Source organism: Pseudoxanthomonas daejeonensis, assembly GCF_010093205.1.
In the GTDB taxonomy this organism is placed as follows: Bacteria; Pseudomonadota; Gammaproteobacteria; order Xanthomonadales; family Xanthomonadaceae; genus Pseudoxanthomonas; species Pseudoxanthomonas daejeonensis.
Window position 1 is genome coordinate 1 of the sequence record NZ_PDWN01000014.1, and the last position, 55,380, is coordinate 55,380.

Consider the following 55,380-nt stretch of genomic DNA (forward strand, 5'->3'; position numbering starts at 1 on the left):
GCTGAAGCGCGACACAGGTGCGGGCCGCCCCGGGGGCGACCCGCACCTGTGTCGCGCTTCAGCCTAGCGGCCGGTCTTCAGTTCGGTCCACAAGCGGGTGAACTGGCGGTCCACCTCGGGCGGCAGGATCGCCAGGGTGAACAACTTGGCGGCCGTCTCCGGCGGCGGATAGATGGTCGGATCGTTGCGGATCGCCTCGTCCACCATCGGCAACGACGCCGGCACCGGGTTGGGGTAGCTGACGTAGTTGCTGTTGGCCGCCGCGACTTCCGGACGCAGCAGGTAGTCGATGAAGGCGTAGGCGTTGTCCAGGTTCTTCGCGTCGCTGGGGATGGCGAGCATGTCGAAGAACAGCGCCGTGCCCTCCTTCGGGATCGAGTAGGCGACCTTTACACCATTGCCGGCCTCGTTGGCGCGGTCGCGCGCCTGCAGCACGTCGCCGGACCAGCCGATCACCAGGCAGGCGCTGCCGTTGGCCAGCGCATCGATGTACTGCGAGGAGTGGAAGGTCTGGATGTAGGGGCGCAGGGTCTTCAGCAGCGCTGCGGCCTTCTCGATCACCGCAGGATCGGTGCTGTTGGGGTCTTCGCCCAGGTAGTTGAGCACGACCGGAACCACCTCGGACGGCGCGTCCAGGAACATCACGCCGCAGTCCTTCATCTTGGCCAGGTTCTCCGGCTTGAACACCAGGTCCCAGCTGTTGGCGATATCGGTGCTGCCGAAGGCCTCGGTGAGCTTGTCGACGTTGTAGCCGATACCGGTGGTGCCCCACAGGTACGGGACCGCGTACTGGTTGCCGGGATCCTGCACGGCGATGCGCTTCATCAACTCGGGGTCGAGGCCGCCGTAGTTCTTCAGCCGCTCCTTCTGCAGCGGCTGGAACACCCCGGCCTGGACCTGGCGGCCGAGGAACTGCAACCCGGGCACGACCACGTCGAAGCCCGAACCGCCCGCCAGCAGCTTGGCTTCCAGCACCTCGTTGCTGTCGAACACGCCGTAGTTGACCTTGGTCCCGCGCTCGCGCTCGAACGCCGGCACGATGTCCTCGGCGATGTAGTCCGACCAGTTGTAGACGTTCAGCGTGCCCGCGTCGGCGGGGGCCGGCGCTCCGTCGGCGGTGGCCGCCGGCTCTTCCTTCTTGCCGCATCCGGCCAGTGCGACCGTCACCAGCGCAACGCACAGCAACTTCGGTGTCCACGTGCTCATCGCCGCTTCCCCTTGCCCCGCAGGGCCGTTAGGTTGTCCACGACGCCGCCGACGGGCAGGCGTCCCCGGGTTCCCCTCCCCCTCGACTCCCACACCTCTACCGCTTCGATTATTACCGTCCGCGGAAGCGTGCTTCCGCGGGTCCAGCCTGTGGCCAGCCGCGTCGACGGCCGGCACCCCGCATTCGACCGCGCTCAGCGGCCGGTCTTGATCTCCGTCCACAGCCGCGTGTACAGCTTGTCGGTCTCCGGCGAATTGATCGCGTAGGTGAACAGCTTGGCCTTGACCTCGTCCGGCGGGTAGATCGTGGGATCGGTGCGGATCGGCTCGTCGACCAGCGGCGTGGCCGTGGTCACCGGGTTGGCGTACTGGATGAAGTTGGTGTTGTTGGCGGCCACCTGCGGTTCGAGCAGGTAATTGATGAATGCATACGCATTCTCCGGATGCTTCGCGTCGGCCGGGATAGCCAGCATGTCGAACCACTGCGGCGCGCCTTCGACCGGGATCGAGAAGCCGACATTCACGCCGTTGCCCGCTTCTTCGGCGCGGTCGCGCGCCTGGATGATGTCGCCCGACCAGCCCACCACCAGGCAGGTGGTGCCATTGGCCAGCGAGCTGACGTACTGGCTGGAGTGGAAGTTCTGCACGTACGGGCGGATGCCCTTGATCAGGTCGGCCGCCTTCTGGATAACCGCCGGGTCGGCGCTGTGCGGATCCTCGCCCAGGTAATGCAGCGCGATCGGGATCATGTCCGAAGGCGTGTCGAGCAGCGTTACGCCGCAATCCTTGAGCTTGCTGATCTTGGCCGGGTCGAACACCAGGCTCCAGCTGTTGGCCACGTCGGTGCTGCCGAAGGCGGCGGTCACCTTGTCGACATTAAAGCCAATGCCGGTGGTGCCGGACATGTACGGCACGCCGTACTTGTTGCCGGGGTCCTGCGCGGCGATGAGTTCCATCACCCGCGGGTCCAGGTTGGCCAGGTTCGGGATCTTGGACTTGTCCAGCGGCTTGAACACGCCAGCCTGGATCTGGCGGCCGAAGAAATTGAGCGTCGGCACCACCACGTCGTAGCCGCTGGAACCGGCCAGCAGCTTGGTCTCCAGCACCTCGTCGCTGTCATAGACGTCGTAGGTGACGCGGACGCCGGACTGCTTCTCGTAATTGGGGATGGTGTCCTCGGCGATGTAGTCCGAGTAGTTGTAGACATTGAGCACCTTCTCCTCGCCGGCGGCGGCCGTGCCGCCGGTCGCGTCGCCCTCCTTGTTGCCGCAAGCGGCCAGCAGGGCGGCAGTGATGCCGGCAATGAGGAGGCGCGGGGCCGACAGGCGCAGGTTCATGGGGGTATTCCTCGTCACGTCGTGGTCGTGGGATCGGATCAGCGTACCGCCGTGCCGTTCATTTGCCCAGTTCGAGGGCGGTCTCGTCCAGCGCCTTCCAGGCCTTGTCGAACAGCTCGTCCACCTGCCCGCGGCTGATCACCAGCGGCGGCGACAGCAGCATCGAATCGTAGGTCGCGCGCAGGATCAGCCCGTTGCGCAGCGCGATGTCACGGCACAGCGCGCCCACCTTGCCGCGCTCCTGGAAAAAAGCGCGCCGGCCCTTGTCGGGCACCAGCTCCAGTGCCCCCATCAACCCGGCGATGCGCGCCTGCCCGACCAGGCGGTGCTCGCCCAGTTCGGCCCAGCGGCCGGCCAGGTACGGGGCGACGTCGTCGCGTACGTGCTCGACGATCCGCTCCTCCTGCAGGATGCGCAGGTTCTCCAGCGCCACCGCCGCGCACACCGGGTGCCCCGAATAGGTGGCACCGTGCGCCAGCTCGCCACCGGCGTCCTTCAGCACGCCGGCCACCCGGTCGTTGAACATCGCCGCACCGAGCGGGATGTACCCCGAGGTGATGCCCTTGGCCACCGGCATGATGTCCGGCTGGAAGCCGAAGTACTGCGAACCGAACCACTCGCCGGTGCGGCCGAACCCGCAGATCACCTCGTCGGCGACCAGCAGCACGTCGTACTTGCGGCAGATCCGCTCGATCTCCGGCCAGTACGTCATCGGCGGGATGTAGACGCCGATCGCGCCCATGATCGGCTCGCCGATGAACGCGGCGACCCGCTCCGGGCCCAGCTCCAGGATCTTCTCTTCCAGCCGGCGCGCGGCGACCAGGCCGTACTCGTCCTCCGGCAGGTCGCCGCCATCGGCGAACCAGAACGGCGGGTCGATGTGGTGGATGTCGGGGATCGGCAGGCCACCCTGCCCGTGCATGCCCTTCATGCCGCCCAGGCTGGCGCCGGCCATGGTGGTGCCGTGGTAGCCGTTGTGGCGGCCGATGAAAATGTTCTTGCGCGGCTGGTCCTGGACCGCCCAGAAGTGGCGGACCAGGCGCAGGATCGTGTCGTTGGCCTCCGAACCGGAGTTCATGAAGAACGCGTGGTTGATGTCGCCCGGCGCCAGCTCGGCGAGCTTGGCGGCCAGGCGGATCGTCGGCTCGGTCGTGCACTGGAAGAAGCTGTTGTAGTAGGCCAGCTGCGTCATCTGTCTCGACGCGGCCTCGCCCAGTTCGGGGCGGCCGTAACCGATGTTGACGCACCACAGTCCGGCGAAGGCATCGAGCAGCTTGTTGCCGTCGGCGTCCCACACGTAGCAGCCCTCGCCGCGGGTGAGCACGCGCGTGCCGCGCTGGGCCAGCGCCGCGTTGTCGTTGAACGGGTGCAGGTGGTGGGCGGCGTCCAGGCGCTGCAGTTCGCGCAGGTCGGCAGCTTCGATGGGGTGCGGGTCCATGCGGGGTCCGTGGTCCGGGGGCGTCATACGTTCAGCAGCAGGAACTCGCGTTCCCATGAGCTGATCACGCGGAAAAAGGTCTCGTACTCCTTGCGCTTCACCGAGACGTAGGCGCGGACGAAGCGCGGCCCGAGCATCTCATGCAGTGTCGGACAGCCTTCCAGCCCGTCCAGCGCCTCGCCCAGCGAACGCGGCAGGGCGAAGCCTGCGTCCTGTGCGCTCTGCGACATCGGCGGCATGGGCTGCAATTTCTCGCGGATGCCCAGCAGTCCGCAGGCCAGGGTCCCGGCCATGGCCAGGTAGGGATTGGCGTCGGAGCCGGCGAAGCGGCTTTCCACGCGGGTGTTCTCCGGCGTGTCCATCGGCACGCGCAGGCCGCAGGTGCGGTTGTCGTAGCCCCAGTGCACGTTGATCGGCGCGACCTGGCCCAGCGCCAGGCGCCGGTAGGAATTGACGTTGGGCGCGAAGAACGCCATCGCCATCGGCACGTACTTCTGCAGGCCGCCCAGGTAGTGCAGGAACGTCGCGCTCAATTCGCCGGCCTTCTTGCCGGCAAACACGTTCGCCCCGGTCTTCACGTTCACCAGGCTCTGGTGGATGTGCATGGCGCTGCCGGGCTCGTTCTCCATGGGCTTGGCCAGGAAGGTGGCGTACACGCCGTGGCGCAGCGCGGCCTCGCGCATCGTGCGCTTGAACAGGAACACCTGGTCGGCGCGCGAGAGCGCGTCGGCGTGGGTGAAGTTGACCTCGAGCTGGGCGGCACCGGATTCGTGGATCAGCGTATCCACGTCCAGCTCCATCGCCTCGCAGTAGTCGTACATCAGGTCCAGGATCGGATCGAACTCGTTGACCGCGTCGATCGAATACGACTGCCGCGCCGTCTCCGGGCGGCCGTTGCGGCCAGCCGGCGGCAGCAAGGGGAAGTCCGGGTCGGTGTTCTTCTGCACCAGGAAGAACTCCAGTTCGGGCGCGACCACCGGCTGCAGCCCCAGCGCCTCGTACTCGGCCAGGACCCGGCGCAGCACGTTGCGTGGCGCCAGCTCGTGCGGCTGCCCGTCCTTGGTCTGGCAGTCGTGGATGATCTGCGCGGTCGGGTCGGTCGCCCACGGCACCATCCGCACCGTGTCCGGATCGGGGCGCAGCAGCATGTCCGAATCCGACGGCGAGGTCAGGTCGTAGTAGTCGTCCGGGTAGTCGCCGGTGACGGTGGTCGCGAAGATGCCTTCGGGCAGGCGCGTACCGTAGTCGTGGCTGAACTTGGCGGCGGGGATGATCTTGCCGCGCGCATTGCCGGTGATGTCCGGCACCAGGCACTCGACCTCGGTGATGTGCCGCTCCTTGAGCCAGCGCCGCAACGAGCTTTCCTGCTGTGCACTGCTGGCGGGTTTGCGTCGGGTGGGACGGGTGCTCATGCGGATTCCGTGAGGTGCAGGCGGGCGGTGGATGCGCGCCGCGCGGCGTAGGCGCGGCAGGCATCGCCGAAGGCGCGGAAGATGCCGAGGTAGAAGGGGTCCTGCGTGACCTGCCATTCCGGGTGCCACTGCAGCCCGAGCAGGAAGCCGCCCCCGTCGCGGCGGAAGGCCTCGATCGCACCGTCCGGGGCGATCGCCTCCACCACCAGCCCGTCGCCGAGCCGGGCCACGCCTTGCCCGTGCAGAGAATTGACCCGTGCCTGCGTGCCGCCGGCGATCGCGGCCAGCAGGCCGTCTTCGGCCAGGCGGATGTCATGCGAGGGCGCGTACTGCACCTCGAGCGGATCGTCCGGGTTCTCGCGGTGGTCGTCGAAGCCGATGGCCTCGTGCAGCTTCTGGAACAGGCTGCCGCCGAAGGCGACGTTGACCTCCTGGAACCCTCGGCAGATCGCCAGCACCGGCAATCCCAACGCGACCGCGCGCGGGATCAGCCCCAGCGTGGTCGCGTCGCGGGCCGGGTCGTGCAGGTTGCCTTCGTAGCTGGGTTCGTTGCCGTAATGGTGCGGCTCGATGTTGCTGACCGCGCCGGTCAGCAGCAGGCCATCCAGCCGCGACAGCCATTCGTCCGCGGCGACCGGCGGCTGCAGGGCCGGCAGCAGGACCGGGGTCGCGCCGGCACCGTCGACCAGCGCGCGCACGTACTTCTCGCCAACCGCGAGGAACGGATGCAGGCCGATCTGTTTGCGGTCGGTGGGCAGGCCAACCAGGGGCGGCAGGGCCATGCGCGGAGGGTTCCGGTGGCGTTCTGGCAACTTACCGCGGCCGTTTTATTTTTACAACACGACACCCCCCGAACCGCCCCATGCCCTGCTTTGGTGCACAAATCCGCCCCTGCAGCCCGGCAGGCCGTTGAGTATTCTTGACGACGCACCCTCCTGTTACTCTCGTCCGGCACCTGCCGAGGTCTTCGATGAACCGCGAATCCGCCCTGTCCGCGCTGCCTCCCGGGGACCTGGACACCCTGCGCGCCCTGCCCGGCCACGAGGACGCGCACGTGGACCTGCTGTTGCCCGACTGCAACGGCGTGCTGCGCGGCAAGCGCGTCACCGCCGACACACTGAACAAGGTCTACAGCGGCGGCGTGTGCCTGCCGATGTCGCTGGTCGCCGCCGACATCACCGGCAATACCGTCGAGGAAACCGGGCTGGGTTACGACATCGGCGACGAGGACCGGATCTGCCGGCCGATCCCGGGCAGCCTGCGGCCGGTGCCGTGGTCGCCGCGGCCGGCGTTGCAGTTGCTGCTGGCGATGGAAGACGGCGCCGGCGGCTGGTTCCAGGCGCACCCGCGCCGCGTGCTGCAGCGGGTGCTCGACCGCTACCACGCCCTGGGCCTGACCCCGGTGGTTGCGGTGGAACTGGAGTTCTACCTGTTCGACCGCCTGGCCGACGCCGACGGCCGCCCGCAGCCCACCCTCAACGCAAGCGACGGCGCGCGCAACGCCAGCACCCAGGTCTATTCGATCGACGACCTGGACGAGAACGCCGGCTTCATCGACGCGGTCGCCCGTGCCTGCCGCGCCCAGCGCATCCCCGCCGACACCGCGGTGGCCGAGTACGCGCCGGGCCAGTTCGAGATCAACCTCAAGCATCGCGCCGACGCGCTCGCCGCCTGCGACGACGCCCTGCTGCTCAAGCGTGCGATCAAGGCGATCGCCCTGCAGCAGGGCACGATGGCCAGCTTCATGGCCAAGCCGCTGCATGGCCAGGCTGGCAGCGGCCTGCACCTGCACGTGAGCCTGCTCGATGCCGACGGCCGCAACCTGTTCGCTGGCACCGCGGATGCACCGGCCGATGCGTTGCGCCATGCGGTCGGCGGCCTGCAGGCCAGCGCGCGCGACAACCTCCTGCTGTTCGCACCGCACGCCAACAGCTACCGGCGCTTCGTGACCAATGCCTTCGTCCCGCTCAACGACAGCTGGGGCTTCAACAACCGCACCGTGGCCATGCGCATCCCGCACAGCGATGCGGCCAACACCCGCATCGAGCACCGCATCGCCGGCGCCGATGCCAATCCCTACCTCGTCGCCGCGGCGGTGCTGGCCGGCATGCTGCACGGCATCGGGCAGCGCCTGGACCCGGGGCCGCCGGTCACCGGCAATGCCTACGAGCAGTTCGAGGTGCGCACGCCGCACTGGCGCGATGCGATCGGCGACTTCCTCGACAGCGGTTTCGCCGCCGAGTGGTACGGCGAGGAGTTCCGCCACATCTACGGCCAGCAGAAGCTCAAGGAGATGCGCGACTTCCACGCCCTGGTCCCGGACCTGGACTATGCGTGGTATCTGCGCACGGTGTAGCGCTCCACGAAGCAGGAGCGGTGGGGTGACCGAAGAGGTTCGTTGCGACACCTCCCGACTCCATGTCCCCCGGCCACGACCTATGGCCGCGGCCTCCTCCTTTACTTCCGTCGGGAGGCATCGCAACGGGCCTTCCGGACGTGGCTTGGCGCCCTTCGTTGCGGAGCCGCTTCAGAAATTGCGAGGACTCCATGCCATCAAATGCGGTAGCTCGGCCTGGAAATTCCCTGGGACGTCCTTTTTTCGCGGGAGGGTGATGCCGTGACCAGTCCCTATCCACCCAGCTGGTACGCCGCCAGCGCCAAGCCACTGCCGCAACAGCCGGCGCTGCAGGGCGCGCTGTCCGACGCGGACGTGTGCATCCTCGGCGCCGGTTACACCGGCCTGTCGGCTGCGCTGGAACTGGCCGAAGCCGGATACCGCGTGGTCGTACTGGAGGCGCAAAGGATCGGATGGGGCGCTTCGGGCCGCAACGGCGGCCAGGCCATCGTCGGCTACGGCTGCGAGCAGTCGAAGCTGGAAGGCCTGCTCGGCCAGGACGCCGCGCGCGTGCTGTTCGATCTTTCGCGCGAAGGCATGGACCTGCTGCGCGCGCGCATCGCCCGCCATGGCATCGAATGCGACTGGCGTGAAGGCCACGCCCACGTGCCGATCAAGCCGCGACAGGAACGCGAGCTGCGCGCCGGCATCGTCGAGATGGCCGAGAAGTACGACTACCCGCTGCAATGGTGGGACCGGCGACGCCTGCGCGACGAACTCGAGAGCGACCGCTACCTCGGTGCGGTCTACGACGCGGCCAGCGGCCACTTGCATCCGCTCGAATACGCTTTCGGCCTGGCCCGCGCCGCGCTGGCGGCCGGGGTGCGGATCTTCGAGCACTCGCCGGTGGTCGAGCTGGTGCGCGGCAACCGGCCGCGGATGCGCACCGCGCACGGCGAAGTCATGGCCGATTTCGCGGTGATCGCAGGCAACGCCTGGCTGCGCGGGGTCGCGCCGGAACTGGAGTCGCGGGTGATGCCGGTGGGCACGTACATCGCCGCCACCGCGCCATTGGGACCGGAGGCGGCGCACGCGCTCATCCGCAACGACATGGCCGTGGCCGACGTGAACTGGGCGCTGGATTATTTCCGCCTCAGCCGCGACCACCGCCTGCTGTTCGGCGGCCGCGCCAGCTATTCCAGCTATCCGCCGCCGAACCTGCGCGGCGTGATGCGCAAGCGCATCCGTGCCGTATTCCCGCAGCTCGCCGCAGTTCCGGTCGAATACCTGTGGGGCGGTTATGTCGACATCTCGCTCAACCGCGCCCCGCACTGGGGCCGGCTGGCGCCGAACGTGTACTTCGCGCAGGGATTCTCCGGGCACGGCTTGGCCAGCACCGGCCTGGCCGGCACGCTCATCGCCGAGGCGATCCGCGGGCAGTCGCAGCGGCTGGACCTGTTCGCCCGGATCCCGCACCACCCGTTCCCCGGCGGACGCGCGCTGCGCACGCCGCTGCTGGTACTGGCGATGGCCTGGTACCGGATGCGCGATGTGTTGTGGTGATTGCCTGCGGTGCATCCGGCAATTGATCGCGATCAAGGCAACACGCGCCACTGCCCCCTAGCCTGCGCGCACCCCCTGCATTCCGGAACGCGCATGGCCCTGCTGCTCTGGCAAGACGACCTCAACACCGGGATCGAGGTGATCGACGACCAGCACCGTCGCATCGTCTCGATGATCAACCAGCTGCACCAGGCGCAGATCGGCGCCTCGGCGCTGGTGGTGGCCGACGTGATCGACGAACTGGTCGACTACACCCTCTCCCACTTCGCCTTCGAGGAAGAGCTGATGGAGGAGGCCGGCTACCCGTTCTGCTCCGCGCACAAGCGCGTGCACGAGGTGTTCACCAAACGGGTCACCGAGTACCGGATGCGCTTCCAGGCCGGCGAGGACGTGGTCGACGAACTGAAGAGCATGCTCTCGCGCTGGCTGTTCAACCACATCCGCAACGATGACCGCGCGTACTCGGAACAGGTGCGCCGACACCTGGACCGCTTCGCCCGCGAGCACGAGCAGGGCGGCTGGCTGACGCGCACGGTCAGGCGCCTGTTCCACTGAGTACCGGGAGGGACGGAGCCGGGCCAGCCCGGCTCTACAGCCAGGGCGCGGGACGGCTTCTCGTAGAGCCGGGCTTGCCCGGCTGCACCGCGCCGGAGCGCGCGATCAGTCCAGCGGCTCCTTCGGCACCCAGAACAGCGCCAGCAAGGTCAGCGCCGCCATCCCGCTCAGGTACCAGCCGACCGCGGCGATGCCATGGCTGCCGGCCAGGCGCGTGGCGATGTACGGCGCCGGCGAGGCACCGAGGATGCCGGCGAGGTTGAACGCCAGCGAGGCACCCGTATAACGCACGGGAGTGGGGAACATCTCGGCCAGGATCGTGCCGCACGGCCCGTAGGTCAGCCCCATCAGCCCCAGCCCCAGGCACAGGAACAGCAGCACCTGCACCGGGTGGCCGGCGGCGAACAGCGGCTCGAACAGCAGGCCGAAGGCGATGATTCCCAGCGTGGCCAGGATCATCGCCCGGCGCCGGCCGCTGCGGTCGGCATACATCGCCGACAGCGGGATGGTCGCGGCGAAGCACAGCACGCCCACCATCTGCAGCAGCAGGAACTCCTGGCGGCCGTAGCCCAGCTGCGAGGTGCCCCAGCTCAGCGCGAACACCGTCATCAGGTAGAACAGGACGAAGGTCGCCATCAGCGACAGCGTGCCGACCAGCAGCATGCGCGAATGCCGGCGCAGCACGGTGGCCATGGGCAGGCGCTCGCGCTCGTCGCGGTCCACGGTCTTCTGGAACGCCGGGGTCTCGGTGATGCGCAGGCGTACCCACAGCCCGACCAGCACCAGCGCGGCGCTGGCGATGAACGGGATGCGCCAGCCCCAGGCCATGAACTGCGCTTCATCGAGGAACGCGGCCAGCAGCAGGAACATGCCGGTCGAGCACAGGAACCCCAGTGGCGCGCCCAGCTGCGGGAACATGCCGTACCAGGCGCGCTTGCCCGGCGGCGCGTTCTCGGTCGCCAGCAGCACCGCACCGCCCCACTCCCCGCCCAGGCCCAGGCCCTGGCCGAACCGGCACAACGCCAGCAGCGCCGGTGCGGCCACGCCGATCTGCGCATAGGTGGGCAGCAGGCCGATCAGGACCGTGGAGATGCCCATGGTCAGCAGGGCCGCCACCAGGGTGGCCTTGCGCCCGATCCGGTCGCCGTAATGGCCGAACAGCGCCGATCCCAGCGGCCGGGCGAAGAAGGCCAGGGCGAACGTGGCCAGCGACTGCAGGGTCGCCGCCGCCGGCTCGGCGCTCGGGAAGAACAGGTGCGGGAACACCAGCACCGCCGCGGTGGCGTAGATGTAGAAATCGAAGAACTCGATCGTCGTACCGATGAGGCTGGCGAACAGGACGCGGCGTGGAGAAGCGGGTGCACTCATCGGTGGCAGGCGGCGGCGTGAAGTCGGACCGATTCTGGCAGATATGCGGCGGCCGCAAGGTCGGACCACCCGGTCCCGGGAGAGCCGCTCGCGCGGCCCCGTGCGACCGACCCGTCACCCACCGTCGGCTGCCCACGGAATCGGCCGTGGCGCAAGCGTTGCCCGGCTGACGCTGGCCCGTCAGAATCCGCATCGCCACGTCGCACCGCGGCCGCAGCCGGCCCCGTCCGCCTCCCGCCGCACGCAGAATCACTTGACGCAATGCCCTCCACGGGCCGATGACGCCGCGCGCGTCCGAACGCCCCGCCCCCCGCCTGAACGCAGAATGGAATCGCCATGGCCTCACGCAATCCGACCATCCAACCCGCTCGCGAGCCGTCGTTTGCGCGGCGCATGACCCTGATGCTGATCGGCGTCGCCGTGATCTTCGGTGGCGTATTCGCAATCAAGGCGTTCATGGGCAAGGCGACCAACGATTTCTTCGACAACATGCCGCAGCCGCCGGTCGAGGTCAGCACCTTCGACACGCGCGAAGAGCAGTGGAGCGGCAATGCCGAGGCGGTCGGCACGCTGGTGGCCGACAACGGCACCGACGTGACCACCGAGGCCGGCGGCGTGGTCCAGTCCATCGCCTTCGAGTCCGGGCAGGCCGTGCGCAAGGGCGACCTGCTCCTGCAGCTGAACACCGCCAACGAACAGGCCCAGCTCAAGGCACTTGATACGGCCGCCCGCCTGGCCATCACCCAGCGCGACCGCTGGCGCGAGCTGGGCGAGCAGAAGCTGGTCTCGCGTTCGGAAGTGGACGAGCGCATCGCCGATGCGGCCACCACCCAGGCGCAGGCCGAGGCGCAGCGCGCCCTGATCGCGCAGAAGACCATCCGCGCCCCGTTCGACGGCGTGCTGGGCATCCGCAAGGTCAACCTCGGCCAGTACCTCAATCCGGGCGACCCGATCGTCAGCCTGCAGGCCCTGGATCCGATCCACGTCGACTTCACCCTGCCCGAGCAGCGCATGAACCAGGTCGCGATCGGCACGCCGGTGCGGCTGGACGTCGATGCCCGGCCCGGCGAGCCGTTCGAAGCCAAGGTCAGCGCCATCGAGCCTTCGGTGGACGCCAGCACCCGCAACTTCAAGGTGCGCGCGTCCCTGGCCAACCCGGACGGCGAACTGCGTCCGGGCACCTTCGGCCGGGTCGGCTTCGACCTGGGCCAGGCCAGCAACGTGGTCGTCGTGCCGCAGACCGCGGTCAGCTTCAACCCGTACGGCAACTCCGTGTATGTGGTCGTCGATGCACCGAAGCCGGCCGCCGGTGCGGAGCCGGCCGAGGGCATGCCGCAGCCGACCCACGTGGTCAAGCAGCGCTTCGTCACCACCGGCCCGTCGCGTGGCGACCTGGTCGGCATCACCGACGGGCTCAAGCCCGGCGAGGTGGTGGTGACCAGTGGCCTGCTGCGCCTGCGAAATGATGCGGGCGTGACCATCAACAACAAGGTGCAGCCGGCGGCGCAGGACAAGCCCGAGCCCGAGAACCGCTGAGCCGTCGCGACGGCGCGCGCGCCTGGCGCCGCGCCGCCCTTACCTTCTTTCCGGCCGACTCCCCTCGGGAGCGGCGGAGGACCCGGATGAAATTCACCGATATCTTCATCAACAAGCCGGTGCTGGCGATGGTCGTCAGCCTGTTCATCCTGCTGCTGGGGCTGCGCTCGTTCAACGAACTGAACGTGCGCCAGTACCCCGAGCTGCAGAACGCCGTCGTCACGGTCAACACCGCCTATTACGGCGCCGACGCGGACCTGATGCAGGGCTTCGTCACCACGCCGCTCGAGCGCGAAGTGGCCAGCGCCGAGGGCATCGACTACCTGACCTCGACCAGCGCCGCGGGCATCAGCACGATCCAGGCCTACATCCGCCTGGACCATGACGCCAACGAGGCGCTCACCCAGATCGCGGCCAAGGTCAACAAGCTGCGCAGCCAGCTGCCGGCCGAATCCGAAGACCCGGTGATCGACCTGCAGCAGGGCCAGCAGATCGCGGCGATGTACGTGTCCTTCGCCAGCGACCAGCTCAACAACAACCAGATCACCGACTACCTGATGCGCGCGGTCGAACCACGCATCGCCACGATCCCGGGCGTGCAGCGCGCCGACATCCTGGGCGCCGGCACCTTCGCCATGCGCGTGTGGATGAAGCCCGACCGCATGGCCGCGCTGGGCGTGACCGCCAGCGACGTGCATGCCGCGCTGCAGGCCAACAACGTGCTGTCCGCGCTGGGCTCGACCAAGGGCCAGATGGTCTCGGTCGACCTGACCGCGCGCACCGACCTGCGCAGCGCGGAGGAATTCCGCCAGCTGATCGTGCGCGAGCAGGAAGGCGCGATCGTCCGCCTGGGCGAGATCGCCGACGTGGAGCTGGGCTCGGAGAACTACGGCACTTCGGTGCGGATCAACGGCGATGCCGCGACCTTCATGGGCATCTTCGTCTCGCCCGACGCCAATTCGCTGGAAGTGATCGAGGAGGTCCGCAAGGTCTGGGACAACGAAATCCTGCCGCAGCTGCCCGAAGGCATCGTCGCCAGCATCCCCTACGACAGCACCGAATCGATCCAGGACGCGATCAACGAGGTGGTCAAGACGATCATCGAGGCGGTGGTCATCGTGATCGTGGTGATCTTCCTGTTCCTGGGCTCGCTGCGCAGCGTGATCATCCCGGCGGTCACCGTGCCGCTGTCGCTGGTGGGCGCGCTGTTCCTGATGCTGCTGATGGGCTTCACCATCAACCTGCTGACCCTGCTGGCGATGGTGCTGGCGATCGGCATCGTCGTTGACGACGCGATCATCGTGCTGGAGAACATCCATCGCCACATCGAGGAGGGCATGAGCCCGCACGACGCCTCGATCAAGGGCGCGCGCGAGCTGGCCTGGCCGGTGGTGGCGATGACCACGACCCTGGTCGCGGTGTACCTGCCGATCGGCTTCCAGGGCGGCCTGACCGGCGTGCTGTTCACCGAGTTCGCCTTCACCCTGGCCGGCTCGGTGCTGCTGTCGGGCATCATCGCCCTGACCCTGTCGCCGATGATGTGCGCCAAGCTGCTCAAGCCGCACAGCGAGCACGGCAAGACCCGGCTCGAGAGCTGGCTGGATGCGCGCTTCGAATCGCTGCGCACCGGTTACGAGCGGCGCCTGCACAGCGCACTGGAGACCCGCGGCGTGATCGCGGTCTTCGGGGCACTGGTGCTGGTCTCGTGCGTGTTCCTGTACATGACCGCGCCGAAGGAGCCGGCCCCGCTGGAGGACGAAGGCTTCATCTTCGCGGTCGGCAGCGCCGACGCGTACACCACGCTGGACTACGTGGAGCGCTACACCGAAGAACTGGAAACCGCGGTCAAGGACATCCCCGAGATCAACGACTTCTTCCTGTTCAACGGCGGTTTCGGCGGCGGCGGCGGCGCCAGCAACAGTGCCATGGGCGGCTTCGTGCTCAAGCCCTGGAGCCAGCGCGACCGCTCGACCAACCAGATCCTGCAGCAGGAACTGCAACCCAAGCTGGCTTCGATCACCGGCCTGAACACCTTCGCCCTGGTGCCACCCTCCCTGCCTACCGCCGGCGGCGACGGTGGCGGCGGCGAGTTCCTGGTCCTGGGTATCGGCTCCCTGGCGCAGCTCAGCGAGCTGTCCGACGCGATCCTGCAGAAGGCGATGGAGAGCCGCCGCTTCATTTTCCTGGACAAGGACCTGAAGATCGACAAGCCGCGCATCGAGGTGCAGATCGACCGCGAGAAGGCGGCCCTGCTCGGCATCGACATGCGCACCCTGGCCGCGGACATGGCCGCGATGCTCTCGGGCGGCTACGTCAACCGCTTCGCGATGGAGAACCGCTCCTACCGGGTCATCCCGCAGGTGCAGCGCAGCGACCGGCTCAATGCCGCGCAGCTGGAGAACTACTACACCCGCACCCGCGACGGCGAGCTGGTACCGCTGTCGACCCTGGTAACGCTGAAGGAAACCGCGCAGCCGCAGACGCTCAAGCGCTTCCAGCAGCTCAACGCGGTCGGCATCACCTTCGCCCCGCGCCCAGGCGTGTCCAAGGGCGAGGCGCTGCGCGTGCTGGAGGCCGCCGCCGCCGAAGTGCTGCCGCAGGGCTACAGCGTCGACTACGCCGGCGAGTCGCGCCAGTTCAAGCAGGAGGGCGCGGCGATGCTGGTGACACTGGCCTTCGCCCTGATCGCGATCTTCCTGGTCCTGGCCGCGCAGTTCGAGAGCTTCCGCGACGCGCTGATCATGCTGATCACCGTGCCGATGGCGATCTCCGGCGCGCTGCTGGTGCTCAATGCGCTGGCTTTGCTGGCCGGCGTGCTGCAGTTCTCCGGGATCGAGGCGTTCCCGGGCATGAGCATCAACATCTACACCCAGGTCGGCCTGGTCACACTGATCGGCGTGATCGCCAAGCACGGCATCCTGATCGTGGAGTTCGCCAACAAGCTGCAGCAACAGGGCCTGTCCAAGCGCGAGGCGATCGAGCAGGCCACCGGCATCCGCCTGCGCCCGGTGCTGATGACCACCGCCGCGCTGGTGTTCGCCATGTTCCCGCTGCTGATCGCCAACGGCCCCGGTGCCGCGGCCCGCTTCTCGATGGGCATGGTGATCGCCGCCGGCATGACGATCGGCACCGCGTTCACCCTGTTCGTGCTGCCCGCGGTCTACCTGTACCTGGCCCGCGACCACAGCCACGACCGTGCGGCCATCGAAGCCGAACCCGGCGAGGCGCCGGAACCGCAGGTTTACTGAGGTCCATCGCCACGACGGCTCCCCCGGGAGTCCGTCGTGGCGCCCTTTGAACGACCACCTGACGGCCTAGTCGAAGATCCCCACCGCCAGCTCCGCCCAGACCAGCGCGAAGGCCAGGCCCACGGCCGCGATCGCAAGGAGCCGGCTTGGCCGGTTCTTGAACAGCCGCACCGCCACTTCGCACGCGCTGCACGCCGCCAGCAGCATCGCGCCGAAAACCAGGAAGTCCCCGGGACCCCAGGTGACCTCGCGGGTGAACTGCATCGCCAGCGCGGGCAATGCAAGCAGGATCGCGGCCCCGCCCCACATCAGCCGGCGCCAGCCGCGGCCGGACCGAGCCGGTATTTCGCTGTTGCCTTCCATCGTCGCCTCTCCCGTGTATCGGTGCGCAATCGGCCGGCCGCGGCGATGGCGCCCTCGGTCCGTCCGGGTCGGCAGCTTCGCCGATCGCGGCGAGTCCGGCGCGGTCCGAAGGTGAAGCGTGGGCGAAGTCGCCGGCCTGCGTTATCCTCGGCCGCGATGCCTTCCCCCGGACATGGGCACGCCAGATGGACGAAGCCGATCCCGAAGTGGTCGCGATGCTCGATGCGCTGGAGGCAGGCCTGCCGCGGCTGATCATGGACACCCCGCCGTACGAACTGATGGATGCCTTCGCCGACGCGGCCGAGGCGATCGCCGGCGTGGCCGGGCCCGAGCACGCGTCCTACGTGAGTGCACGCCTGCAGGCGATGGCGGCGACGCTGCCGCTGGGCTACTAGCGGGACGCAGTCCCGGGTTTCCGCGCAGGCGCCCGAACCGGCGCGTGCCCGCCGGCCCGACCGCCCGTGGCGCGCCGCGAACACGTGCGGGCGGCCACCGCCCTACCCTGCCGCTGGTCTCCCCACCTCCGGCACATGGCCCGGCGATGGCGGCGGTCTATCTTCGATCCAGCCTGGACCCGGGAATCCCTCGATGCCGCAGATTTCGACCTTGCGCCTGTGCCTGCTGCGCGGCATGTACCTGCTGATCGCCGTCGGGCTCGGACTGACGATCTGGCCTTCGATCATCGCGCCCTCCAGTCCGGCCGCCGATCCGCATTCGGTGATCCGCGCCCTGCTCGGCGGGCTTTCGCTGATGTGCCTGCTGGGCCTGCGCCATCCGCTGAAGATGCTGCCGCTGCTGCTGTTCGAACTGGCCTGGAAGGTCATCTGGGTGGTCGCCTCCGCGCTGCCGGCCTGGCGCGCCGGCACCCTGGATGCCTACGGCAGCGAAAGCCTGTTCGCCTGCCTGATGGGCGTGGTGCTGGTGCCGCTGGTGGTGCCATGGGGCCATGTCTGGCGCACCTATGTGCGGGGTCCGGGTGAACCGTGGCGCGTGCGCCGTGGGGCCGCCGCCCCACGCTGACAGCCACGCGGCGGGGCCGCGCCGGGACTGCGATTGGCCGCGGCGGACCGGAGATGCGAAAATCACGCATCCACGGCCGTGCCCGCCACGGCCCCCACCTTCCGGAATCCAGTGAGAACACCCCAAGGCCTGCAGGCGCTGATCGACGACGGCGTCATCGACGAGGTGCTTCGACCGCTCAAGAGCGGCAAGGAAGCGGCGGTCTACGTCGTCCGCAGCGGCGGCGAAGTGCGCTGCGCCAAGGTCTACAAGGACATGGCGCAACGCAGCTTCCAGCAGCGCGTGCAGTACCAGGAAGGCCGCAAGGTCCGCGGCAGCCGCGAGGCGCGCGCGATCGGCAAGGCGACCAAGTACGGGCGCAAGCAGCAGGAGACGGCCTGGAAGAACACCGAGGTCGACGCGCTGTACCAGCTGCGCGCCGCCGGGGTGCGCGTTCCCGAACCGTTCGGCTACTTCCACGGCGTGCTGGTGATGGAACTGGTCACCGATGACCAGGGCTTCAGCGCGCCGCGCCTGGGCGAGGTCGAACTCGAGGCCGACCAGGCCCGCGAGTACCACAAGGTGCTGGTCCGGCAGGTGCAGCTGATGCTGTGCTGCGGCCTGATCCATGGCGACCTGTCCGCCTACAACGTGCTGGTCGGGCCCGACGGCCCGGTGGTGATCGATTTCCCGCAGGTGGTCAGCGCCGGCGGCAACAACGCCGCCCGCACGATGCTGCTGCGCGACGTCAACAACCTCACCGCCAGCCTGGGCCGTTTCGCGCCGGAGCTGCTGGACACCTGGTTCGGCGAGGAGATGTGGGCCCTGTTCGAGGCCGGCGAGCTGCATCCGGATACCGTGCTGACCGGCGAATTCACCCCGGACGAAAGCAGCATCGACCTGGACAGCGTGCGCCACGCGATCAACGACGCCCGCGAGGAAGCGCTGATCCGGCAACAGGGGCGCGAAGCGGCGGCGGAAGACGACGCGTAGAAGGGTGTGATCGGCGGCGGAAGACGACGCGTGGCCACAAGACGCGACTGGTCGCGGAAGGCGACATTGGGGTGGACCGGCACGGCGGAAATACGGCGCTGCGTGGGCCACGGCCCCGGTGTCGCGGTCATGCCCGCTCCTACAAGGGGACAGCCGACGCTCTTGTAGCAGCGGACTTCAGGCCGCGAAGCCGACGCCCTCGGCAGAGCAGCACCCTCAAGTTGCCGACGCCCCCGCCTCCGCGCGCTTGGCACCATCGTGATTCAGTGGTCCCCGGTGTCGCGGTCATGCCCGCTCCTACACAGGCGACCGGCCCCTCGAGGGAGCGGACTCCCGGCCGCTTACGCTCAAAATCGCTCGCCGGCGGGCAGGTAGCGCCAGGCGCCGGGCGGCATCGCCCCGTCCGGGCCCTTGCCCAGCGAGATCTTGCCGATCCGCAGGCGCCGGATCGACACCACCCGCAGGCCGACCTGGCGACACATCTCGCGCAGCTGCCCGCCCTGCACGCCCTTGATCGCGAACCGCAGGCGGGTCTCGTTCTGCCAGCTGACCTTGCATGCCGGCAGCACGCGGCCGTTGTACGACAGCCCCTGGCCGAGCTTGTGCATGCCGTAGGGGGCCAGTTCGCCGTCGACCTCGACGATGTACTCGTGTTCGATCTCGTCGCCGTCCTCGGTGAGCCGGCGCCAGACCCGTCCATCCTGGGTCAGCACCATCAGTCCGCTGGCTTCGGCATCCATCGACACCAGTGGCGTCAGCCGGTGGAAGTGGCGCTGCAAAGGGCGGATGCCGGACGGATCATCGGCCCAGCGATTCTCCGGCGTCACCAACCCACTGGCCGGCTTGGCCCCGGAGATCGCATCCCAGCCCGAAGGCTTGTGCAGCAGGATCGTGGCCGGCTCCACCGCTTCCAGGGTGGCGTCCGGATCCAGCTCGACGCGCTCGTCCGTCACCCGGTGCTGCGGCGCCTCCACCACCTGGCCATCCACGGACACCCAGCCGTTGCGGATGTACTGCTCGGCATCGGCGCGCGAGCAACCGAGCAGCTCGGCAACGCGATGGGCAAGGCGGACCGGGTCGGACATGGCGGGCATCGCGGACAGGGGCACGCAGTTTAACCACCTGCGGCGATGGCGGCTCCGCGGCGCGGACGCCGACGGTCGCCTACACCCCGCCACCCCATCGATGTTGCCAGGTCACCGCCAGGGCATCGAACTCGTTGCCGGTGCGCGCGTATACGCCACTGCTGATCGCGAATTTCACCGAGTTCCTGCGATCCACGGGCAGCGACAGCGAGGCGCCGACGCGCCAGTTCTGCTGCAGGTCCCGATTGTGCAGGCCATCGACCTGCGAGCGCCCGCCGGCGAAGTAGGTGGCATCCAGCGACCACCACGCACCCGACGCCAGGCCGCGGATCAGGTTGCCCTGCAGCGCGTACAGCGGATCCTGGGAGCGGGTCGTGCCGCCGTAGAACTCGTCGTTGTCGGTGTAGAAGGTCGCCGCCAGCTTCAGTTCGGTGATCCACGGCCCGGAAGCCCTGGACAGGCCCAGCTCGGGCTTGAACGACCAGCGGTTGCTGGCGATGTTGACGATGCGGTCGGGGTCGTACTGGCCCAGCGGCGGCGCGACCTGCAGGCTCGCACCGACGATCAGGTCCTGCTTCCAGTCCTTGAACCCGGCCATGTCCATCGCCGGCGCGCCGAGGAAATTCACCGACAGGCGCATCGCTGGCCGGCCGAAGCCGCTGACCTTGCGCTCGATCGGCATGCCGCGATACTCGGCGCTGCCGCTCAGCCGCGTGTACGGCACGCCCACATCGAACTTGGCCGACTGGCCCCACAGCGCGAACGCGCGCGCATAGCCCGTCACCAGGCTGGTGGTTTTCAGGTCCTCGTTCGTGATCGGCACGGAGGCATCGAAACTCAGGCCGCCGCGCGTCTGCACCGCGCCGGCGACCAGGAAATTCACGCCGATCGGCACGTTGGAATAGGAGCGCGGCTCGATTTCCTGCGCGAAGGCACGCCCGGGCAACAGGGCGAACGCCAGTGCGGCGAGGGACCGCAAGGCGATCGAAACCCGTACCTCCACCCGTGGCGAATCCATGGTCACCCGCCCTCTCCCCGTCGCGCCGAGTCTATCCGTGCCGGCCATGCCGATGTTGCGGGCGGGCACGCCGTCCGTTGGCAAGGCAACGCGAGGTCAGCCTGCGTCGCCCCGCGCAGCGTCGGTGGCCGGCGGCTCCAGGCGCACCACCAGCCCGCGCAGGAACCACTGGGTCAGCGGGCCGACGCCGAACGCGAACACCACCGTGCCCACGCCCACCGTGCCGCCCAGCAGCACGCCGACCGCCAGCACGCCCAGTTCGATCAGCGTGCGCACGCGCCGCAGTGGCCAGCCGCTGCGGCGCGTCAGCCCGGTCATCAGTCCATCGCGTGGTCCCGGCCCCAGCTGCGCGCCGATGTACAGGGCGGTGGCGAAGGCGCAGGCGACCACGCCGGCGAGCATGAACAGCGTGCGCAGCCACAGGTCGCCAGGCGTCGGCAGCAGGGCCAGGTTGATGTCGGCGAACGGCCCCAGCAGGAGCGAGTTGGCCACCGTGCCCAGGCCGGGCATCTGCCGTAACGGGATCCAGGCCAGCAGCACGACCACCGAGGTGATCACCATGACCGTGCCGAACGACAGCGGCACCCGTCCGGACACGCCCAGGTGGAATACGTCCCACGGCGCCGCCCCCAGCCCGCCCTCGATCATCAGTGCCGCGGCCAGGCCATAACACCACAGGCCGGCCAGCAGGCGCAGCACGCGCTCGGGCAGGCGCCCGGCGCGCAGCTGTTCCATCGGCCCGAGGTTGAGCAGGCCTGCCGGCCGCGTCATGGACCGCACCTTCGAAGGCCGCTCACGAATCCAGTAGCCCCGCTTCGCGCAGTGCGGCCTCAACCGGCGCCTGGTTGCGCGGCTCCAGCTCGGTCATCGGCAGGCGCAGCGTGCCACCGCAGCGTCCCAGGCGGGCCATCGCCCACTTCACCGGGATCGGATTGGCCTCGACGAACAGCTGCCGGTGCACCGGCAGCAGGCGCCGCTGGATCGACATCGCGGTCGCCACGTCGCCGGCCAACGCAGCGGCGCACAGCTCGCGCATCAGGCGCGGCGCCACGTTGGCGGTGACGCTGACGTTGCCATGGCCGCCGCAGAGCATCAGTGCCACGGCGGTGGCATCGTCGCCGGAGTAGATCGCGAATCCTTCCGGCGCCTCGCGGACCAGCCACTGCGCACGTTCAAGGTTGCCGGTGGCTTCCTTGATGCCGACGATGCCCGGGACCTGCGCCAGCCGCAGCACCGTGTCGTGCTGCAGGTCGGCCACGGTCCGGCCCGGCACGTTGTAGAGCACGATCGGCAGGTCGCCCGTCGCCTCGGCGATCGCCTTGAAATGGCGGTACTGCCCTTCCTGCCCCGGCTTGTTGTAGTACGGCACCACCTGCAGCTGGCTGTCGGCACCGACCTCGCGCGCGAACCTCGCCAGCGCGATCGCTTCGGCGGTGGAATTGCCGCCGCAGCCGGCCATCACCGGCACGCGCCCGGCCGCCTGTTCGACGGCGACCTTGATGATCTCGCAGTGCTCGGCCACGTCCACCGTCGGCGATTCGCCGGTGGTGCCGACCACGCCGATGCAATCGGTGCCCTCGGCCACGTGCCAGTCGACCAGTTTCCGCAGCGCGGCGTAATCGACGCTGCCGTCCTCGAGCATGGGGGTGATGAGGGCGACGATGCTGCCGCGCAGGGGCGTGGACGATGCGGTCATGCGGAGAAGGGCCTGCCGTGTGGGAGCGTCGATTCTAATCGGGCGGACGATCGAGGAAGCAGCGGGAACGCAGGCGCGTGCGCAGCGCGGAGCGGTTGCCGCAGCAACCAACCGCGCGCGACGTCCGGCTGCGCCGGTCCCGGCCCGGTTGCAGCCGGCGGCGGGGGGAGTAGCATCGCCGGCCGGACCGTTCGCACGGGTCATGTATGCCTTCCGCCTCCCATGGAAGCAGGCTGGGCCGACTGCTGCAGCACGAATGCAAGGTGGCCGCCCAGACACTGGCGGAGACCGGCGACGTGCACGCACGCGTGCATGCGGCGCGCAAGGCGATCCGCCGCGCGCGCTCGCTGATCGCCCTGGTCGAAGCGGAGCTCGACGTCGAGGCGGCCGACCGGGCCCTGCGCCGCGTGTGCGAAAGCCTGGGGTCGCTGCGCGACGCGCGGGCGATCGCGCTTGCCGCGGGCACGCAGGGCCGCAAATCCCGGGACAACCGCTGGAAACAGGCCAGCGACGCCCTGGAACAGCGTGCCGACCGCCTGGCCCGACGCGAGCAGTCCGCCGATCCCGGCTTCGCGAAACGGCGGCGCGCGCTCGCGCGTGCGGCACGCCTGCTGCAGGCGTTGCCGTGGGACGCGCTGGCCAGGCCGGGTATCCGTGCCGGGCTGGTGCGCCAGACCCGGCGCGTGGAAAAGGCGGCACGCCGGGCAAAGGCCACCGCCACCCCGGAGGACCTGCATCGCTGGCGTCGCCGTACGCGCCGCCTGCGCATGCAGATCGATGCCCTCGCCGGACTCAGGCTCGACATCATCGGCCAGGACACGACCGCATCCACGCGCCTGCACAGGCTGAGCGATGCCCTGGGCGAACACCAGGACCGGACGCTGCTGGCGGCCACGTTGCGGCGGATGCGCGCGCTGGAGCACCGGCGGGCCCTGCTGGAGCAGCTGGAGCGCAGCTAGTGGTTGCGCTGTCCGGTGAAGCTGCCTGCGCGGGGCGCGCCCGCAGCGCGTGCGCGTGCCCAGCCTCGCGCCGCCAGCGCCAGCGCGACCGCATCCGCACCTGCGGCGGAATGCAGCGCAGCGGACACATCGCGTGCAGCACGCAGGATCGCTTCGGCCACGTCATCCGCATGGGGATTACCTACGGCTGGAATGCGCACGCCCGCCGGCGTTGGGCCAAGGACCCATTGAACCTCCCAGGCCGGCGCGCAACGCTAAGGTGGCAAGTGGCACGCCCGCGGCCCGCTGTGCCGTTCCACGTTCTGCAGCGCTCCGGCGCCGGTCGCATCCGTTCTTGACGCCTACGGGAAGGGAACCTCATGCGCGCCCTCGATCCAGGCACCGCGAATCCCGCCCGTGCGGACCCCGCCCTTTCGCCGCTGCTGGAATTCGACGCGCGGATCGCCAAGATCGGCAGCAGGATCCGCGTGCTGTCGGGGCTGGCGTGGCCGGTCGCGATGGAGGCGCGCTTCCTCGAACGCTGGCGCGCCGGCAGCCCGGAAATGCCCGCGCCCCCCACCCAGCCGGTCGACCATGCCGCGACCATCGAGGCGCTCGATGGCATCCTGCCCCGGCTCGACCGCGGCCATCCGATCGGCGACTGGCTGTACAAGACCGCGTGGAGCTACCGCGTCGCCGCGCTCATGCTTTCCAGCGTGGGCACGCCCCGGTTCACGGAGTGCTCGGCGCTGCTCTACGGGCATCCGGCCACGCACTACCGTTCACAGGACGCGACCACCACCCAGTCCGCCGCGAAGATGCTGGAGATAACCGACCAGCTGATCGATTCGCGCTTCGTTCCCGACGTGCCGTACGACATCCCCGCACCCGACTTCGCCGCGCGCCTGCGCGAGCGGATCGATCCGTTCTTCACCGACGATCCGGTGCAGGTCGTGCTCGACCCCGAGCTCGCTTCCAAGGCGGCGGCGGGCAGCAAGGTCATCCGCATCCGCGCCGATGCGATGTTCTCCGACCTGGACCTGGACCAGCTGGTCGAGCACGAGGCGTTCATCCACTCGGCGACGATGCTCAACGGCAAGCACCAGCCGTGGCTGCGCTGCCTGGGCACCGGCGCACCGCGCACCACGCGCACGCAGGAAGGCCTCGCCACGTTCTCCGAGATCATCACCGGCGCCATGGACATCAACCGCCTGCGGCGCCTGGCGCTGCGCGTCCTGCGCCTGCAGGAAGCGCTCGCCGGCGCCGACTTCATCGAAGTCTTCCGCGCGTTCCTCGCCGCCGGGCAATCGGAGGCGGACAGCTACCGCAGCGCTGCGCGCATCTTCCGCGGTGGCGATGTCCGCGGGCGCGTCTGCTTCACCAAGGATGGCGCCTACCTCGAAGGCCTGCTGCTGGTGACCGCCTTCGTCAAGCGCGCCCTGCACGAGAACCGCGGCGACACCCTGCGCCTGCTGTTCTGCGGACGCGTCACCCTGGGCGACCTGGTGACCCTGGCCACGTTCCGCGACAGCGGCCTGGTCGCCGCGCCGCGCTACGTGCCGCCGTGGGCGCGGCATCCCGAACGCGTGCTGGCCACGCTGGCGTTCTCCACCGCGGCGCAGTCGCTGCGCCTGGATTCCTTCTCGCTGCAGCGGTTCACCGAGTACGAGGACGAGATCATGGCCGAAGCGCCATGGAGCGGCCCGGAGTCGGCGTCGCCTTGATGATCGTCACGAAGCGACGGGCCTTGCAGGCAGCCTCCGTCAGCCGCCCAGGTTGATCCAGGTCGCCTTCATCTCGGTGTACTTGTCGAAGGCATGCAGCGACTTGTCGCGGCCGTTGCCTGACTGCTTGTAGCCACCGAAGGGCGCGGTCATGTCGCCGCCGTCCCAGTAGTTGACCCAGACGCTGCCGGCACGCAGGCCGCGGGCCATGCGATGGGCGCGCGACAGGTTCGCCGTCCACACGCCCGCGGCCAGGCCGTACTCGGTGTCGTTGGCGATGCGCAGGGCCTGGGCCTCGTCGTCGAACGGGATCACCGCCAGCACCGGGCCGAAGATCTCCTCGCGGGAGATCGCATGGTCCGGGCGCACGTCGTCGAACACGGTCGGCTCGACATAGCAGCCGCCTTCCACGGTCTGCAGGCGATTGCCGCCCAGCGCCAGGCGCGCACCCTCGGCCTGGCCCTTGGCGATGTAGTCGAGCACGCGCCGGGTCTGCCCTTCGTCGACCATCGCACCCATCGGCGCGCCGGGTTCCAGCGGGTGGCGCGGCTGCATCTTCCGGCCCGCCTCCACCACGCGGGCGACGAACTCTTCCTGGATGCTCCGCTCCACCAGCAGGCGCGAAGCGGCGGTGCAGACCTCGCCCTGGTTGTAGAAGATGCCCGACGCCGCGGCCTCGGCCGCCTTGCCCAGGTCCGGCGCATCGGCGAACACGACATTCGGGCTCTTGCCGCCGCATTCCATGTAGGCGCGCTTCATGTTGGACAGGCCGGCGCACTGCAGCAGCCGCTTGCCCACCGCGGTCGATCCGGTGAAGACCAGGCCGTCCACGTCCATGTGCAAGGCCAGCGGTTCGCCGGCCTCCTTGCCGAAGCCGGGCACCACGTTGAACACGCCATCGGGGATGCCGGCTTCTGCCACGAGTTCGGCCAGGCGCAGCACGCTCAGCGGCGACTTCTCCGAAGGCTTGATCACGACCGAATTGCCCATGGCAAGCGCCGGCGCCAGCTTCCACGCGGCCATCAGCAAAGGGAAATTCCAGGGAACAATCGCCCCGACCACGCCCAACGGCTCGCGGGTGATGAGGCCCAACTCGTCGTGACCGGTGGGCGCCACTTCGCCATACACCTTGTCCAGCGCCTCGGCGGTCCAGCCGAAGCAGCGGATCGTGGCGGCGATGTCCACGTTGCGCGCATCGTCGATGGGCTTGCCCATGTCCAGCGATTCCAGCAGCGCCAGCTCGTCGGCATGCCGCTCGATCAGCGCCACGAGTGCCTGCAGGGTCTTCTTGCGCTTCACCGGCCGGGCCTGCGACCAGCCACCGGCCTCGAAGCTGCGCCGCGCCGCGCGCACCGCGCGGTCGATGTCGGCTTCACTGCCCGACGCGATCTTGCCCAGCACCCGGCCATCGATGGGGCTGACGCAATCGAACGTCCTGCCGTCGGCGGCATCGACATACCTGCCGTCGATGAAAGCCTGCGTGCGCAGGACCAGGCCATCGGCCATGGCCTGCCAGTCGGCGCGGGTGCGGGGGTTGCTCATTGGAATCTCCAGATCGTCAGCGATCGTGTCCGCGCAAGCGGAAACCGTGTGCCTTATCCAGCGGCCTCGCCACGCACCCGCGATCCGGTGCGAGGCCTGCCGACGGCAAGTAAAGGAGGAGGCCGCGGCCGCAGGCCGGAGCCGGGGGACATGGACGTCGGCAGGCCTCGCGCCGGATCGCCGCCAGCCGCCCATCCCCGCGCTGGAAGCGCCCGAGGACCACAAAGGGCCGAACTGCAGTCCATCAGAACGTCGCCGGCGTATTCGCACTGACGATCACCGCCTCGGTGTCGCCCACGTTGCGGAAGCGGTGCGGGACCTTGCTCTCGAAGTAGTACGCCTCGCCCGGTCCGAGCACGCGCACCTGCGCGCCAACGGTGACTTCCACCTGGCCGGAAACGATCACCCCACCCTCCTCGCCTTCGTGCTCGATCATCGACTCGCCGGTGTCGGTGCCCGGCGGCATCACCTCGCGCAGGATGCACATCTGCCGCTGCGGGCGGTGCTGGCCGACCAGGTAATAGTGGATGTCGTTGTTGCCCACGTCCGGCAACTCGTCGGCGGCGTAGAACGGCTGCTCCGGCGGCCCCGGATCCAGGTCCAGGGTGAAGAAATCGGCCAGCGAGATCGGCAGCCCGTCGAGCACCTTCTTCAAAGAGCTGACCGACGGACTGACCTTGTTCTGCTCGATCAGCGAAATGGTGCTGTTGGTCACGCCCACCCGGCGGGCCAGCTCGCGCTGGCTCAGGCCGCGGGCCGTGCGTACCCGCTGCAGGCGTGCACCGATGTCCATGCGTCTGTCGCTCCCGCCGGCCACTGGCCGGACGTGTTGCGGATACTTTACATACCGCCCCGTGCAGGTCAATTTTTGGCGTAGACTCGGCCGCAGCGTTGAATTTATCGAACGGCGCCCGCGGCGCCCCGTCCCCCGATGGAGCCTGCCCCATGAGTCGCGACGACGACGCCATCCGCACCGCCCTGGCCGACCACTACGCCGCGCAGAACCAGGCCGCGCCGGCGGCCATGGATGCGTTCTGGATGCCGTTCACCGCCAACCGCCAGTTCCGCCAGACCCCGCGCCTGCTGGCCAGCGCCGAAGGCATGTACTACCGCGACGTGGAGGGCCGGCAGATCCTCGACGGCACCGCCGGCCTGTGGTGCTGCAACGCCGGCCATGCCCGGCCGCGGATCGTGGAAGCGGTGGCCCGCCAGGTCGCGACGCTCGACTTTGCGCCGAACTTCCAGATGGGCTCGCCTTTGCCGTTCGTACTCGCCGAGCGACTGAGGGCGATCGCGCCGCGACCGCTGGACCATGTGTTCTATACCAACTCCGGATCGGAGTCGGTCGACACCGCGCTGAAGATCGCCATCGCCTACCACCGCGCCCGCGGCGAAGGCCAGCGCATCCGCCTGATCGGCCGCGAGAAGGCCTACCACGGGGTCGGCTTCGGCGGTATTTCGGTGGGCGGCCTGCCCAACAACCGCAAGTGGTTCGGCCCCGGCCTGCCCGGCGTGGACCACCTGCGCCACACCCTGGACATCGAGCGCAACGCGTTCTCGCGCGGCCTGCCACAGCACGGCATCGAACTGGCCGAGGACCTCGAGCGGCTGGTGCAGCTGCACGATGCCAGCACCATTGCTGCGGTGATCATCGAGCCGATCTCCGGATCGGCCGGCGTGGTCCTGCCGCCACCGGGCTACCTGCAGCGCATCCGCGAGATCTGCACCAGGCACGGCATCCTGCTGATCTTCGACGAAGTCATCACCGGCTTCGGCCGCGTCGGCGAGGCCTTCGCCGCGCAGCGCTTCGGGGTGACGCCCGACATGATGACCGTCGCCAAGGGCCTGACCTCCGGCTGCGTGCCGATGGGCGCGGTGTTCGCGTCGACCGGGATCCACGATGCCTTCATGCAGGGGCCGGACAACGCGATCGACCTGTTCCACGGCTACACCTACACCGGCCATCCGCTGGCCTGCGCCGCGGCACTGGCCACGCTGGACACCTACGAGGAGGAAGGCCTGTTCCAGCGTGCCGTGGAGCTGGAGCAGTACTGGCAGGACGGCCTGCATGCCTTGCGCGGCCCGAACGTGGTCGACATCCGCAACTACGGCCTGATCGGCGCGGTCGAACTGGCGCCGCAGGGCGCACCGGGCACGCGCGGCTACCAGGTGCTGGAGCGCGCGTTCCGCAAGGGCCTGCTGGTGCGCGTGACCGGCGACACGGTCGCGCTGTCGCCGCCGCTGATCGTGGAACGACGCCACATCGACGACATGTTCTCCATGCTCGGCGAGGTCCTGTCGGAGGTATGAGGCGGTGCGCGGCCAGGCAAGCCTGGCCGGATCGCTGGAATCCAGCTGTTGTAGGAGCGGACTTCAGGCCGCGAAGCCTGCGCCCTCGGCCCAGGCGACGCCTTCGCTACTGCAGCGTCTTCGGCTTCGCGGCCTGAAGTCCGCTCCTACAGAAAAAACGCGGCACAGCCAGCAGCACACCAAACAACAGACGACAACGCCCCCGCGCCTCGCACTCCACGGAGATCCACCATGCTGATCGGCGTCCCGAAGGAAATCAAAAACCACGAGTACCGCGTCGGCCTTACCCCCAGTGGCGCACGCGAACTTTCTTCGCGCGGCCACCAGGTGCTGGTCGAGCGCGATGCCGGCGCCGGCATCGGCCTGGCCAACGAGGCCTACGAGGCCGCGGGCGCGCAGATCGTCGACAGCGCTGCCGAGGTCTATGGCCGCGCGGAGATGGTCATCAAGGTCAAGGAGCCGCAGCCGGCCGAGTGCGCAATGCTGCGGCCGGGCCAGGTGCTCTACACCTACCTGCACCTGGCCCCGGACCCGGAGCAGACCGCGGCGCTGCTCGCCTCCGGCTGCACGGCCATCGCCTACGAGACCGTCACCGACGATCGCGGCGGTCTGCCCCTGTTGGCGCCGATGAGCGAGGTCGCCGGGCGCATGTCGATCCAGGCCGGCGCGCACGCACTGGAGAAAGCGCAGGGCGGCTCCGGCATCCTGCTCGGCGGCGTGCCGGGGGTGAAGCCCGCCGAAGTGCTGGTGATCGGCGCCGGTACGGTCGGCATCAACGCGGCACGGATGGCGATGGGCCTGGGCGCGCACGTCACCGTCCTGGACCGCTCGCTGGACCGGTTGAAGTACATCGACGAACTCTATGGCGACCGGCTGACCACGATCTACTCGACCCGCGACGCGATCGAGGATCGCCTGCCCTACACCGACCTGGTGATCGGCGCGGTGCTGATCCCCGGCGCGGCCGCGCCCAAGCTGCTTTCGCGCAACCATCTCAAGCTGATGCGGCCCGGATCGGTGCTGGTGGACGTGGCGATCGACCAGGGCGGCTGCTTCGAGACCAGCCGCGCGACGACCCACCAGGAACCGACCTACGAGATCGACGGGATCATCCACTACTGCGTGGCCAACATGCCCGGCGGCGTGGCCCGCACGTCCACCTTCGCCCTGACCAACGCGACCCTGCCGCATGCGCTGGCACTGGCAGGCAAGGGCGTGGTGCAGGCCCTGCTGGACGACGTGAACCTGCGCAACGGATTGAACGTGCACGCGGGCAAGCTGACCTACCGCGCGGTGGCCGATGCGCTCAACCTGCCCTTCACTCCGGTCGCCGAGGCGCTGTCGCTGTAGGAGGGGGCTTCGGGCTGCGAAGCCCGTGCCGTCGGATGCACGGCGTCGTCGGTGTCGCGGTCATGCCCGCTCCTACAAGGGCGAAGCCTTCCACGGGCGTCGGTAGTTGGGCGGCAGTCGATCTCCTGTAGGAGCGGACTTCAGGCCGCGAAGCCGACGCCGTCCGGATCGCGATGACTTTGGAATCGCGACGCCCCCGGTTTCGCGGCCATGCACGCTCCTGAAAAGGCTGCCCTTCCGGGTTGGCACCCGCAGCGACGTTCGGCTTCTGTGTAGGAGCGGAGTTCAGGCCGCGAAGCCGACGCCGTCGGAATCGCGTCGATGGGGCGTGCACGCACGGGCCGCTACACTGCATCGCGTCTCCCTCCCTGACGTGCACGCATGATCGACGACCCGCGCCGCGCGCAGTTGCGCCGCATGAAAGCCATCGCCCTGGCGATGCTGCTGGCGATGCTGGCCGGCTTCGTGCTGAGCCATGTCATGGGTAACCAGGGCGTGTGGGCGTGGGTGTCGGCGTTCTGCGAAGCGGCCACGGTCGGCGCGCTGGCCGACTGGTTCGCGGTGGTGGCGCTGTTCCGCCATCCGCTGGGCCTGCCGATCCCGCACACGGCGATCATCCCGCGCAGCAAGGCACGCATCGCCGACAGCCTGGCCGCCTTCGTGCGCGACCATTTCCTCGAACCGAAGACGCTGCTGGCCAAGCTCGAAGTGTTCGATCCGGCGGCGAAACTCGGCGAATGGCTGGGGCGCCCGGAGCAGTCGCAACGCCTGGCCCAGCTGGCCCGCGGCTGGGCTTTGCAGGCGCTGGACCTGCTCGACGAGCGCGCGGTGCGCGAGGCGATCCAGGGCTTCGTCATCGCCCGCCTGCGCAACTGGAACGCGGCCGCCAGCGCCGGCGACGTGCTCGGCCTGCTGACCGCCGACGGCCGCCATCAGGTACTGCTCGACGAAGCGCTGCGCCGGCTCGGCACCTACCTCGACGACGAATCGGTGAAGCAGCGCGCTTCCGAACTGCTGGTCAAACATGCGCGCAAGGAATGGCCGCGACTGGTCGGCACGGTGGATTTCGTCAAACCGGTGGAAGGCATCGCCGACAACCTCGCCGACCGCATCGCCCGGGCCTTGCTCGACGAGCTCAACGAAATCCTGTCGCAGCCGCAGCACCCGCTGCGCCGTGACTACGAGCGCTGGCTGCAGGGCTACGTGCGCAGGCTGCGTCGCGATCCGGCACTCGCGGAGAAGGTCGAGGCGATCAAGCAGAAGCTGATCGAGCACGAGAGCGTGCAGGACTACGTGCGCGGCCTGTGGGACCAGATCCACGCCAGCCTGCGCACCGACCTGGAACGCGAGGACGGCGTCCTGGCGCGCCACCTGCAGCATTCCCTGGGCGGACTGGGCCAGGCGCTGGAACGCGACCCTGCATTGCGCGAGGCGATCAACCAGCACGTGATGGGCGGCGCGGAAAAACTCGCGCTGCGCCTGCGCGGCGGCGTCACCGACTACATCGCCCAGACGGTCAAGGCCTGGGACGAGCGCCACCTGGTCGAGCAGCTGGAACTGAGCGTGGGTCGCGACCTGCAGTACATCCGCTTCAACGGCACCCTGGTCGGCGGCCTGATCGGGCTGCTGCTGCATGCGGTGATCGTCTTCCTGGATCGCAGCCCGCCACTTTAGGCGCAGATGGCACGGGGCGTGCCTGTTGCAGGAGCGGGCACGACCGCGACACCGAAGGCGCCGCGATTCCGATGTCGATGGGATTGCGAGGACGCGAGTCTGGAAGGTGATACCACCCGGATCGAAGAGCCTGGCCAGAACCCGTCCGGCCCGGGCAACGCTCTCGCGATTCCACCGGCGTCGGTGTCGCGGTCATGCCCGCTCCTACGAAGTCCTGCGGCGCGTACGGTTGCGCCCCCTAAAGAACCTCACCCCCCGGCCGCTATCCCACAACGGGCCGCTCATGCGGTCGCCTTCCAACAGGGGAAACGACATGACCGCACGACCGACCGTGCTGCTTTGCGACGATTCGCGCGCCTTGCGCATGCTTGCGGCCGGCCAGCTGGAAGAAGCGGGTTTCCAGGTGGCGGGCGAAGCCGGGAACGGCCACGATGCGGTCAGCCAGTACCAGGCGCTGAAGCCGGACCTGGTGTTGCTGGACCTGGTCATGCCCGAATGCGACGGCCGCCAGGCGCTGGCGAAGATCCTCGAGCTGGATCCGCAGGCGAAGGTGGTGATCCTCAGTTCGCTGGGCGCGCAGAGCGACATCGAGGAGTGCCTGCGCCTGGGCGCACGCTCCTACCTGCAGAAGCCCATCGACCCCGATGCGATGGAGCGTGTCCTTCGCGACGCGCTCGCCTGACCAGCGGCTATCATCCGGACAATCGCAGAGGGGCATCGAATGGCTGTCAAATTCCTGGGCCAGTTCCTGATGGAGCGTGGCGTGATCACGCCCCAGCAGCTGCTGGCGGCAACCGAGGCGCAGCGCGCTTCCAACCCTTTGCTGGGCGAACTGGCCGTGCGCCAGGGCCTGCTCACCGAGGCACAGGCACGGCGCATCAACGATCGCCAGCGCGCGGATGATCGTCGCTTCGGCGACATCGCCCTGGAGCTGGGGCTGCTGGAACCGGCCCAGGTCGAAGTCCTGCTGGCCGCGCAGAAGGCCGGGCGCAAGCTGTTCGGCCAGGTGCTGGTGGAACAGGGCGTCGTCGATGCGGCAACCCTCGAGTCGGAACTGGCGGTGCACCGCGCCGACCAGGACGCCGCGAACCATGCCCTTGCCGTGGGCGTGGCCGACCACGCCCTGGCCGACTTCGCCAATGGCGCCATCGCCCTGTGCGGACGCCTGTTCCCGCGCATGCTCGACAGCCAGTGCCAGCCCGCCGGCCTGCTCGATCCCGGGCAGCTGGCTGCCTATCCACACGTGGCGCATGTGCGCATCGACGGCGAGCAGCCGCTGTTCATCGGCATGGCCTGCGACCTGTCCACGATGCGCGCGATGGTCTGCGCATTCCTGAAGATCGGACCCGAGCGTTGCGATGACGCGCTCGCGCTGGACGGGCTGGGCGAAGTGGTCAACGTGCTGATGGGCTACGTGGTTCGCAACGTGCTGCCCGACGACGTGCAGTACCGCGCGTTCCCACCCGACCTGGCCACGCCGGCCGCGCAGCTCGTCGCAGACCGCGATCGCAGCCTGGCCCTGCAGATGAACTCCCAGATCGGGCCGTTCGTGCTGCTGATCGGCGACTGAGGCCCCCTGCCCGCAGCCCCGGACGGGGCGCCGCGCCACCGCCGGACCCCTGCTATTCTGGGTCCGGCAGCAGGAGGCGCCATGATCACTCCGGAAGACATCCAGGCAGGCCTGGAACGCGGGGAGTTCTTCCTCCAGTACCAGCCGATCGTCTCGCTGGCCGATGGACGATGCGTCGGCTGCGAGGCGCTGCTTCGCTGGAAGCGGCTGGGTCGGATGGTCGGCCCGCGCGACTTCATTCCGCTGGCCGAGGAAAGCGCGCTGGGCGGCCTGCTGACTTACCACGCGATCGAGACGGCCGCCCGCGAACTGGGGCCGTGGCTGCTGGAACGCCCGCATGTGTTCATCGGCATCAACGTGCCACCGGCGCTGCTGGGCCGGGGCGGCATCGAGTACGCAGCGATGAAGACCGGCTACCAACAGACCCTGCGCGAGCAGCTGGTGCTGGAAGTCACCGAGCGCGGCATTCCCGATGGCATGGGCATGGCCGAGATGGAGGAAGCCGCGCGCAGCGGCGTGCGCTTCGCCCTGGACGACGTGATGCTGGACAGCGCCAACCTGGCGATCCTGGCGCGCTGCAAGTTCCACATCATCAAGATCGATCGCACGCGGGTCGCCGGCATCGCGCCCGGGCAGCCTCGGCCGGAATGGCTCGAAGGCCTCGCCGCCCTGCTGGCGACCACCAACCTGCAGGTGATCGCCGAGGGCGTTGAAACGCCGGAGCAGGCCCAGGTCCTGCGCGACGCCGGCATCCCGATGGCGCAGGGATTCCTGTACGGGCAGCCGCTGGCCGCGCGCGCGCTGCAGGCCTTCCATGCCTGGCACGAGCCCGGCGGCCACGGCGTGGAGCGCGCGACCGGGCCCTGATCTTTCGCGCCCCGTCCCCGGGCCGCCGTGGATCGATCAGGTCGCCGGGTGCTGCAGGCGCCAGGCACGATGGATGCGCGCGTTGCGCTCGAAGTCCGGCGGAATGGTCCGCGCGCTGATCTCCTCGCATTGCGCGAACTGCGCCACGGCCGCTTCGTCCAGGCGGAAGCGGCGGAAGTTGTTGGAGAAATACAGCACGCCATCGGGAACCAGCCGTGCCATCGCCGCCTGCAGCAGGCGCACGTGCTCGCGCTGGATGTCGAAGTCGTCGGCGCGCGCGGAGTTGGAGAACGTCGGCGGATCGCAGAAGATCACGTCGTAGCGGTGCCGCTCCGCGTCCAGCCAGGCAAGCACGTCGGCCTGGACCAGCCGGTGCTTCTCGCCGCCGATCCCATTCAACGCCAGGTTGTCGGCGCACCACTGCAGGTAGGTTGCCGACAGGTCGACGCTGGTGGTCGACGCGGCGCCGGCCACCGCGGCCTGCACGCTGGCCACGCCGGTGTAGCAGAACAGGTTGAGGAAGCGCTTGCCGCGCGCCTCGACGGCCATCTGCCGGCGCAAGGGGCGATGGTCCAGGAACAGGCCGCTGTCCAGGTAATCGAACAGGTTCACCCACAAGCGCGCGCCGTTCTCGCGAACGACCATGCGCTCACCCTGCTGCTGGTACTTCCCGTACTTGGAGCCACCCTTGCCGCGCTCGCGCGTCTTCAGTGCGACCCGCTCGGCGGGTACGGCGAAAAACTCGCGTGCGGCGGCGACCAGTTCGCCTCGGCGCCGGCGCACGTCGGCCTCGGGAATTTCGGCCGGCGGCGCGTATTCCTGCACGTGCAGGAACGTGCGCTGCTCGCCCCCGTCCTCGGCATAGACGTCGATCGCCGACGCGTACTCGGGGATGTCGGCGTCGTAGGCACGGAAGCAGGTCACGCCCTCGCCGCTGCGCCAGTTCTTCAGCTTGCGCAGGTTGCGCTGCAGCCGGTTGGCGACCATGCGCGCGCCTTCTGACAGTTCGCGCGGCACGACCTCGCGCTGCGGCGGGCGTACCGGGTCGCAGATGATCAGCGCGCACTCCAGCGCACCGTTGAACAGCTGGTATTTCTTCGCCGCACGCAGGCCCGTGGCGTGGGCAAGTTCGGCGTCGCCGCAGAGCAGGCTGGCGCGCCAGTCAGGCACTGCGCGCTGCAGGGCCTGGCCCAGGCGCCGGTACAGCGCGCCATCGGCCGCCAGGCGGCGGTCGTAGGGCGGATTGCACACGGCCAGGCCGCGCGCCGTTTCCAGGACAGGAAGCGCGTCGATGTCGCGCACCTGGAAATCGATCGCCACGGCCACGCCCGCCGCCTGTGCATTGGCACGCGCCGCGGCGATGGCCTGGGCGTCGATGTCGTTGCCATGGAACGCCGGGCGCAATGCGGCCAGGCCGGCCTGCGCACGCGTGCGCGCCTCGGCCACCAGGGCCGACCACGTGACGGTGTCGAAACCGGTCCAGCGCGTGGGCACGGGCGCATCTATCGCCGGGTCCGGGACCTGCGCCTCCGAGGAGGGAGCCACGTGCTCCATCGCCGCCTGCCACGGGCCGGCTGCGGTCCCGCTCGCCGCACCAGGCGCGGCTTCCTGCACCTTCGACATCCGCCCCAGGCCGGGCGCCATGTCGGCAGCGATCAGCGCGCCTTCGATCAGCAAAGTGCCGCTGCCGCACATCGGATCCAGCAGAGCGCCGCCTTCGGCGTAGATCGCCGGCCAGCCGCCACGCAGCAGCACGGCCGCGGCCAGGTTCTCCTTCAACGGCGCCTCGTGCTGCGACGCGCGCCAGCCGCGGCGATGCAGCGGACCGCCGCCCAGGTCCACCGACAGCGTCGCCCGGCCCTTGCGCAGCGACAGGTTCAGGCGCAGCCCGGGGGCGTCCACGTCCACCGACGGCCGCTCCAGGCCCTGCGCACGGAACACGTCGACCACCGCATCCTTGACCCGCTGCGCGGCGAAGCGCGCATGGGTGATCGCCTCGCCGGACACGTGCGCATCGACCGCGAGGGTGTCGCCCTCGCGCAGGTGCTCGTGCCAGGGCAGCCTGGAGGCGCCGTCGTACAGCGCCTGCTCGTCCGGGCAATCGAACTCGGCCAGCGGCCAGAGCACGCGGCTGGCCAGTCGCGACCACAGCACCGCGCGCTGCGCATCGGCCAGCGTGCCCTCGGGGTTGGCGCCGGCAATGGTGGCGGTGGCTTTTTCCGCACCCAGCGCGACCAGCTCGTCGGCCAGCAGGTATTCCAGGCCCTTGGCACAGGAGACGAAGAACTTCACGGCAGACCTCGAATGAAAACAGGGAACGCCGCGCGGGCCGGGCCCGGCGGCGGGAAAGCGGCGGCAGTGGCCGCCGCCATGTCGCAGCGGTTACAGGTCGCGCAGCAGTTCGGCGAATGCGCGTGCGGTCGCGTCGACATGCCCGGCCAGGCGGTGGCCGTCGTCGAGCAGCAGCAAACGCGCCGAACGCGCGCGCGCCCAGTCGATCACCTCGTTCGCCGGGATCAGCTCGTCGTGCCAGGCATGCACCACCGAGGTCGGCACGGGCGCGGCATCGAGCGCCGGCATCGGGCCCATCCGCAAGGGCGGCACCATCAGGAACAGCGCGCGGGTCGGCACCTGCAACGAAGCGATCGCCGAAACATAGGCGCCCAGGCTGGAGCCGCCCAGGACGACCGGACCTCCGCGCGCAACGGCTGCGCCGGCGATGTCGAGCAGGCGCTGCAGTCGGGCCGGGACGTCGCCTACGCGGCTGATGTCCTGGCGCGCATCCAGGTCGGTGAAATCCGGGCGCTCGGTGGTCCAGCCCAACTGTTCGGCGGCTTCGGCCAGCGCGGTCACCTTGGTCGCGTCCGGGCCGCTTTCGAAGCCATGCGACAGGATGCAGTGGCCGCGACTCACAGCGCCTGCACCGTGTCGCCCAGGCGCAGGGTGCCGCCCTCGACGATGCGTGCGCACAGGCCGCCGTGTCCGCGCATGGCGTTGAAGCCGCCCGCGCCCAGCGCCTCTTCCATGCGCGAGCACGGATCGCAGGATTCGGTGCCCTCGAGCACCAGCTCGCCGATGCGGAAGCGGCGCCCCTTCAGCGCTACCAGCGGGATGCCGGAAACGACCAGGTTGCGGCGCAGCGTGGCCGGGGCGACCTGCGCATGCCCGGACAGGGCCGCGATCACCGGCAGGTGCTCGGCCTGGATCAGGGTGATCCCGCGCTTGCCGCTGCCGCTCTTGTAGCGGTCGCCCGCCAACCCGGCGCCAGCCGTGGCCTCGACCGCGTCGACCTCGATCATCGCGGTTTCGCGGGCCGGCCGCAGGCCGATCCATTCCACGCGACCGCCTTGCGGCAGGGTCGCCATCAGTTTGCCGAGCGGGCTGTCCGGATCGGGGCGCGAAGAGAGTGCAGGCATGCGTGAATGCTAGCATCCCGGCCCATGTCGACCCTGCACGCACTGACTGTCATCGACGCCCCGCTGCCGTACGTGGAACGCCTGGAAACGCGCCCGCTGGCGCAGGTGGACCTGGTCGTCATCCACTGCACGGAGTTGCCCGACCTGGCCACCGCTCGCGAGTACGGCGAGCGCGTGCTCTACGACAGCGGCACCGGCAACAGCGGCCACTACTACATCGACCGCGACGGCACGGTGCTGCGCTACGTGCCCGAGGACCGCAGCGCACACCACGTGCGGGGCTGGAACCCGCGCGCGATCGGCATCGAGCTGGTCAACACCGGGCGCTATCCGCATTGGCTGGACTCGCGCCACCAGGCGATGGCCGAACCCTATCCGGACGCCCAGGTCGACGCTTTGGTCGCGCTGCTGAACCGTCTGGCCGGCGACCTGCCCGGGCTGCGCCACGTCGCCGGCCACGAGGACCTGGACCGCGACCGGGTGCCGGCCAGCGACGATCCGGCCGTGCTCGTGCAGCGCAAGCTCGATCCGGGCCCGCAGTTTCCGTGGGATCGCGTGCTGGCGGCGGTGCCGCTGCCGCGCCTGCCCCTGTAGGAGCAGCGTTCAGTCCGGCCGGGGCACGCGTTCCCATGACTCGGGTGGCGGCCTCGCGACCCAGCGGCCCTCGGTGTCGCGGTCATGCCCGCTCCTACGGGAGCCACGCAGCCTTGTAGGAGCGGGGTTTAGCCCGCGACACCGACGCTGCCCGCACGGCGACAGCAGGGCGGTTTCGAGTCCGGCGAGGTCGGCACGGGCCCGGCCATCATGGCCCTGGGGCCCGCGTCTACGTCCGTCGGGACACGGTCACCGCGCCGGTATAATTGCCCCCCTCACTCCCGTGCATGGCTCCGCCCTTGTCTTCCGCCCTTGGCCCCGTGGTTTCCGAACTGATCGACCTGCTCGCCCTGGAACGGCTCGAAGACAACCTGTTCCGTGGCCAGAGCCGCGACATCGGCACCAAGTACGTGTTCGGCGGGCAGGTGCTGGGCCAGGCGCTGGCGGCCGCACAGGCCACCATCGACAACGGCCGCCGGGCGCATTCGCTGCATGCCTATTTCCTGCGCGCCGGTGACATCGAGCATCCCATCGTCTACGACGTGGACCGCACCCGCGATGGCGGAAGTTTTTCGGTGCGCCGGATCACCGCGATCCAGCACGGCAAGGTGATCTTCTTCTGCGCCGCTTCGTTCCAGGACGACGAGCCCGGCGCCGAGCACCAGCTGAAGATGCCCGAGGTTCCGCAGCCGGAGGACATCATCCCCGCGCCGCCGGTGCCGCCGGAGGTGATGGCCACGTTGCCGACCAAGGTCCAGCGCTGGCTGTCGCGCGGCGGCCCGTTCGAGTTCCGCCACGTCTATCCGCGCGACGAACTCAATCCGCCCAAGCGTCCGCCCTACCAGCAGGTCTGGTTCCGCCTGCGCGAGAACGCCGGCGAGATCCCGGTCCAGCTGCACCAGGCCCTCCTGGCGTACGCCTCGGACTTCCACCTGCTCGGCACGGCGACGTTCCCGCACGGGATCAGCTACTACACGCCCAACGTGCAGATGGCCTCGCTCGACCACGCGCTGTGGTTCCACCGTCCGTTCCGCGCCGACGAGTGGCTGCTGTATTCGCTCGACAGCCCGAGCACCGAGGGCTCGCGCGGCCTCGCCCGTGGCCAGGTGTTCGATCGCCAGGGCCGGCTCGTGGCCAGCACCGCCCAGGAGGGCCTGATCCGCGTGGTGCCCGATCCGGACAGCGCGCGCCTGGTCCCGGCGAAGGACTGACGATGCGCCAGGTCTTCACCAGCCAGCGCCTGGAAACCGTGGAAGGCGTCGCCCGCCTGCTGCAGGACGCGGGCATCGACATCTACATCAGCCAGCCGCGCTCCTATCGCGGCCGGCGCCGCGGCCAGTTCAGCTACTCCGAACCGGTCCCCGCCAACCAGCAGCCGGCAGTGTGGGTGCGCAAGGCCGAAGACCAGCCGCGCGCGCGCGAACTGCTGCGCGAGGCCGGCCTGCTGGCGACCACGCGCACGTCGTATTCGGGCCTGCCGACACCGGCGACCGAAGCACTGCCCTCGCGCTTCGACGCCACCGAAGGCGGCGACAAGCGCTGGGCCTGGCGCGTGCGCATCGGCCTGCTGCTGGGGATCGCAGCGGTCGCGATGTTCATCTGGATCGGACGCAAGCCGCATCCGCCGGTCGCGCCCGCCACGCCGGAAGCGTCCACCGCGCAGCCGGCCCCGGGAACGGAAGAAGCCGGCGACGACGAGGAAGTGCGCGTACGCATCACCCCGCCGCCCGCCGGCTGACGGGCCCGCCTGCGCGGGCCCGGACCACCGTCCGATGCGCTTACTTCGCGCTGGCTTGCTTGGCCGGGCTGCCGGCGGCGCCGTGACCGCGCCCGCCCCGCTCACCGCCACGCTTGGCATGCGCGGCGTCGTACTCGGCGCGGCTGAGGCTGCCGTCCTTGTTGCTGTCGGCCGCAACGAACCATTCGTCACGGCGCTGCTTCCTCGCCACCTCGCGATCGGCGCGGTCGACGAAACCGTCCTTGTTGGCATCCATGCGCTCGAAGCGTTCGGCGAACTTCGGTTCCGCCGCGGCTTCGGCCTTGCTGATGCGGCCGTCCTTGTCCTTGTCCAGCTCGGCGAACGGGTGGCCGTGCCGCTTTCCGTCGTGCGAGCGGCGCGGCATCTCGCCACGATCGAGCTTGCCGTCCTTGTTCTTGTCGAGCGTGTCGAACTGCGCGGCCAGGCGCGGATGCGCGGCGGCTTCGGCGCGATCGACCAGGCCGTCCTGGTTGGTATCCAGCGGCTTGTGCGCCTTCACCGGATGCGGCGTGCCGGCAGCCGCAGGCTGGGTTTGCGCCAGGGCAGTGCCGGCGGTGATGGCCAACAGCGCCGCGGCGATCAGGGAAGGGGTCTTGTTCACGGGGTTCTCCAGAAGTCGTGGACTCGATGGCCACACCGGGGAAAACGTCGGCGGCTCCCCGCCGTTGACCGCCCGCCGGTTCCGTTCAGCCAGCAGCCGGCCAGCGCCGCACGGCGCCCACCCTGGCCGACGGCGCTATGCTGCGGCCATCCGTCGACCGCACTGCCATGGGCAACGACTCCTCCCCGACCGACGACCTGCGCCTGTTCCAGACCGGAGGCCATCCCTGCGGCTACTGGCCCGAGCGCAGCGCGCGCGACCTGGTGCTCGATCCGCGCGACCCGCGCCTGCCCGACATCTATCCGCAGGCGCTGGACTGGGGTTTCCGCCGCTCCGGCGACCTGGTCTACCGGCCGCACTGCGCGCAATGCCGGGCCTGCGTGGCCGTGCGCATCCCCGTAGCCGCGTTCGAGCCCGACCGCAGCCAGCGCCGCTGCCTGGCGCGCAACGCCACGGTCCAGACGCGGATCGCAACTGCGCGGCGCACGAGCGAACACTTCGCGCTGTACCAGCGCTACCTGGGCGCACGCCACCGCGACGGTGGCATGGACGGCCATGGCACCGCCGAGTTCGACCAGTTCCTGGTCGGCAGCTGGTCGGACACGCGCTTCATCGAAATGCGCGAGGCCGGCGAAGATGGCCCCGGCAGGCTGCTTGCGGTGGCGGTCACCGACCGGGTCGGCAGCGGGCTGTCTGCGGTCTACACCTTCTACGATCCGGAACTGCCGGAGCGCGGCCTCGGCACGCTGGCGATCCTGCACCAGATCCAATGGGCACAACGCGAGGGCCTGGAGCATCTCTACCTGGGCTACTGGATCCAGGACCACGCCAAGATGGACTACAAGCGACGCTTCCAGCCGCTGGAGGCGTTCGACGGGCGGCGTTGGCGCCGGTTCACCGGCTGAGGCGCGTGGAGGCACCTCGACTGCCTGTCGCATCCGCGCCACCCCGGCGTGCCAGAATCCGCGCATGCCGACCTCCGCCCGCCTCCTGCTTGCCACCCTCGCCTTGATCCTGTCCGCCTGCGCCGGCAACGGCACCGTCCCCGAAACGACCGCCGCCCCCACGACGCTGCGCGTGGCCACCTACAACACGTCGTTGTACGACGACGCCGATGGCGGCCTGGTGCGGCGCCTGCAGGCCGGCGACGCCGGCGCCCGCAAGATCGCAGCGGTGCTGCAGCAGGTGCGCCCGGACCTGGTCCTGCTCAACGAGTTCGATTACGACGCCGGCGGCATGGCCGCCGACCTGTTCCAGCGCGACTACCTGGAACGCCCGCAGGCGAGCGGCGGCGAGGCACTGCACTATCCGTACCGCTACTTCGCCGAAGTGAACACCGGCGTGCCCAGCGGCCTGGACCTGGACCGCAACGGCACGATCGGAGGCGAAGGCCGCGACCGTGGCAACGATGCCTGGGGCTACGGCCTGCACCCGGGGCAGTACGGGATGCTGGTGCTGTCCAAGCATCCGATCGACGCTGCGCAGGCGCGCAGTTTCCGCCTGCTGCGCTGGGCGGCGATGCCCGGCGCGCAGCGGCCGGTCGATCCGAAGACCGGCAGGTACTGGCACGACGATGCGGTCTGGGCGCAGCTGCGCCTGTCGTCGAAGTCGCACTGGGACGTGCCGGTGCGCACGCCGTCGGGCACCGTGCATTTCCTGGTCTCGCACCCGACCCCACCTGTCTTCGATGGCCCGGAAGACCGCAATGGCTTGCGCAACGCCGACGAGATCCGCCTGTGGCGCGAGTACCTTTTGCCGGGGACGCAGGCCTGGCTGTGCGACGACGCGGGCCGCTGCGGCGGCCTGGCCGGCGATGCGCGCTTCGTGATCGCCGGCGACCTCAACAACGATCCGGCCGATGGCGACGGCCACCACGAAGCGATCGTGGAACTGCTCGAGCATCCGCGCGTGCTGCGCATGGCCACGCCGCGTTCGGAGGGCGGTGCGGAAACCGCGCGCGCATACGCGGCCAAGGGCCTGCAGCGGCGCGGCGCGCCCGAGCACGTGACCGGCGACTTCGGACCGAAGGCCGGCGCGATGCGGCTGGACTACGTGCTGCCGTCGACCGGCTTCGAACTTCGCGGAAGCGGCGTGTTCTGGCCCGCGTCGACCGACCCGGCCGCCGCCATCGCCGACGGCAGCGACCACCACCTGGTGTGGGTCGACCTGGCGTTGTGAGGGCAACGGCGGCGCAGCGAGCGCCCCCGATTATTCCGGCAGGACTTCGATCCCGATCGCGGCTGCCGCATCACGGGCCACCGCGCGCGCGGCGTCGATGCCGTCGGCGCGCGCCAGGGTCACGCCCACGCGGCGATGGCCTTCCACGCGCGGCTTGCCGAACAGGCGCAATGCGGTGTCGGGCGCCTGCAGCGTGGCCTCCACGTTGGAGAACACCGGCACGCCATGGCCCTGCGCCAGCAGTGCGCATGAAGCCGAAGGCCCGTTCTGCCGGATGACCGGAATGGGGAGGCCCAGGATCGCGCGCGCATGCAGCGCGAACTCGCTCAGTTCCTGCGAAACCAGCGTCACCAGCCCGGTGTCGTGCGGTCGCGGCGATACCTCCGAGAACCACACCTCGTCGCCCTTCACGAACAGCTCCACGCCGAACACGCCCCAGCCGCCCAGGTCGTCGGTGACCGCGCGGGAGATCGCCTGCGCGCGTTCCAGCGCCAGCGGCGACATCGGCTGCGGCTGCCAGCTCTCGCGATAGTCGCCGTCACGTTGCAGGTGCCCGATCGGCTCGCAGAACGAGGTGCCGCCGGCATGGCGCACGGTCAGCAGGGTGATCTCGTAGTCGAAGTCGACGAAACCCTCGACGATGCAGCGCCCGGCGCCGGCGCGGCCGCCGGTCTGCGCGTACTCCCAGGCCGCCTCGACCTCGTGCTCGGTGCGCACCGTGCTCTGGCCCTTGCCCGAGGACGACATGACCGGCTTGACCACGCACGGCAGGCCGACCAGGGCGATCGCGGCGCGGTACTCGTCGAGGGTGTCGACGAAGCGATAGGGCGAGGTCGGCAGGCCCAGGGTTTCGGCGGCCAACCGGCGGATGCCCTCGCGGTCCATGGTCAGTCGCGCCGCGCGCGCGGTCGGGATCACCTTCTGCCCGTGCTCCTTCTCCAGCTGGATCAGGGTCTCGGTATGGATCGCCTCGATCTCCGGGACGATCAGGTCCGGCTGTTCCCGTGCGATGAGTTCGCGCAGGGCGAAGGTGTCGAGCATGTCCAGCACGTGGCTGCGGTGGGCGACCTGCATCGCCGGCGCATCGGCATAGCGGTCGGCGGCGATCACTTCCGCGCCCAGCCGCTGCAGCTCGAGGGCGACTTCCTTGCCCAGTTCGCCCGACCCCAGCAGCAGGACACGGGTGGCGTGGGGGGATAGCGGGGTTCCGATGCGGACCATGGCGGCAGGACGGGAGTGAGGGCCGGACAGTTTAGCCGGGGGAGTCCCTGCGCCCGGTCAGGCACGCTCCGCGGGCTGGCAGGCCCCGGATCAGCTCCAAGGCCCTGTACCCGCGGCCGTTGACAACTGATATCACAATGATATCTTTTGTCGGCGACCCAGGAGATCCGCCATGAAAGAGCTTCCGATCCGTTCCCTGCCCGGCATTCCCGTCCTCATCGTGGCCCTGCTCGCCAGTCTGGCGGCGGCCTGGCTGTTCGCCCGTGGCGTCGGCGTGGCCGGCATGGAGGGCGGCGGCATGTCCGTCATCGCCTCGGCCGTGCTGGCCCTGGCCATCATCCTGGCCATCACCGGCCTGTACTCGATCCAGCCCAACCAGGCCGCGGTGCTGAGCCTGTTCGGCAAGTACGTGGGCACGGTCAAGGAAGCCGGCCTGCGCTGGAACAACCCCTTCTACTCCAAGCGCAAGATCAGCCAGCGCGTGCGCAACTTCGAGAGCGGCAAGCTCAAGGTCAACGACCTGGACGGCAGCCCGATCGAGATCGCCGCGGTGATCGTGTGGCAGGTGGTGGATGCCTCCGAGGCGGTGTTCAACGTCGACGACTACGAAAACTTCGTCCACATCCAGTCCGAATCGGCGCTGCGGGCGATGGCGGCCAGCTATCCCTACGACCAGCACGACGAGGGCCAGACCGCGCTGCGCAGCCATCCGCAGGAAATCTCCGACCACCTGCAGGCGCAGATCGCCGAACGCCTGGGCACCGCCGGCGTCGAGGTGATCGAAGCGCGGATCAGCCATCTGGCGTACGCGCCGGAAATCGCCCAGGTGATGCTGCAGCGGCAGCAGGCCAACGCGGTGATCGCCGCACGCACGCGGATCGTGGCCGGCGCGGTGGGCATGGTCGAGATGGCCCTGGCCGAGCTGCAGAAGAACGGCGTGGTGCAGCTGGACGAGGAGCGCAAGGCGCAGATGGTCAGCAACCTGCTCGTCGTGCTGTGCGGCGAACGCGGCATGCAGCCGGTACTCAACGCCGGCTCGTTGTACTGAGGCGCCGCCGGTGGAAGCACTCGTGCCACTGGTCATCGCCATGAGCGGAATGCCCGCACTGGGTATCGCCGCCTGGTACGCGCGCGCCGACGATGCGCACAGCCGCGGCGCTGCGCTGCGCTGGGCCCTGGTCGCCCTGGCGATGCTGGGCGGCGCGATCGGCCTCTACTTCGCCGGCGGCAGCACCACCGCCGTGACCACGGTGGTGGTGGCGATGGTGGTGGCGGTCAACGCGCTTCTGGTGTCGGTGGTCCTGCACCTGCGGCGTAGCGGCGGGAAGCGCTGACGATGGCGGAGAAGAAGGCCTATCCCCTGCGGGTCAACGCCGACGTGCTGGCGGCGGCGCAGCGGTGGGCCGACGACGAGCTGCGCAGCCTCAACGCACAGATCGAGTACGTGTTGCGCGACGCACTGCGCAAGGCAGGCCGGCTGCCCAGGCCGGCCGATGACCAGGAGGACGAAGGATGAGCACGCGCTGGCAGTACCAGGTGGTCGAATTCAAGCCGAGCCTGATGGGTTCGTTCAAGCAGGACGCATTGCAGGAAGCCCTGGCGCGCCAGGGACAGCTGGGCTGGGAGCTGGTCCAGATCGTATCGCCCGGCCCGATGATGGCGCTGCTGGCGGTGTTCAAACGCGAAGCCTGACGGAGTACGCCCATGCTGCATATCGTCCACCTGATCGAACGCCGCCATGGGTCCCGCGCGAGGCCGCTCATCATCGCGCTCGTGGTCGCTTCGGGCAGCGCGCTGCTTGCCGGCGTGGCGCTGGCGCTGCGCTGACCCGCGCAGTATTCGAGGCCGCCCGTGCCGCACGCGCACCCGAGCTCCATCGCTCCCGCCTCGGCGATCGAGGACCTGAAGATCGCCGCGGCCTGGGGCGTGCTCGCCGGCCTGTCTGCCGCCGCGCTGATGCCCTACCTCGCCCAGACCATGCCGGACGCCTTCACCCGGGTCCGCTTGCCGCTCGGCGTAATTGCCGCCGCACAGGGCGCCCAGGCGCTGGTACTGGTCGGCCTGCTGGCGTGGGCCGGGCTGCGCATGGGCCACCGCGTGGGACTGGGCAGCCCGGTGCTGCACGCCTGGCTGGTGGCGCGGCGGCGCCCGGACTGGGCGCGCCTGAAACCGCTGCACGCCGTGCTCCTGGGCATCGCGGCCGCACTGGCGATCCTGGCGGTGGCACCGCTGCTCGACCGGGCGATGCCGCCGATGCTGCATCCGCCCGCGTCGGCGACCGCGGGCCTGTCAGCGTTCAACGGCTTCCTTGCGTCCTTCTACGGCGGCATCGTCGAGGAATTGCTGCTGCGGCTGTTCCTGATGACCCTGCTGCTCTGGATTGTGGCGCGGCGGCGGCGGACAGCGCTGCCGGATTGGGCCTACTGGCTGGCCATCGTGATCGCCGCGTTGCTGTTCGGCGCCGGACACCTGCCCGCAGCGGCGAACATCTGGGGCCTGGAGCCGGTGGTGGTGCTGCGCACGCTGCTGCTCAACGGCATCGCCGGGCTCGCCTTCGGCTGGCTGTACTGGAAGCGCGGCCTGGAGATGGCGATGCTCGCGCACTTCAGCGCCGACATCGTGTTGCACGTCGCCGTTCCCCTGCTTTGGCCCGGAGCCCTGCCATGACCGATCGCCGCGAGGACGCATCCTTGACCTTGGCCGCGCCCGGCAGCCGCGCCGGCTTCTGGCTGTTCGCGCTGACCTTCGTCCTGCCGGTGCTGGTCACTACCCTGGCAGTGGCTGTACCGGTGCTCGCCGGCGGGCCGCTGAAACTGATCGCGGGCAGCCTGCCACTGACCCTGATTGCCACCCTCGGCGGCATCGCCCTGCTATGCGGCGTCCTCTGGTGGGTACTGGCGAGGCTCATGCGCCGGCAGGCCCTGGTCCTGTCGCCGGAACTGCTGGAAGTACGCTCCAGCTTCTACCGCTGCCGCATCCCGCTGCGCGAGCTGAAGCTGGACCAGGCCCGCATCGTCGACCTGGACGAGCACACCGAACTGCGCACGATGCTCAAGACCAACGGCTTCGGCCTGCCCGGCTTCCACAGCGGCTGGTTCCTGCTGCGCAACCGGCGGCGCAGCTTCGTCGCCATCGCCGACGGCCGCCGCAAGCTGTGGCTGCCCGGCAGCGGCAAGCACGACCTGCTCCTCGAAGCGACCGATCCGGCCGCACTGCTCGCGCGCCTGCGCGCGCTGGCGATGTCGGGCGGGCGTGGCTAACCTGCGTCGATGCGAACGTACCCCGCCCCGCTCCACGCCCGCCTGCTGAACACCGCCGACATCGAACTGTGGCCGGCGGCGCTGCTCCGGGCCCGCGGCAATGCCGACGCGCGCGCACTGTCGCGCGCCCATGCCGTCCTGCGGCGCAAGCGCGATGGCCGCTACCTGGCCGCGGCGCTGCCTGAAGGCCTGCTGCCGCTGGTGCCGCGGCTGGCAAACGAAGCCGGCATCGACGAGGCGCTGGACCTGCTTGAAGCCGATGGCAGGCGCGGTCCGGCGCGTGCGCCGCGGACGCTGCCGCTGCACCGCCTGCAGGAACGGCTGGAGGCGCTGGGTATCGACGACGGTTATGCGCGTCGTACCGGACTGTCGCTGGTCGCCGAGCCGGAGTGGCTGCTGCTGGCCGACTTCGATCGCTATCGCCGCCCCCTGTGGCTGCAACCGGTCGCAGCGCGATCCTGGCAGGCGATGCGTCGCGCCGCCGCGACGGACGGCATCGGGCTCGAATCCATTTCCGGTTATCGCAGCCACGACTACCAGCTGGGCATCTTCGAGCGGAAATTCGCACGCGGCCAGTCGCTCGCGCAGATCCTCGCGGTGAATGCCGCTCCGGGCTACAGCGAACACCACGGTGGTCGCGCACTGGACATCGGCACCCCGGGCGAGCCGGCGGCGGAGGAATCGTTCGAGGCCACGCCGGCGTTCGCCTGGCTGTCGAGCCATGCCGCCGCGCACGGGTTCACGATGAGCTACCCGCGCGCAAACCCGCACGGCATCGTGTACGAGCCGTGGCACTGGAGTTTCGCCGGTTGAACCAGCGCCGGCGCTGGTCGGCTTGACCTGGATCAAGAGGCCGGGCCTGGATGGGCAGATACTCCAGCCCATCCCCATCGCCATGCCGCCATCGTGCCCCAGCAGCCACCTGCCCGTTACCCGCGTGGAATCATCGCGCTGCACTGGATCACCCTGCTCCTGCTGATCGCGGTCTACGCGACGATGGAACTGCGCGGCGTGTTCCCGCGCGGCAGCGCACCCCGCGACGCGATGAAAACGGCGCACTACTTCCTGGGCATTACGGTCTTTGCCCTGACCTGGCTGCGCCTCGGCCTGCGCCTGTCCGGCCGCATTCCGCCGATCACGCCGCAGCCGCCTAAGTGGCAGTCGATGATGGCCGCGCTCGTCGCACTCGTGCTGTATGGCCTGCTGCTGGCGATGCCCGTCATCGGCTATCTGATCCTGAATGCCGAAGGTCACGCCCCGGCCATCGCCGGGATGCAGCTGCCGCTCCTGATTCCCGCGCAGCCAGGCCTGGCCGAAAGCCTTGAGGGCTGGCACGAACGCATCGCCGTGGCGGGCTACTGGCTGGTCGGATTGCATGCGCTGGCGGCCATCTACCACCACCACGTACGCCGCGACGATGCGCTGTTGCGGATGTCGTTGCGCCGCCGGGCTCCGGTCAATCCTGGGAACGGTTGACGGGCTTCTTCGTTTCGGTGGTGAAGTCGGCGATGCGCCACAGGTACAGGCTGGCGTAGCTGCGGTAAGGCCCCCACTTCTCGCCGCGCGCGAGCAGCTCCTTCGGCGTCGGCATCGCTTCCTGCCTGTCCACCTTCTGCGCACCCTTGCGGATGCCCAAGTCGTCGATGGGCAGGACGTCGGGCCGCCCGAGGCGGAACATCAGCATCATCTCGACCGTCCACCTGCCGATGCCGCGTACCGGCACCAGCGCGGCGACGATCTCGTCCTGGTGCATGGTCGACATGCGACGCAGGTCCGGGATCTCGCCCTGCGCCTCACGCGCGGCGAGGTCGCGCAGCGCAAGGGCCTTGTTCCCGGAAACGCCGCAGGCACGCAACGCGGTGTCGTCGATCCGGCCCAGGGTGTCGTGGTGCAGGCGGGTACTGCCGATCGCAGTCTCCACGCGACCGACAATGGTTGAAGCGGCCTTGCCCGACAGCTGCTGGAACAGGATTGCGCGGGCCAGCGCATCGACAGGATCGAATGGTTTGCGCCAGCGCGGTTCGGCCGGCAGCGGCCCCAGCCGCTTCATCCACGCGCCGAGCTTGCGGTCGCGCCGCGACAGGTGCTCGTAGGCGGCGTCCACGTCGAACCCGCGCGCATGGCGGGGCATGGTCAGCGCCTCACCGAATCGACGGCCAGCAGGATCCAGCTGGCCATCAGCAGCGTGCCGCCGAACGGTGCCAGCCGCGTGGGCCAGCCCAGCAGCGCGCCCCCGGCCAGACTGCCGGCGAACAGGAGCGTGCCCAGCAACAGGCCCGCCAGCGCCAGCCAGCGCAACCGGCGCGCCGGCGCCTGGGCCAAGGCCACCAGCACCGCGCCGTGGGCGAACGCGTAAAGGCTCGCGGTCTGCAGGTTGCCGCGCGCGTGCGCATCGGCGATGCCATGGGCCGCGTATGCCGAGGCTCCGATCGCCAGCGCGGCCAGTACCGCACCGCTCGCCGCAAGCCAGGCTCCCGCCGGTCCGTTCCGCTGCATCACCCTGCCCCGTCGTCATCGCGCTGGCCGCGAGCCTAAACGAAAAAGCGCCGCTTGCGCGGCGCTTTTCGTGGATCCGTATCCCGGCCGGCGATGCCGGCCCCGGGTTACTTGATTGCCCAGTAGATGTCGTAGGTGCCTTCGGCGGTGAAGGACTTGTCGATGCCACCCTTCCAGATCTCGTACGGACGATCGGTCACTTCGTAGCCGTGGGTCAGCGACCAGGCACGCAGCGCGTTGCGGGCGGCATCCAGCTCGGCCATGTAGCCGGTGTAGGACGCGAACGCGGCGCGGCGCGGCTCGGTGCGGATGTACTCGACCGGAGCGCCTGCCGGCACCGTCACCTTCAGCGGCTCGCCTTCGGCGGCCAGCTGCTCGGCGACGTTTTCGGCCGGGGTATCGGTCTCCGGCTCCGGCGTTTCGCCGGCCAGCGGGGCCTGCACGGCCTGCGCGACCTTGCGGCGGACCGGCACGGCCACGTCGAACGCGTACTTCTCGGCGCCGAAATCGGTGGTGATGATGCGCACCGGACCAGCAGCTTCAAGACCCGGGTTGGCTTCAAGCGTGCGCTTGATCCATTCCTGGTTGTTCTTGATGGACTGCTTGATCGCCTCGTTGTTGCGCTCGATGTTGCCGGCGTTGACCACCAGCAGGTCCAGCGCGGGCACGTCGACGATCTTCAGGCCGGTGAGCGGAACGCCTTCGGCGCGATAGTCGAAGTTCGGCACCGTCGCCAGCATGTTGGCCATGCGGCTCAGGCCCAGCTTGACGTCGTCGCCGACGTGGCGGCTGACGTACAGGCCCGCGTAGCGACCCAGCAGGTTCCAGCCGTAGTCGACGTCGTAGGTCTGGGTGATCTTGACGTTGCGGTTGTTCTTGCCGGTCGGCTCGAGCAGGAACTGCACGGTCTTGTCGCTGCCGCGGCGTTCGTCCTCGACCTTGATCACGACCTTCTCGTTGGGGACGCTTTCGACGATCTCCCAGCTGCCCTGGCCGACGTGCGCTTCGGTGGAAGCGTAGTCGAGGCGGGAGCCGACGCCGGACTCGGCACCGGTGACGTTCAGCTGCATCTTCGGATCGCGCAGGACCAGCGGGTTCCAGTCCTTGAAGCGGCGAAGGTTGTTCACCGTGTCATAGGCGATGGTCATCTTGCGGTTGGTCTCGACGCTCTCCGAAATGTGCCGGTGCGAAGGCAGAACCAGACCGACCGCCAGGGCCAGAACAGCAACGATGCCCAAGGCGATCAGGAACTCGATAATGCGGGTCATTCAGCAGTCTCCGGCGCCGATCCACGGCAAGTTGGCAATGCGAGCCGCGAATCGTAGCAGGCTTCGCCGTCCGCGCGCAGCCAGCAGCGAGGACGGAGCCACGATAAACGGAATTCTTACACCCGGCTCGCCGGATGTCCCCCATGGACAGGGCGGGCGCGCCCAAGTTCCTGCCCGGGCCGGACGCCCGCTGAACGGACCTGTGTCCGCGCAATCGCAGGCTGCCCGGCCGCCCTGGCCCCGAGGCCCGTCGCGCTGCGGCGGGCCGGACATCCTGACCCTCAGACCCGTTGGAGCTCGAACGCCTTGAGGACCGCGCGGGTGCGGTCGCGCACGCCGAGCTTGCTCAGGGTGAGCGGGCGCGGCTTGCGAGCCCCCGGCTCGCGCGCCTGCGAACGCCCGCCGCGCTGCGGCGGGCCGGACATCCTGACCCTCAGACCAGTTGGAGCTCGAACGCCTTGAGGACCGCGCGGGTGCGGTCGCGCACGCCGAGCTTGCTCAGGATGTTGGACACGTGGTTCTTGATCGTGCCCTCGGCCACGCCCAGCGAATTGGCGATCTCCTTGTTGGAGAAGCCCGACGCCATCAGCCGCAGGATCTCGGTCTCGCGGTCCGTCAGCGGGTCCGGCCGGTCCAGGCTGACGAAATCGTTGCGCATGTGCTCCAGGCCCGAGAGCAGGCGCTGGGTGACCGCCGGCTGCACCAGCGAACCGCCGTCGGCCACCGTCCGGATCGCGCCCACCAGCTGCTCCAGCGAGACGTCCTTGAGCAGGTAGCCCTTGGCCCCGGCCTTGAGCCCGGCCAGCACGAGCTGGTCGTCATCGAAGGTGGTCAGGATGATGGTCGGCGGCAGCTGCTCCAGGCGCGAAAGCACCTGCAGGGCTTCCAGCCCGGACATCGCCGGCATGCGCATGTCCATGAGGACCACGTCCGGCTTGACCTGCGGGATCAGCTCGACCGCCTGGCGGCCGTCGCCGGCCTCGGCAATCACTTCGATACCGCCATCGAGCGCCAGCAGGGAACGGATGCCCTGGCGGACCAGGGTCTGGTCGTCGACCAGGCAGACTCGGATCATGGAAGCGCTCCTTCGATGGCCGGGTGGGCCGGGGTGGAGACGGGAATGGACAGGCGCAGCCGGAAGCCGGCGCCCCTGCGGGTCTGGATTTCGAGGGTACCGCCACACTGCTGGAGCCGTTCGCGCATGCCGCGCAGGCCATTGCCGGGCACCAGGCCATCCGCCCCCTGGCCATCGTCGACGGCCTCCAGCAGGATCGCCCCGGCCTCGCGCCAGACCCGGATCGACAGGTGGCGGGCGCTGGCGTGGCGCACGGCATTGGTGATGATTTCCTGGGTGCAGCGCAACATCACGTGGGCGCGTTCGGGATCATCGATGGCCAGCGGCGACTCGATGTCCAGGGAGATGTCCAGCGCGGGCACGTGGTCGGCCAGCGGCCGCAGCGCTGCCGACAGGTCGATGCCACCGCTGGCGTCGCGCAGCTGGCTGACCGCCTCGCGCACGTCGGTCAGCAGCAGCCGCGCCAGGGTCTTGGCCTGGCGCACGTGCTCCTGGGCCCGGCCCTCGGTCAGGTGGCTGGCCACTTCGAGGTTCAGGCTCAGCGCCGTCAGGTGATGGCCGAGCAGGTCGTGCAGCTCGCGCGAAATCCGGGTGCGCTCGTTGACCCGGGCGCTCTCTGCCAGTAGCGCGCGGGTGGCGCGCAGTTCGGCGTTGAGCCGGCGCTGGTCGTCGCGGGCCTGGGCCTGCTGCTTGGCGACCAGGCTGGTCACGTAAATGAACATCGAGAAGCCGCCGTACAGCAGCGACTGCATCAACGCCTCGAACAGGGGCATCCGGAAGACGTTGTAATAGATCGGAAGCACGGCCAGCTGGCTCGCCAGCAGCAGGACGACGCCCGCGGTGGCCGGCAACAGCCACGGAATGACCCCGGCCGCCACCATCAGCAGGATGCTGCCCAGCCCGGATTCGTTGAAATAGCTCACCCCCAGGGCAAGCACGGTCAGTACCAGCAGCAGCACCCGGTCCGTCCAGTTGGCCGCCGCATGGCCCAGCCCGCGGGTCAGCCACCAGTAGCAGGCGCCGAAGCCGAGGTAGCAGCCGAACAGCCAGGCGGTACGGCCGCTGTCTGCGGCGAGGTTCTCGCTGCCATAGGCCGGCACGTACTGCGAATACACCAGCGGCACGCCGACCATCGCCCAGGTGAACAGGCCGGCATAGCGCAACAGGCGGGTATGGCTGAGACGTCCGAACATGACCGCATCTTACGGGGCCATTCGCCGCGCCGCCGCGGACGGAAGTCATGCCCTCGCCCGGGCTTGGCCCCCGTGCGATAATCCCGGCTGGTCGCACCGCCGGCCCCGCTACAGCACCAACGCCCCTCACGGAGTCGGCTTTACCCCCATGTCCATCGTCATCCGCGACGTGCGCGAACACGAGCTGGACTCGGTCCTGGCGCTCAACAACAACGCCGGCTCGGCGATCCTGCCCCTGGATGCCGCCAAGCTGCGCGGCTTCTTCGACAGCGCCGAGTACTTCCGGGTCGCCGAGCGCGACGGCAACCTGGCCGGGTTCCTGGTCGGTTTCGGCAGCGATGCCGAACACGACAGCAGCAACTTTGCCTGGTTCAAGGCGCGCTACCCCCACTTCTTCTATATCGACCGGATCGTGGTGGCCAGCCGGCGCCGTGGCGGCGGCGTGGGCCGCGCGTTCTACGCCGACGTGCAGAGCTACGCCGAACTGCGCTACCCGCAGCTGTGCTGCGAGGTGTTCCTCGACCACGGCGCCGACCCGGCCCTGCTGTTCCACGGCAGCTTCGGCTTCCACGAGGCCGGCCAGAACGTGATGCCGGACGTGGACGTGCGCGCCAGCATGATGACCAAGTCCCTGTGCAGCTATCCGTGGGTCCACGAGACCTACGGCGACAACCTGCCCGACCTGCCCTGGGTCGGTCGCTCCCGCCGGCAGCAGCCGCGCGACAGCCGTGCGACGGGTACCTGACGTGGGGTTGGCGGCGAACGACTACGAACAGGCGGGCGAACTGAAGATCGGCCAGGTCGGCATCGCCAACCTGCGCATCCGCACCCTCGACGTCGAGCAACTGGTCCGCGAGATGCGCGAGCGCGTCGAGCGCGCACCCAAGCTGTTCGGCCGCGCGGCGGTGATCGTCGATTTCGGTGGCCTGGCCCAGACCCCGGACCAGGCCACTGCCCGCGCCCTGATCGATGGCCTGCGCGACGCGGGCGTGCTGCCGGTGGCACTGGCCTACGGCACCCGCGACAACGACGCGCTTGCCGAGGCCCTCGGCTTGCCGGTCCTGGCGAAATTCCGCGCGCAGTACGAGCGCGCCGAAGGGGCGCCTGCCCCCGCGCCAGCCCCTGCACCGCGCGAAGCGGCGCCCGCCGCCGCACCGCGCGCGACCCCCAAGGCCGTGCCGGCCGAGCAGCCGCGCGCGCCGGGCCGCATGCAGAAGACCGCGGTCCGCTCGGGCCAGCAGCTGTATGCCGAAGGCTGCGACCTGACCGTGCTGTCCACGGTCGGCGCCGGTGCGGAAGTGATCTCCGACGGTTCCATCCACATCTACGGCAGCCTGCGCGGCCGGGCCCTGGCCGGCGCGCAGGGCAATACCGACGCACGGATCTTCTGCCGCGACTTCCAGGCCGAGCTGGTGGCCATTGCCGGCAACTACAAGGTACTGGACGATGTCCCCGAAAAATTGCGCGGCAAGGCCGTGCAGATCTGGCTGGAAAACGGCCAGCTGAAGCTGGCCGCACTCGAATGACCCTGTCGCGCCGGCTGGCGCGCACGCCCACCGCATGCAGCAACATCGCACCCCGCATCCAGGAGACATCCATTGGCTGAAATCATCGTAGTCACATCCGGCAAGGGCGGCGTGGGCAAGACCACCTCCAGCGCCAGCATCGCCCTGGGCCTGGCCAAGCGCGGCCACAAGGTGGCCGTGATCGATTTCGACGTCGGCCTGCGCAACCTCGACCTGATCATGGGTTGCGAGCGGCGCGTGGTGTACGACTTCGTCAATGTCGTCCACGGCGAGGCCACGCTCAAGCAGGCCCTGATCAAGGACAAGCGTTTCGACAACCTGTTCGTGCTGGCCGCATCGCAGACCCGCGACAAGGACGCACTGACCAAGGAAGGCGTGGAGAAGGTGCTCAAGGACCTGGCCGCCGACGGCTTCGACTACATCGTCTGCGACTCGCCGGCCGGCATCGAGAAGGGCGCTTTCCTGGCCATGTACTTCGCCGACAAGGCGGTCGTGGTGGTCAATCCGGAAGTGTCCTCCGTGCGCGACTCCGACCGGATCATCGGCCTGCTCGATTCCAAGACCCGCCACGCCGAGAACGGGGGAACGGTCCCTTCGCACCTGCTGCTGACCCGCTACAGCCCCGCGCGCGTGGCCACCGGCGAGATGCTCAGCATCACCGACGTG

General features: G+C 69.4%; 57 protein-coding genes (1 of these 57 only partly in view). 33 read left to right on the plus strand and 24 right to left on the minus strand.

Annotation, left to right across the window (positions count from 1 at the left end):
* Positions 1–63: 63 nt before the first annotated feature.
* The 5 genes from CSC65_RS13370 to CSC65_RS13390 all read right to left on the minus strand — a co-directional run bounded on the left by CSC65_RS13370 (position 64) and on the right by CSC65_RS13390 (position 6,175).
* Positions 64–1,206, minus strand: a complete 1,143-nt coding sequence (locus tag CSC65_RS13370) for a polyamine ABC transporter substrate-binding protein (protein ID WP_162411079.1) — start codon at positions 1,204–1,206, stop codon at positions 64–66.
* A 194-nt stretch (positions 1,207–1,400) separates the two neighbouring features.
* Positions 1,401–2,543, minus strand: coding sequence for a polyamine ABC transporter substrate-binding protein (locus CSC65_RS13375; protein WP_162411080.1), 1,143 nt, complete (start codon positions 2,541–2,543; stop codon positions 1,401–1,403).
* A 58-nt stretch (positions 2,544–2,601) separates the two neighbouring features.
* Positions 2,602–3,981 carry an aspartate aminotransferase family protein gene (locus tag CSC65_RS13380; RefSeq protein ID WP_162411081.1) on the minus strand — a complete coding sequence of 460 codons (1,380 nt, stop codon included), beginning with the start codon at positions 3,979–3,981 and terminating at the stop codon, positions 2,602–2,604.
* Between the two features lie 23 nt (positions 3,982–4,004).
* Positions 4,005–5,393: a glutamine synthetase family protein gene (locus tag CSC65_RS13385; protein ID WP_162411082.1), complete on the minus strand. Its 1,389-nt coding sequence runs from the start codon at positions 5,391–5,393 to the stop codon at positions 4,005–4,007.
* A complete protein-coding gene (locus CSC65_RS13390) occupies positions 5,390–6,175 on the minus strand; it encodes a gamma-glutamyl-gamma-aminobutyrate hydrolase family protein (RefSeq protein ID WP_162411083.1) in 786 nt (261 codons plus the stop codon). The genes CSC65_RS13385 and CSC65_RS13390 overlap by 4 nt, the downstream gene beginning before the upstream one ends.
* 188 nt (positions 6,176–6,363) lie before the next feature.
* Between CSC65_RS13390 and CSC65_RS13395 the strand changes: the two genes are divergently transcribed.
* The 3 genes from CSC65_RS13395 to CSC65_RS13405 all read left to right on the plus strand — a co-directional run bounded on the left by CSC65_RS13395 (position 6,364) and on the right by CSC65_RS13405 (position 9,846).
* Entirely contained in the window at positions 6,364–7,749 is a 1,386-nt protein-coding gene (locus tag CSC65_RS13395; RefSeq protein WP_162411084.1) for a glutamine synthetase family protein, read from the plus strand.
* Between the two features lie 261 nt (positions 7,750–8,010).
* Positions 8,011–9,291 carry an NAD(P)/FAD-dependent oxidoreductase gene (locus CSC65_RS13400; protein WP_162411085.1) on the plus strand — a complete coding sequence of 427 codons (1,281 nt, stop codon included), beginning with the start codon at positions 8,011–8,013 and terminating at the stop codon, positions 9,289–9,291.
* Between the two features lie 93 nt (positions 9,292–9,384).
* Positions 9,385–9,846 (plus strand): bacteriohemerythrin, encoded by a 462-nt coding sequence (locus CSC65_RS13405; protein WP_162411086.1) that lies wholly within the window; start codon positions 9,385–9,387, stop codon positions 9,844–9,846.
* Between the two features lie 105 nt (positions 9,847–9,951).
* On the opposite strand, the gene CSC65_RS13410 is transcribed toward CSC65_RS13405, so the two are convergent.
* Positions 9,952–11,214 (minus strand): MFS transporter, encoded by a 1,263-nt coding sequence (locus CSC65_RS13410; protein ID WP_162411087.1) that lies wholly within the window; start codon positions 11,212–11,214, stop codon positions 9,952–9,954.
* A 336-nt stretch (positions 11,215–11,550) separates the two neighbouring features.
* Here CSC65_RS13410 and CSC65_RS13415 point away from each other — a divergent pair, with 336 nt between their 5' ends.
* Positions 11,551–12,750, plus strand: a complete 1,200-nt coding sequence (locus CSC65_RS13415; RefSeq protein WP_162411088.1) for an efflux RND transporter periplasmic adaptor subunit — start codon at positions 11,551–11,553, stop codon at positions 12,748–12,750.
* A gap of 86 nt (positions 12,751–12,836) precedes the next feature.
* Entirely contained in the window at positions 12,837–15,998 is a 3,162-nt protein-coding gene (locus CSC65_RS13420; RefSeq protein WP_162411089.1) for an efflux RND transporter permease subunit, read from the plus strand.
* A gap of 66 nt (positions 15,999–16,064) precedes the next feature.
* Here the strand turns inward: CSC65_RS13420 and CSC65_RS13425 are convergent, their stop codons facing one another.
* A complete protein-coding gene (locus tag CSC65_RS13425; RefSeq protein ID WP_202922887.1) occupies positions 16,065–16,361 on the minus strand; it encodes a hypothetical protein in 297 nt (98 codons plus the stop codon).
* Between the two features lie 185 nt (positions 16,362–16,546).
* Here CSC65_RS13425 and CSC65_RS13430 point away from each other — a divergent pair, with 185 nt between their 5' ends.
* The 3 genes from CSC65_RS13430 (at position 16,547) to CSC65_RS13440 (ending at position 18,353) form a co-directional block, all read left to right on the plus strand.
* Positions 16,547–16,756, plus strand: coding sequence for a hypothetical protein (locus CSC65_RS13430; RefSeq protein ID WP_162411090.1), 210 nt, complete (start codon positions 16,547–16,549; stop codon positions 16,754–16,756).
* 193 nt (positions 16,757–16,949) lie between these two features.
* Complete coding sequence (locus tag CSC65_RS13435; protein ID WP_162411091.1) at positions 16,950–17,381, plus strand: hypothetical protein; 432 nt, start codon at positions 16,950–16,952, stop codon at positions 17,379–17,381.
* A 111-nt stretch (positions 17,382–17,492) separates the two neighbouring features.
* Positions 17,493–18,353 carry a PA4780 family RIO1-like protein kinase gene (locus tag CSC65_RS13440; protein ID WP_162411092.1) on the plus strand — a complete coding sequence of 287 codons (861 nt, stop codon included), beginning with the start codon at positions 17,493–17,495 and terminating at the stop codon, positions 18,351–18,353.
* Between the two features lie 347 nt (positions 18,354–18,700).
* Here CSC65_RS13440 and CSC65_RS13445 read toward each other — a convergent pair whose 3' ends face one another.
* The 4 genes from CSC65_RS13445 to dapA form a co-directional block, all read right to left on the minus strand.
* Positions 18,701–19,438 (minus strand): rRNA pseudouridine synthase, encoded by a 738-nt coding sequence (locus CSC65_RS13445; protein WP_162411093.1) that lies wholly within the window; start codon positions 19,436–19,438, stop codon positions 18,701–18,703.
* A gap of 79 nt (positions 19,439–19,517) precedes the next feature.
* On the minus strand, positions 19,518–20,456 hold the full coding sequence (locus CSC65_RS13450) for a transporter (RefSeq protein ID WP_162411094.1): 939 nt from the start codon (positions 20,454–20,456) through the stop codon (positions 19,518–19,520).
* Between the two features lie 96 nt (positions 20,457–20,552).
* A complete protein-coding gene (gene yczE, locus CSC65_RS13455) occupies positions 20,553–21,227 on the minus strand; it encodes a membrane protein YczE (RefSeq protein ID WP_162411095.1) in 675 nt (224 codons plus the stop codon).
* 22 nt (positions 21,228–21,249) lie between these two features.
* Positions 21,250–22,152, minus strand: a complete 903-nt coding sequence (gene dapA / locus CSC65_RS13460) for a 4-hydroxy-tetrahydrodipicolinate synthase (protein ID WP_162411096.1) — start codon at positions 22,150–22,152, stop codon at positions 21,250–21,252.
* 263 nt (positions 22,153–22,415) lie between these two features.
* Between dapA and CSC65_RS13465 the strand changes: the two genes are divergently transcribed.
* Positions 22,416–23,111, plus strand: coding sequence for a CHAD domain-containing protein (locus CSC65_RS13465; protein WP_162411097.1), 696 nt, complete (start codon positions 22,416–22,418; stop codon positions 23,109–23,111).
* Between the two features lie 359 nt (positions 23,112–23,470).
* Complete coding sequence (locus tag CSC65_RS13470; protein ID WP_162411098.1) at positions 23,471–24,814, plus strand: tyrosine/phenylalanine carboxypeptidase domain-containing protein; 1,344 nt, start codon at positions 23,471–23,473, stop codon at positions 24,812–24,814.
* A 39-nt stretch (positions 24,815–24,853) separates the two neighbouring features.
* Here CSC65_RS13470 and CSC65_RS13475 read toward each other — a convergent pair whose 3' ends face one another.
* Together CSC65_RS13475 and CSC65_RS13480 are read right to left on the minus strand one after the other, a co-directional pair.
* Positions 24,854–26,356, minus strand: coding sequence for an aldehyde dehydrogenase (locus CSC65_RS13475; protein ID WP_162411099.1), 1,503 nt, complete (start codon positions 26,354–26,356; stop codon positions 24,854–24,856).
* A 244-nt stretch (positions 26,357–26,600) separates the two neighbouring features.
* A complete protein-coding gene (locus CSC65_RS13480; RefSeq protein ID WP_162411100.1) occupies positions 26,601–27,149 on the minus strand; it encodes a cupin domain-containing protein in 549 nt (182 codons plus the stop codon).
* A gap of 230 nt (positions 27,150–27,379) precedes the next feature.
* On the opposite strand from CSC65_RS13480, the gene aptA reads away from it, so the two are divergent.
* From aptA to CSC65_RS13510, 6 genes are all read left to right on the plus strand, one after another.
* Positions 27,380–28,666 carry an omega-aminotransferase AptA gene (aptA, locus tag CSC65_RS13485; RefSeq protein ID WP_202922889.1) on the plus strand — a complete coding sequence of 429 codons (1,287 nt, stop codon included), beginning with the start codon at positions 27,380–27,382 and terminating at the stop codon, positions 28,664–28,666.
* A gap of 231 nt (positions 28,667–28,897) precedes the next feature.
* Complete coding sequence (gene ald / locus CSC65_RS13490) at positions 28,898–30,016, plus strand: alanine dehydrogenase (RefSeq protein ID WP_162411102.1); 1,119 nt, start codon at positions 28,898–28,900, stop codon at positions 30,014–30,016.
* A gap of 381 nt (positions 30,017–30,397) precedes the next feature.
* Positions 30,398–31,690, plus strand: a complete 1,293-nt coding sequence (locus tag CSC65_RS13495) for a DUF445 domain-containing protein (RefSeq protein WP_425501369.1) — start codon at positions 30,398–30,400, stop codon at positions 31,688–31,690.
* A gap of 313 nt (positions 31,691–32,003) precedes the next feature.
* Positions 32,004–32,372: a response regulator gene (locus tag CSC65_RS13500; RefSeq protein WP_162411103.1), complete on the plus strand. Its 369-nt coding sequence runs from the start codon at positions 32,004–32,006 to the stop codon at positions 32,370–32,372.
* A gap of 39 nt (positions 32,373–32,411) precedes the next feature.
* Positions 32,412–33,260: a cyclic di-GMP-binding domain-containing protein, MshE-related gene (locus CSC65_RS13505; RefSeq protein WP_162411104.1), complete on the plus strand. Its 849-nt coding sequence runs from the start codon at positions 32,412–32,414 to the stop codon at positions 33,258–33,260.
* A gap of 81 nt (positions 33,261–33,341) precedes the next feature.
* Complete coding sequence (locus CSC65_RS13510; protein WP_162411105.1) at positions 33,342–34,127, plus strand: EAL domain-containing protein; 786 nt, start codon at positions 33,342–33,344, stop codon at positions 34,125–34,127.
* A gap of 36 nt (positions 34,128–34,163) precedes the next feature.
* Here CSC65_RS13510 and rlmKL read toward each other — a convergent pair whose 3' ends face one another.
* The 3 genes from rlmKL to CSC65_RS13525 form a co-directional block, all read right to left on the minus strand.
* Complete coding sequence (gene rlmKL / locus CSC65_RS13515; protein ID WP_162411106.1) at positions 34,164–36,419, minus strand: bifunctional 23S rRNA (guanine(2069)-N(7))-methyltransferase RlmK/23S rRNA (guanine(2445)-N(2))-methyltransferase RlmL; 2,256 nt, start codon at positions 36,417–36,419, stop codon at positions 34,164–34,166.
* A 90-nt stretch (positions 36,420–36,509) separates the two neighbouring features.
* Positions 36,510–37,040: an alpha/beta hydrolase gene (locus CSC65_RS13520; protein WP_162411107.1), complete on the minus strand. Its 531-nt coding sequence runs from the start codon at positions 37,038–37,040 to the stop codon at positions 36,510–36,512.
* Positions 37,037–37,543 carry an MOSC domain-containing protein gene (locus CSC65_RS13525; RefSeq protein WP_238390403.1) on the minus strand — a complete coding sequence of 169 codons (507 nt, stop codon included), beginning with the start codon at positions 37,541–37,543 and terminating at the stop codon, positions 37,037–37,039. The genes CSC65_RS13520 and CSC65_RS13525 overlap by 4 nt, the downstream gene beginning before the upstream one ends.
* Before the next feature lie 24 nt (positions 37,544–37,567).
* On the opposite strand from CSC65_RS13525, the gene CSC65_RS13530 reads away from it, so the two are divergent.
* From CSC65_RS13530 to CSC65_RS13540, 3 genes are all read left to right on the plus strand, one after another.
* Positions 37,568–38,137 carry an N-acetylmuramoyl-L-alanine amidase gene (locus CSC65_RS13530; RefSeq protein ID WP_162411108.1) on the plus strand — a complete coding sequence of 190 codons (570 nt, stop codon included), beginning with the start codon at positions 37,568–37,570 and terminating at the stop codon, positions 38,135–38,137.
* Between the two features lie 287 nt (positions 38,138–38,424).
* A complete protein-coding gene (gene tesB, locus CSC65_RS13535; RefSeq protein WP_162411109.1) occupies positions 38,425–39,348 on the plus strand; it encodes an acyl-CoA thioesterase II in 924 nt (307 codons plus the stop codon).
* Positions 39,349–39,350: 2 nt separating this feature from the next.
* Entirely contained in the window at positions 39,351–39,875 is a 525-nt protein-coding gene (locus CSC65_RS13540; RefSeq protein ID WP_162411110.1) for a hypothetical protein, read from the plus strand.
* A 40-nt stretch (positions 39,876–39,915) separates the two neighbouring features.
* Here the strand turns inward: CSC65_RS13540 and CSC65_RS13545 are convergent, their stop codons facing one another.
* Positions 39,916–40,497 carry an EF-hand domain-containing protein gene (locus CSC65_RS13545; RefSeq protein ID WP_162411111.1) on the minus strand — a complete coding sequence of 194 codons (582 nt, stop codon included), beginning with the start codon at positions 40,495–40,497 and terminating at the stop codon, positions 39,916–39,918.
* A gap of 167 nt (positions 40,498–40,664) precedes the next feature.
* Between CSC65_RS13545 and CSC65_RS13550 the strand changes: the two genes are divergently transcribed.
* The gene (locus CSC65_RS13550) at positions 40,665–41,402 is read left to right on the plus strand and encodes an arginyltransferase (protein ID WP_238390404.1); all 738 of its coding nucleotides are present in this window, start codon (positions 40,665–40,667) and stop codon (positions 41,400–41,402) included.
* A gap of 64 nt (positions 41,403–41,466) precedes the next feature.
* Positions 41,467–42,675, plus strand: coding sequence for an endonuclease/exonuclease/phosphatase family protein (locus CSC65_RS13555; RefSeq protein WP_162411113.1), 1,209 nt, complete (start codon positions 41,467–41,469; stop codon positions 42,673–42,675).
* Between the two features lie 30 nt (positions 42,676–42,705).
* Here CSC65_RS13555 and purT read toward each other — a convergent pair whose 3' ends face one another.
* A complete protein-coding gene (gene purT / locus CSC65_RS13560; RefSeq protein ID WP_162411114.1) occupies positions 42,706–43,896 on the minus strand; it encodes a formate-dependent phosphoribosylglycinamide formyltransferase in 1,191 nt (396 codons plus the stop codon).
* Between the two features lie 172 nt (positions 43,897–44,068).
* Here purT and CSC65_RS13565 point away from each other — a divergent pair, with 172 nt between their 5' ends.
* The 9 genes from CSC65_RS13565 (at position 44,069) to CSC65_RS13600 (ending at position 48,632) form a co-directional block, all read left to right on the plus strand.
* Complete coding sequence (locus CSC65_RS13565) at positions 44,069–44,944, plus strand: SPFH domain-containing protein (protein WP_162411115.1); 876 nt, start codon at positions 44,069–44,071, stop codon at positions 44,942–44,944.
* Positions 44,945–44,954: 10 nt separating this feature from the next.
* A complete protein-coding gene (locus CSC65_RS13570) occupies positions 44,955–45,230 on the plus strand; it encodes a hypothetical protein (RefSeq protein WP_162411116.1) in 276 nt (91 codons plus the stop codon).
* Between the two features lie 2 nt (positions 45,231–45,232).
* Positions 45,233–45,412, plus strand: coding sequence for a type II toxin-antitoxin system antitoxin (locus CSC65_RS13575; RefSeq protein ID WP_162411117.1), 180 nt, complete (start codon positions 45,233–45,235; stop codon positions 45,410–45,412).
* On the plus strand, positions 45,409–45,588 hold the full coding sequence (locus CSC65_RS13580; RefSeq protein WP_162411118.1) for a DUF4177 domain-containing protein: 180 nt from the start codon (positions 45,409–45,411) through the stop codon (positions 45,586–45,588). The genes CSC65_RS13575 and CSC65_RS13580 overlap by 4 nt, the downstream gene beginning before the upstream one ends.
* Positions 45,589–45,600: 12 nt before the next feature.
* Entirely contained in the window at positions 45,601–45,723 is a 123-nt protein-coding gene (locus CSC65_RS16295) for a hypothetical protein (protein ID WP_274379416.1), read from the plus strand.
* A gap of 24 nt (positions 45,724–45,747) precedes the next feature.
* Entirely contained in the window at positions 45,748–46,563 is an 816-nt protein-coding gene (locus tag CSC65_RS13585) for a CPBP family intramembrane glutamic endopeptidase (protein ID WP_238390405.1), read from the plus strand.
* Positions 46,560–47,156, plus strand: a complete 597-nt coding sequence (locus CSC65_RS13590; protein ID WP_162411119.1) for a PH domain-containing protein — start codon at positions 46,560–46,562, stop codon at positions 47,154–47,156. The genes CSC65_RS13585 and CSC65_RS13590 overlap by 4 nt, the downstream gene beginning before the upstream one ends.
* 9 nt (positions 47,157–47,165) lie before the next feature.
* Positions 47,166–47,969, plus strand: coding sequence for a M15 family metallopeptidase (locus CSC65_RS13595; protein WP_162411120.1), 804 nt, complete (start codon positions 47,166–47,168; stop codon positions 47,967–47,969).
* A gap of 93 nt (positions 47,970–48,062) precedes the next feature.
* Entirely contained in the window at positions 48,063–48,632 is a 570-nt protein-coding gene (locus tag CSC65_RS13600) for a cytochrome b (protein ID WP_162411121.1), read from the plus strand.
* On the opposite strand, the gene CSC65_RS13605 is transcribed toward CSC65_RS13600, so the two are convergent.
* The 6 genes from CSC65_RS13605 to CSC65_RS13630 all read right to left on the minus strand — a co-directional run bounded on the left by CSC65_RS13605 (position 48,613) and on the right by CSC65_RS13630 (position 53,188).
* Positions 48,613–49,287 (minus strand): DNA-3-methyladenine glycosylase family protein, encoded by a 675-nt coding sequence (locus CSC65_RS13605; protein ID WP_162411122.1) that lies wholly within the window; start codon positions 49,285–49,287, stop codon positions 48,613–48,615. The two genes, CSC65_RS13600 and CSC65_RS13605, sit on opposite strands and share 20 nt — an antisense overlap.
* A 2-nt stretch (positions 49,288–49,289) precedes the next feature.
* Positions 49,290–49,652 (minus strand): DUF423 domain-containing protein, encoded by a 363-nt coding sequence (locus tag CSC65_RS13610; RefSeq protein ID WP_162411123.1) that lies wholly within the window; start codon positions 49,650–49,652, stop codon positions 49,290–49,292.
* Between the two features lie 107 nt (positions 49,653–49,759).
* Positions 49,760–50,920, minus strand: a complete 1,161-nt coding sequence (locus tag CSC65_RS13615) for a polyketide cyclase (RefSeq protein WP_162411124.1) — start codon at positions 50,918–50,920, stop codon at positions 49,760–49,762.
* 281 nt (positions 50,921–51,201) lie between these two features.
* Complete coding sequence (locus tag CSC65_RS16385) at positions 51,202–51,345, minus strand: transcriptional regulator (RefSeq protein WP_162411125.1); 144 nt, start codon at positions 51,343–51,345, stop codon at positions 51,202–51,204.
* Positions 51,346–51,353: 8 nt separating this feature from the next.
* Entirely contained in the window at positions 51,354–51,995 is a 642-nt protein-coding gene (locus CSC65_RS13625; protein ID WP_162411126.1) for a response regulator, read from the minus strand.
* Complete coding sequence (locus CSC65_RS13630) at positions 51,992–53,188, minus strand: sensor histidine kinase (RefSeq protein ID WP_162411127.1); 1,197 nt, start codon at positions 53,186–53,188, stop codon at positions 51,992–51,994. The genes CSC65_RS13625 and CSC65_RS13630 overlap by 4 nt, the downstream gene beginning before the upstream one ends.
* A gap of 148 nt (positions 53,189–53,336) precedes the next feature.
* On the opposite strand from CSC65_RS13630, the gene CSC65_RS13635 reads away from it, so the two are divergent.
* The 3 genes from CSC65_RS13635 to minD form a co-directional block, all read left to right on the plus strand.
* On the plus strand, positions 53,337–53,933 hold the full coding sequence (locus CSC65_RS13635) for a GNAT family N-acetyltransferase (RefSeq protein ID WP_162411128.1): 597 nt from the start codon (positions 53,337–53,339) through the stop codon (positions 53,931–53,933).
* 7 nt (positions 53,934–53,940) lie between these two features.
* A complete protein-coding gene (minC, locus tag CSC65_RS13640) occupies positions 53,941–54,714 on the plus strand; it encodes a septum site-determining protein MinC (RefSeq protein ID WP_162411168.1) in 774 nt (257 codons plus the stop codon).
* A gap of 72 nt (positions 54,715–54,786) precedes the next feature.
* Positions 54,787–55,380: the 5' portion of a septum site-determining protein MinD gene (minD, locus tag CSC65_RS13645; protein WP_162411129.1), read on the plus strand. 216 nt of this gene lie beyond the right edge of the window; the window shows 594 of its 810 coding nt (coding positions 1–594); the start codon lies at positions 54,787–54,789; its stop codon lies beyond the right edge, outside the window.

Bases quoted from the DNA above. Each gene is read 5' to 3' on its own strand.
- CSC65_RS13595 (WP_162411120.1), top strand. From the start codon at position 47,166: ATGCGAACGTACCCCGCCCCGCTCCACGCCCGCCTGCTGAACACCGCC.
- yczE (WP_162411095.1), bottom strand. From the start codon at position 21,227: ATGACGCGGCCGGCAGGCCTGCTCAACCTCGGGCCGATGGAACAGCTG.
- CSC65_RS13510 (WP_162411105.1), top strand. From the start codon at position 33,342: ATGATCACTCCGGAAGACATCCAGGCAGGCCTGGAACGCGGGGAGTTC.
- purT (WP_162411114.1), bottom strand. From the start codon at position 43,896: ATGGTCCGCATCGGAACCCCGCTATCCCCCCACGCCACCCGTGTCCTG.
- CSC65_RS13590 (WP_162411119.1), top strand. From the start codon at position 46,560: ATGACCGATCGCCGCGAGGACGCATCCTTGACCTTGGCCGCGCCCGGC.
- CSC65_RS13615 (WP_162411124.1), bottom strand. From the start codon at position 50,920: ATGACCCGCATTATCGAGTTCCTGATCGCCTTGGGCATCGTTGCTGTT.
- CSC65_RS13375 (WP_162411080.1), bottom strand. From the start codon at position 2,543: ATGAACCTGCGCCTGTCGGCCCCGCGCCTCCTCATTGCCGGCATCACT.
- CSC65_RS13505 (WP_162411104.1), top strand. From the start codon at position 32,412: ATGGCTGTCAAATTCCTGGGCCAGTTCCTGATGGAGCGTGGCGTGATC.
- CSC65_RS13575 (WP_162411117.1), top strand. From the start codon at position 45,233: ATGGCGGAGAAGAAGGCCTATCCCCTGCGGGTCAACGCCGACGTGCTG.
- CSC65_RS13410 (WP_162411087.1), bottom strand. From the start codon at position 11,214: ATGAGTGCACCCGCTTCTCCACGCCGCGTCCTGTTCGCCAGCCTCATC.
- tesB (WP_162411109.1), top strand. From the start codon at position 38,425: ATGGCTCCGCCCTTGTCTTCCGCCCTTGGCCCCGTGGTTTCCGAACTG.
- CSC65_RS16295 (WP_274379416.1), top strand. From the start codon at position 45,601: ATGCTGCATATCGTCCACCTGATCGAACGCCGCCATGGGTCCCGCGCG.
- CSC65_RS13450 (WP_162411094.1), bottom strand. From the start codon at position 20,456: ATGGATTCGCCACGGGTGGAGGTACGGGTTTCGATCGCCTTGCGGTCC.
- CSC65_RS13435 (WP_162411091.1), top strand. From the start codon at position 16,950: ATGCCGCAGATTTCGACCTTGCGCCTGTGCCTGCTGCGCGGCATGTAC.
- CSC65_RS13380 (WP_162411081.1), bottom strand. From the start codon at position 3,981: ATGGACCCGCACCCCATCGAAGCTGCCGACCTGCGCGAACTGCAGCGC.
- dapA (WP_162411096.1), bottom strand. From the start codon at position 22,152: ATGACCGCATCGTCCACGCCCCTGCGCGGCAGCATCGTCGCCCTCATC.
- CSC65_RS13430 (WP_162411090.1), top strand. From the start codon at position 16,547: ATGGACGAAGCCGATCCCGAAGTGGTCGCGATGCTCGATGCGCTGGAG.
- CSC65_RS13405 (WP_162411086.1), top strand. From the start codon at position 9,385: ATGGCCCTGCTGCTCTGGCAAGACGACCTCAACACCGGGATCGAGGTG.
- CSC65_RS13550 (WP_238390404.1), top strand. From the start codon at position 40,665: ATGGGCAACGACTCCTCCCCGACCGACGACCTGCGCCTGTTCCAGACC.
- CSC65_RS13395 (WP_162411084.1), top strand. From the start codon at position 6,364: ATGAACCGCGAATCCGCCCTGTCCGCGCTGCCTCCCGGGGACCTGGAC.
- CSC65_RS13525 (WP_238390403.1), bottom strand. From the start codon at position 37,543: ATGCCTGCACTCTCTTCGCGCCCCGATCCGGACAGCCCGCTCGGCAAA.
- CSC65_RS13415 (WP_162411088.1), top strand. From the start codon at position 11,551: ATGGCCTCACGCAATCCGACCATCCAACCCGCTCGCGAGCCGTCGTTT.
- CSC65_RS13630 (WP_162411127.1), bottom strand. From the start codon at position 53,188: ATGTTCGGACGTCTCAGCCATACCCGCCTGTTGCGCTATGCCGGCCTG.
- CSC65_RS13425 (WP_202922887.1), bottom strand. From the start codon at position 16,361: ATGGAAGGCAACAGCGAAATACCGGCTCGGTCCGGCCGCGGCTGGCGC.
- CSC65_RS13480 (WP_162411100.1), bottom strand. From the start codon at position 27,149: ATGGACATCGGTGCACGCCTGCAGCGGGTACGCACGGCCCGCGGCCTG.
- CSC65_RS13635 (WP_162411128.1), top strand. From the start codon at position 53,337: ATGTCCATCGTCATCCGCGACGTGCGCGAACACGAGCTGGACTCGGTC.
- CSC65_RS13385 (WP_162411082.1), bottom strand. From the start codon at position 5,393: ATGAGCACCCGTCCCACCCGACGCAAACCCGCCAGCAGTGCACAGCAG.
- CSC65_RS13500 (WP_162411103.1), top strand. From the start codon at position 32,004: ATGACCGCACGACCGACCGTGCTGCTTTGCGACGATTCGCGCGCCTTG.
- CSC65_RS13390 (WP_162411083.1), bottom strand. From the start codon at position 6,175: ATGGCCCTGCCGCCCCTGGTTGGCCTGCCCACCGACCGCAAACAGATC.
- CSC65_RS13370 (WP_162411079.1), bottom strand. From the start codon at position 1,206: ATGAGCACGTGGACACCGAAGTTGCTGTGCGTTGCGCTGGTGACGGTC.
- CSC65_RS13470 (WP_162411098.1), top strand. From the start codon at position 23,471: ATGCGCGCCCTCGATCCAGGCACCGCGAATCCCGCCCGTGCGGACCCC.
- CSC65_RS13605 (WP_162411122.1), bottom strand. From the start codon at position 49,287: ATGCCCCGCCATGCGCGCGGGTTCGACGTGGACGCCGCCTACGAGCAC.
- CSC65_RS13530 (WP_162411108.1), top strand. From the start codon at position 37,568: ATGTCGACCCTGCACGCACTGACTGTCATCGACGCCCCGCTGCCGTAC.
- aptA (WP_202922889.1), top strand. From the start codon at position 27,380: ATGGATGCGTTCTGGATGCCGTTCACCGCCAACCGCCAGTTCCGCCAG.
- CSC65_RS13540 (WP_162411110.1), top strand. From the start codon at position 39,351: ATGCGCCAGGTCTTCACCAGCCAGCGCCTGGAAACCGTGGAAGGCGTC.
- CSC65_RS13475 (WP_162411099.1), bottom strand. From the start codon at position 26,356: ATGAGCAACCCCCGCACCCGCGCCGACTGGCAGGCCATGGCCGATGGC.
- ald (WP_162411102.1), top strand. From the start codon at position 28,898: ATGCTGATCGGCGTCCCGAAGGAAATCAAAAACCACGAGTACCGCGTC.
- CSC65_RS13445 (WP_162411093.1), bottom strand. From the start codon at position 19,438: ATGTCCGACCCGGTCCGCCTTGCCCATCGCGTTGCCGAGCTGCTCGGT.
- CSC65_RS13625 (WP_162411126.1), bottom strand. From the start codon at position 51,995: ATGATCCGAGTCTGCCTGGTCGACGACCAGACCCTGGTCCGCCAGGGC.
- CSC65_RS13555 (WP_162411113.1), top strand. From the start codon at position 41,467: ATGCCGACCTCCGCCCGCCTCCTGCTTGCCACCCTCGCCTTGATCCTG.
- CSC65_RS13565 (WP_162411115.1), top strand. From the start codon at position 44,069: ATGAAAGAGCTTCCGATCCGTTCCCTGCCCGGCATTCCCGTCCTCATC.
- CSC65_RS13420 (WP_162411089.1), top strand. From the start codon at position 12,837: ATGAAATTCACCGATATCTTCATCAACAAGCCGGTGCTGGCGATGGTC.
- CSC65_RS13580 (WP_162411118.1), top strand. From the start codon at position 45,409: ATGAGCACGCGCTGGCAGTACCAGGTGGTCGAATTCAAGCCGAGCCTG.
- CSC65_RS13495 (WP_425501369.1), top strand. From the start codon at position 30,398: ATGATCGACGACCCGCGCCGCGCGCAGTTGCGCCGCATGAAAGCCATC.
- CSC65_RS16385 (WP_162411125.1), bottom strand. From the start codon at position 51,345: ATGTCCGGCCCGCCGCAGCGCGGCGGGCGTTCGCAGGCGCGCGAGCCG.
- CSC65_RS13610 (WP_162411123.1), bottom strand. From the start codon at position 49,652: ATGCAGCGGAACGGACCGGCGGGAGCCTGGCTTGCGGCGAGCGGTGCG.